Origin of the sequence: Micromonospora sp. NPDC005367, assembly GCF_040606825.1 — a bacterium.
GTDB lineage: Bacteria > Actinomycetota > Actinomycetes > Mycobacteriales > Micromonosporaceae > Micromonospora.
In genome coordinates, this window is record NZ_JBEXFP010000039.1 from 1 (window position 1) to 57,671 (window position 57,671).

General features: G+C 71.0%; 47 protein-coding genes and 1 pseudogene. 24 read left to right on the forward strand and 24 right to left on the reverse strand.

Annotation, left to right across the window (positions count from 1 at the left end):
* Nucleotides 1-63: 63 nt before the first annotated feature.
* Genes ABZS42_RS23555 through ABZS42_RS23565 form a run of 3 tightly spaced genes read right to left on the reverse strand, consistent with a single transcriptional unit; the run spans nucleotide 64 to nucleotide 1,752 of the window.
* Nucleotides 64-789 carry a glucose 1-dehydrogenase gene (locus ABZS42_RS23555; RefSeq protein ID WP_355148717.1) on the reverse strand — a complete coding sequence of 242 codons (726 nt, stop codon included), beginning with the start codon at nucleotides 787-789 and terminating at the stop codon, nucleotides 64-66.
* A 19-nt stretch (nucleotides 790-808) separates the two neighbouring features.
* Complete coding sequence (locus ABZS42_RS23560) at nucleotides 809-1,048, reverse strand: acyl carrier protein (RefSeq protein ID WP_355148615.1); 240 nt, start codon at nucleotides 1,046-1,048, stop codon at nucleotides 809-811.
* Between the two features lie 2 nt (nucleotides 1,049-1,050).
* Nucleotides 1,051-1,752, reverse strand: a complete 702-nt coding sequence (locus tag ABZS42_RS23565; protein ID WP_355148617.1) for a UDP-N-acetylglucosamine acyltransferase — start codon at nucleotides 1,750-1,752, stop codon at nucleotides 1,051-1,053.
* Between the two features lie 334 nt (nucleotides 1,753-2,086).
* On the opposite strand from ABZS42_RS23565, the gene ABZS42_RS23570 reads away from it, so the two are divergent.
* Genes ABZS42_RS23570 through ABZS42_RS23585 form a run of 4 tightly spaced genes read left to right on the forward strand, consistent with a single transcriptional unit; the run spans nucleotide 2,087 to nucleotide 7,002 of the window.
* On the forward strand, nucleotides 2,087-3,274 hold the full coding sequence (locus ABZS42_RS23570) for a glycosyltransferase family 4 protein (RefSeq protein ID WP_355148619.1): 1,188 nt from the start codon (nucleotides 2,087-2,089) through the stop codon (nucleotides 3,272-3,274).
* A gap of 31 nt (nucleotides 3,275-3,305) precedes the next feature.
* The gene (locus ABZS42_RS23575) at nucleotides 3,306-4,727 is read left to right on the forward strand and encodes an AMP-binding protein (protein ID WP_355148621.1); all 1,422 of its coding nucleotides are present in this window, start codon (nucleotides 3,306-3,308) and stop codon (nucleotides 4,725-4,727) included.
* Nucleotides 4,724-5,770 (forward strand): acyl-protein synthetase, encoded by a 1,047-nt coding sequence (locus tag ABZS42_RS23580; protein ID WP_355148623.1) that lies wholly within the window; start codon nucleotides 4,724-4,726, stop codon nucleotides 5,768-5,770. Before ABZS42_RS23575 ends, ABZS42_RS23580 begins: the two co-directional genes overlap by 4 nt.
* A complete protein-coding gene (locus ABZS42_RS23585) occupies nucleotides 5,767-7,002 on the forward strand; it encodes an acyl-CoA reductase (RefSeq protein WP_355148625.1) in 1,236 nt (411 codons plus the stop codon). Before ABZS42_RS23580 ends, ABZS42_RS23585 begins: the two co-directional genes overlap by 4 nt.
* A 62-nt stretch (nucleotides 7,003-7,064) precedes the next feature.
* Here ABZS42_RS23585 and ABZS42_RS23590 read toward each other — a convergent pair whose 3' ends face one another.
* Nucleotides 7,065-8,114 (reverse strand): lysylphosphatidylglycerol synthase domain-containing protein, encoded by a 1,050-nt coding sequence (locus ABZS42_RS23590; RefSeq protein WP_355148627.1) that lies wholly within the window; start codon nucleotides 8,112-8,114, stop codon nucleotides 7,065-7,067.
* 195 nt (nucleotides 8,115-8,309) lie between these two features.
* Here ABZS42_RS23590 and ABZS42_RS23595 point away from each other — a divergent pair, with 195 nt between their 5' ends.
* Nucleotides 8,310-9,410, forward strand: a complete 1,101-nt coding sequence (locus tag ABZS42_RS23595) for a DegT/DnrJ/EryC1/StrS family aminotransferase (RefSeq protein ID WP_355148629.1) — start codon at nucleotides 8,310-8,312, stop codon at nucleotides 9,408-9,410.
* Nucleotides 9,407-10,432, forward strand: a complete 1,026-nt coding sequence (locus ABZS42_RS23600) for a Gfo/Idh/MocA family oxidoreductase (protein WP_355148631.1) — start codon at nucleotides 9,407-9,409, stop codon at nucleotides 10,430-10,432. The genes ABZS42_RS23595 and ABZS42_RS23600 overlap by 4 nt, the downstream gene beginning before the upstream one ends.
* Before the next feature lie 83 nt (nucleotides 10,433-10,515).
* On the opposite strand, the gene ABZS42_RS23605 is transcribed toward ABZS42_RS23600, so the two are convergent.
* Nucleotides 10,516-12,597 (reverse strand): DUF6541 family protein, encoded by a 2,082-nt coding sequence (locus ABZS42_RS23605; protein ID WP_355148633.1) that lies wholly within the window; start codon nucleotides 12,595-12,597, stop codon nucleotides 10,516-10,518.
* A gap of 269 nt (nucleotides 12,598-12,866) precedes the next feature.
* Between ABZS42_RS23605 and ABZS42_RS23610 the strand changes: the two genes are divergently transcribed.
* The gene (locus ABZS42_RS23610) at nucleotides 12,867-14,624 is read left to right on the forward strand and encodes a CDP-glycerol glycerophosphotransferase family protein (RefSeq protein WP_355148635.1); all 1,758 of its coding nucleotides are present in this window, start codon (nucleotides 12,867-12,869) and stop codon (nucleotides 14,622-14,624) included.
* A 71-nt stretch (nucleotides 14,625-14,695) separates the two neighbouring features.
* Here ABZS42_RS23610 and ABZS42_RS23615 read toward each other — a convergent pair whose 3' ends face one another.
* Nucleotides 14,696-15,034, reverse strand: coding sequence for a DUF952 domain-containing protein (locus ABZS42_RS23615; RefSeq protein ID WP_355148637.1), 339 nt, complete (start codon nucleotides 15,032-15,034; stop codon nucleotides 14,696-14,698).
* A gap of 135 nt (nucleotides 15,035-15,169) precedes the next feature.
* Between ABZS42_RS23615 and ABZS42_RS23620 the strand changes: the two genes are divergently transcribed.
* From ABZS42_RS23620 to ABZS42_RS23630, 3 genes are all read left to right on the forward strand, one after another.
* Nucleotides 15,170-15,481, forward strand: a complete 312-nt coding sequence (locus ABZS42_RS23620; RefSeq protein WP_355148639.1) for a hypothetical protein — start codon at nucleotides 15,170-15,172, stop codon at nucleotides 15,479-15,481.
* Between the two features lie 168 nt (nucleotides 15,482-15,649).
* Nucleotides 15,650-16,309 carry a response regulator transcription factor gene (locus ABZS42_RS23625; RefSeq protein WP_355148641.1) on the forward strand — a complete coding sequence of 220 codons (660 nt, stop codon included), beginning with the start codon at nucleotides 15,650-15,652 and terminating at the stop codon, nucleotides 16,307-16,309.
* Between the two features lie 9 nt (nucleotides 16,310-16,318).
* Entirely contained in the window at nucleotides 16,319-17,767 is a 1,449-nt protein-coding gene (locus ABZS42_RS23630; RefSeq protein WP_355148643.1) for a HAMP domain-containing sensor histidine kinase, read from the forward strand.
* Between the two features lie 150 nt (nucleotides 17,768-17,917).
* Here the strand turns inward: ABZS42_RS23630 and ABZS42_RS23635 are convergent, their stop codons facing one another.
* Both ABZS42_RS23635 and ABZS42_RS23640 read right to left on the reverse strand, forming a co-directional pair.
* Entirely contained in the window at nucleotides 17,918-18,868 is a 951-nt protein-coding gene (locus ABZS42_RS23635; RefSeq protein ID WP_355148645.1) for a TAXI family TRAP transporter solute-binding subunit, read from the reverse strand.
* Nucleotides 18,869-18,997: 129 nt separating this feature from the next.
* Nucleotides 18,998-19,909: an AraC family transcriptional regulator gene (locus tag ABZS42_RS23640; RefSeq protein ID WP_355148647.1), complete on the reverse strand. Its 912-nt coding sequence runs from the start codon at nucleotides 19,907-19,909 to the stop codon at nucleotides 18,998-19,000.
* Between the two features lie 82 nt (nucleotides 19,910-19,991).
* Between ABZS42_RS23640 and ABZS42_RS23645 the strand changes: the two genes are divergently transcribed.
* The gene (locus ABZS42_RS23645; protein ID WP_355148649.1) at nucleotides 19,992-20,957 is read left to right on the forward strand and encodes an SDR family NAD(P)-dependent oxidoreductase; all 966 of its coding nucleotides are present in this window, start codon (nucleotides 19,992-19,994) and stop codon (nucleotides 20,955-20,957) included.
* 271 nt (nucleotides 20,958-21,228) lie between these two features.
* On the opposite strand, the gene ABZS42_RS23650 is transcribed toward ABZS42_RS23645, so the two are convergent.
* From ABZS42_RS23650 to ABZS42_RS23660, 3 genes are all read right to left on the reverse strand, one after another.
* Entirely contained in the window at nucleotides 21,229-21,912 is a 684-nt protein-coding gene (locus ABZS42_RS23650) for a hypothetical protein (protein ID WP_355148651.1), read from the reverse strand.
* Between the two features lie 157 nt (nucleotides 21,913-22,069).
* On the reverse strand, nucleotides 22,070-22,867 hold the full coding sequence (yaaA, locus tag ABZS42_RS23655; protein ID WP_355148653.1) for a peroxide stress protein YaaA: 798 nt from the start codon (nucleotides 22,865-22,867) through the stop codon (nucleotides 22,070-22,072).
* A 10-nt stretch (nucleotides 22,868-22,877) separates the two neighbouring features.
* Complete coding sequence (locus tag ABZS42_RS23660; RefSeq protein ID WP_355148719.1) at nucleotides 22,878-24,497, reverse strand: hypothetical protein; 1,620 nt, start codon at nucleotides 24,495-24,497, stop codon at nucleotides 22,878-22,880.
* 126 nt (nucleotides 24,498-24,623) lie between these two features.
* On the opposite strand from ABZS42_RS23660, the gene ABZS42_RS23665 reads away from it, so the two are divergent.
* Nucleotides 24,624-25,667, forward strand: coding sequence for a phosphatase domain-containing protein (locus ABZS42_RS23665; protein ID WP_355148655.1), 1,044 nt, complete (start codon nucleotides 24,624-24,626; stop codon nucleotides 25,665-25,667).
* 609 nt (nucleotides 25,668-26,276) lie between these two features.
* Here ABZS42_RS23665 and ABZS42_RS23670 read toward each other — a convergent pair.
* The gene (locus tag ABZS42_RS23670) at nucleotides 26,277-27,056 is read right to left on the reverse strand and encodes an SDR family oxidoreductase (protein ID WP_355148721.1); all 780 of its coding nucleotides are present in this window, start codon (nucleotides 27,054-27,056) and stop codon (nucleotides 26,277-26,279) included.
* A 323-nt stretch (nucleotides 27,057-27,379) separates the two neighbouring features.
* Here ABZS42_RS23670 and ABZS42_RS23675 point away from each other — a divergent pair.
* The 3 genes and pseudogenes from ABZS42_RS23675 to ABZS42_RS23685 form a co-directional block, all read left to right on the forward strand.
* Nucleotides 27,380-27,631, forward strand: a pseudogene (locus ABZS42_RS23675) (IS5/IS1182 family transposase); the annotation flags it as partial.
* A 364-nt stretch (nucleotides 27,632-27,995) separates the two neighbouring features.
* Nucleotides 27,996-28,352 carry a DNA-binding protein gene (locus ABZS42_RS23680; RefSeq protein ID WP_355148657.1) on the forward strand — a complete coding sequence of 119 codons (357 nt, stop codon included), beginning with the start codon at nucleotides 27,996-27,998 and terminating at the stop codon, nucleotides 28,350-28,352.
* On the forward strand, nucleotides 28,349-28,594 hold the full coding sequence (locus tag ABZS42_RS23685) for a transcriptional regulator (protein WP_355148659.1): 246 nt from the start codon (nucleotides 28,349-28,351) through the stop codon (nucleotides 28,592-28,594). The genes ABZS42_RS23680 and ABZS42_RS23685 overlap by 4 nt, the downstream gene beginning before the upstream one ends.
* On the opposite strand, the gene glgB is transcribed toward ABZS42_RS23685, so the two are convergent.
* Both glgB and ABZS42_RS23695 read right to left on the reverse strand, forming a co-directional pair.
* Nucleotides 28,581-30,683 carry a 1,4-alpha-glucan branching protein GlgB gene (gene glgB / locus ABZS42_RS23690; RefSeq protein ID WP_355148661.1) on the reverse strand — a complete coding sequence of 701 codons (2,103 nt, stop codon included), beginning with the start codon at nucleotides 30,681-30,683 and terminating at the stop codon, nucleotides 28,581-28,583. The genes ABZS42_RS23685 and glgB overlap by 14 nt on opposite strands.
* Complete coding sequence (locus ABZS42_RS23695; RefSeq protein WP_355148664.1) at nucleotides 30,671-32,749, reverse strand: maltotransferase domain-containing protein; 2,079 nt, start codon at nucleotides 32,747-32,749, stop codon at nucleotides 30,671-30,673. Before ABZS42_RS23695 ends, glgB begins: the two co-directional genes overlap by 13 nt.
* A gap of 184 nt (nucleotides 32,750-32,933) precedes the next feature.
* Between ABZS42_RS23695 and ABZS42_RS23700 the strand changes: the two genes are divergently transcribed.
* Nucleotides 32,934-33,878 (forward strand): inositol-3-phosphate synthase, encoded by a 945-nt coding sequence (locus tag ABZS42_RS23700; RefSeq protein ID WP_355148666.1) that lies wholly within the window; start codon nucleotides 32,934-32,936, stop codon nucleotides 33,876-33,878.
* Nucleotides 33,879-33,911: 33 nt separating this feature from the next.
* Here the strand turns inward: ABZS42_RS23700 and glgA are convergent, their stop codons facing one another.
* Nucleotides 33,912-35,132: a glycogen synthase gene (gene glgA, locus ABZS42_RS23705; RefSeq protein WP_355148668.1), complete on the reverse strand. Its 1,221-nt coding sequence runs from the start codon at nucleotides 35,130-35,132 to the stop codon at nucleotides 33,912-33,914.
* Nucleotides 35,133-35,202: 70 nt separating this feature from the next.
* Here glgA and glgC point away from each other — a divergent pair, with 70 nt between their 5' ends.
* Together glgC and pgm are read left to right on the forward strand one after the other, a co-directional pair.
* Entirely contained in the window at nucleotides 35,203-36,435 is a 1,233-nt protein-coding gene (gene glgC, locus ABZS42_RS23710) for a glucose-1-phosphate adenylyltransferase (RefSeq protein ID WP_355148670.1), read from the forward strand.
* A 77-nt stretch (nucleotides 36,436-36,512) separates the two neighbouring features.
* On the forward strand, nucleotides 36,513-38,156 hold the full coding sequence (gene pgm / locus ABZS42_RS23715; protein WP_355148672.1) for a phosphoglucomutase (alpha-D-glucose-1,6-bisphosphate-dependent): 1,644 nt from the start codon (nucleotides 36,513-36,515) through the stop codon (nucleotides 38,154-38,156).
* Between the two features lie 82 nt (nucleotides 38,157-38,238).
* Here pgm and ABZS42_RS23720 read toward each other — a convergent pair whose 3' ends face one another.
* On the reverse strand, nucleotides 38,239-39,162 hold the full coding sequence (locus tag ABZS42_RS23720; protein WP_355148674.1) for an NAD(+)/NADH kinase: 924 nt from the start codon (nucleotides 39,160-39,162) through the stop codon (nucleotides 38,239-38,241).
* Nucleotides 39,163-39,312: 150 nt separating this feature from the next.
* On the opposite strand from ABZS42_RS23720, the gene ABZS42_RS23725 reads away from it, so the two are divergent.
* Nucleotides 39,313-40,725 (forward strand): hypothetical protein, encoded by a 1,413-nt coding sequence (locus tag ABZS42_RS23725; RefSeq protein ID WP_355148676.1) that lies wholly within the window; start codon nucleotides 39,313-39,315, stop codon nucleotides 40,723-40,725.
* 122 nt (nucleotides 40,726-40,847) lie between these two features.
* Nucleotides 40,848-42,152 (forward strand): lipopolysaccharide biosynthesis protein, encoded by a 1,305-nt coding sequence (locus ABZS42_RS23730; protein ID WP_355148678.1) that lies wholly within the window; start codon nucleotides 40,848-40,850, stop codon nucleotides 42,150-42,152.
* 24 nt (nucleotides 42,153-42,176) lie between these two features.
* On the opposite strand, the gene wecB (ABZS42_RS23735) is transcribed toward ABZS42_RS23730, so the two are convergent.
* Both wecB (ABZS42_RS23735) and ABZS42_RS23740 read right to left on the reverse strand, forming a co-directional pair.
* Entirely contained in the window at nucleotides 42,177-43,253 is a 1,077-nt protein-coding gene (gene wecB / locus ABZS42_RS23735; protein ID WP_355148680.1) for a UDP-N-acetylglucosamine 2-epimerase (non-hydrolyzing), read from the reverse strand.
* A gap of 7 nt (nucleotides 43,254-43,260) precedes the next feature.
* On the reverse strand, nucleotides 43,261-44,466 hold the full coding sequence (locus ABZS42_RS23740) for a glycosyltransferase (protein ID WP_355148682.1): 1,206 nt from the start codon (nucleotides 44,464-44,466) through the stop codon (nucleotides 43,261-43,263).
* Between the two features lie 238 nt (nucleotides 44,467-44,704).
* Between ABZS42_RS23740 and ABZS42_RS23745 the strand changes: the two genes are divergently transcribed.
* Genes ABZS42_RS23745 through wecB (ABZS42_RS23760) form a run of 4 tightly spaced genes read left to right on the forward strand, consistent with a single transcriptional unit; the run spans nucleotide 44,705 to nucleotide 49,222 of the window.
* Nucleotides 44,705-45,745, forward strand: coding sequence for a polysaccharide biosynthesis protein (locus ABZS42_RS23745; RefSeq protein ID WP_355148684.1), 1,041 nt, complete (start codon nucleotides 44,705-44,707; stop codon nucleotides 45,743-45,745).
* Nucleotides 45,739-46,866 carry an NAD-dependent epimerase/dehydratase family protein gene (locus ABZS42_RS23750; protein ID WP_355148686.1) on the forward strand — a complete coding sequence of 376 codons (1,128 nt, stop codon included), beginning with the start codon at nucleotides 45,739-45,741 and terminating at the stop codon, nucleotides 46,864-46,866. Before ABZS42_RS23745 ends, ABZS42_RS23750 begins: the two co-directional genes overlap by 7 nt.
* Nucleotides 46,863-48,101, forward strand: coding sequence for a glycosyltransferase family 4 protein (locus ABZS42_RS23755; protein WP_355148688.1), 1,239 nt, complete (start codon nucleotides 46,863-46,865; stop codon nucleotides 48,099-48,101). The genes ABZS42_RS23750 and ABZS42_RS23755 overlap by 4 nt, the downstream gene beginning before the upstream one ends.
* Nucleotides 48,098-49,222 (forward strand): UDP-N-acetylglucosamine 2-epimerase (non-hydrolyzing), encoded by a 1,125-nt coding sequence (gene wecB / locus ABZS42_RS23760; RefSeq protein WP_355148689.1) that lies wholly within the window; start codon nucleotides 48,098-48,100, stop codon nucleotides 49,220-49,222. The genes ABZS42_RS23755 and wecB (ABZS42_RS23760) overlap by 4 nt, the downstream gene beginning before the upstream one ends.
* Nucleotides 49,223-49,436: 214 nt before the next feature.
* On the opposite strand, the gene ABZS42_RS23765 is transcribed toward wecB (ABZS42_RS23760), so the two are convergent.
* From ABZS42_RS23765 to ABZS42_RS23790, 6 genes are all read right to left on the reverse strand, one after another.
* Nucleotides 49,437-51,311, reverse strand: a complete 1,875-nt coding sequence (locus tag ABZS42_RS23765; RefSeq protein ID WP_355148691.1) for a nucleoside-diphosphate sugar epimerase/dehydratase — start codon at nucleotides 51,309-51,311, stop codon at nucleotides 49,437-49,439.
* A 144-nt stretch (nucleotides 51,312-51,455) separates the two neighbouring features.
* Nucleotides 51,456-52,100 (reverse strand): acetyltransferase, encoded by a 645-nt coding sequence (locus tag ABZS42_RS23770; RefSeq protein ID WP_355148693.1) that lies wholly within the window; start codon nucleotides 52,098-52,100, stop codon nucleotides 51,456-51,458.
* Nucleotides 52,097-53,248, reverse strand: a complete 1,152-nt coding sequence (locus ABZS42_RS23775; RefSeq protein ID WP_355148695.1) for an aminotransferase class I/II-fold pyridoxal phosphate-dependent enzyme — start codon at nucleotides 53,246-53,248, stop codon at nucleotides 52,097-52,099. Before ABZS42_RS23775 ends, ABZS42_RS23770 begins: the two co-directional genes overlap by 4 nt.
* A complete protein-coding gene (locus ABZS42_RS23780; RefSeq protein WP_355148697.1) occupies nucleotides 53,245-53,928 on the reverse strand; it encodes a sugar transferase in 684 nt (227 codons plus the stop codon). The genes ABZS42_RS23775 and ABZS42_RS23780 overlap by 4 nt, the downstream gene beginning before the upstream one ends.
* 244 nt (nucleotides 53,929-54,172) lie before the next feature.
* A complete protein-coding gene (locus tag ABZS42_RS23785) occupies nucleotides 54,173-54,610 on the reverse strand; it encodes a hypothetical protein (RefSeq protein ID WP_355148699.1) in 438 nt (145 codons plus the stop codon).
* Between the two features lie 585 nt (nucleotides 54,611-55,195).
* A complete protein-coding gene (locus tag ABZS42_RS23790) occupies nucleotides 55,196-57,634 on the reverse strand; it encodes a Tex family protein (RefSeq protein ID WP_355148701.1) in 2,439 nt (812 codons plus the stop codon).
* Nucleotides 57,635-57,671 lie beyond the last annotated feature (37 nt).

Genomic DNA, 57,671 nt, shown 5'->3' on the forward strand with positions numbered 1-57,671 from the left:
GGCCCGGCGAGCAGCTGCTCGCCGGGCCTCCGTCCGTTGCGCCCCTCCGGGCAGGCGCGAACTTTAGAGCACCAGGCCTCCGTCGACGCCGAGTACCTGCCCGGTGACGAAGGCGGCGTCGTCGCTGAGCAGGAACCGGATCGTCCGTGCGACGTCCTCCGCCCGGCCCAACCTGCGCAGGGCAGTGTCCGCGACTCGCCGTTCGAGCAGGTCCGCCGGCAGATGCTTGATCATGTCGGTCTCGATCAGCCCCGGGGCGACGGCGTTGACCCGAATACCACGCGGGCCCAGTTCCTTCGCGGCCGACCGGGCGACCGCCGCAACGGCCGCCTTGCTGGCGGCGTACGCGGTCTGCCCGGCGCTGCCCCGCTCGCCGACGATCGAGGCGAGCAGCACCACCGCGCCCGACTTCTTGCGCATCATCACCCGCGCGGCCGCCTGAACGGTGGCGATCGTGCCGGCGACGTTGGTGTCGAGCATCCGGCTGATCAGCTCGGGGCGGATCATGCCGATGAGCGCGTCCTCGAGCACACCGGCGTTCGCCACCAGGGCGTCGATCCGGCCGTGGTCCGCCGCGATCGTCTTGAACACCATGCTGACCGAGGTCGGGTCGGTGACGTCGAGTTCATAGCCTCGGGCGTCGCCGCCGAGCTCCTTCGCCACCTCCTCGGCCCGACCACCGTCGCGTCCGGTCACGACGACCGTGGCGCCGGCCTCGGCGAGGAGTTCGGCGGTGGTGCGTCCGATGCCCCGGGTGGCACCGGTGATCACCGCGACCCGGCCGCGCATCGTCGCGGTGGGGGCCGTGTCAGTCACGGACACCCATACCGGAGAGCATGTCCAGCGCGACCTTGAAGCTGCTCATGTCGATGACCTGTTCGGTGTCGAGCTGGACGTCGAACTCGTCCTCGATCGCACCGACCAGGGTCATGTGACCGAGCGAGTCCCACTGCTCGATCTCGCGGTACTTGAGGTTTTCGACGTCGACGTCGTCGCCGAGCTCCAATGTGTCGACGAAGACGGCCCGGAGCCGGTCCGACAGCGCCATGATTACTCCTTCTCGGCAGAGATGATTTTCGTCCAGGCCGCGAGCTGTTCCGCCACCTGGGTCGGCAGGCCGTCCGGGAGGTCGGCGCGGCCCTTGAGATAGGTCTCGAAGGCGTCGATCACGTCGTCCGTGCAGCCGCGCCGGGACAGGCCGACCCGGTTGACGCCACTGGCCCGGGCCGGGTTGCCCACGGTGATGGTGAACGGTTCGACGGTGCGCCGCACGGCGGAGCCCATCCCGACCATCGCACCCGGACCGACCTGGCCACGCTGGTGGACCACCGTACCCATGCCGATGTTCGCCCACGACCAGACGTGGGTGTGGCCGCCGAGCTGTACCCCGTCCGACAGCGTCACCGCGTCGTCCACCACACAGTCGTGCCCGACGTGGCTGCGCGCCAGCAGATAGCAGTCGTCGCCGACGCGGGTGATCTCCTGGGTGCCCTGGTTGATGGTGACGAACTCGCGGATCGTGTTGTTGTCGCCGATCACCACGCCGGTGCCGGCGGACTCACCGTCCCAGCCCACCGGGTGAGGACCGCCACGGTATTCGGCTGGGGTGCCGATCACCGCGTGCGGGCCGATCCAGTTGCCGTCCCCGATGCGGCAGGGGCCCACGATCACGCTGTAGGGGCCGACGACGTTGCCGTCGCCGAGTTCCACGTCCGGGCCGATGACGGCGGTGGGGTGGATTCTGTTAGCCATACTCGTCCGCTCTACGCCTTCGGTCAGGCGGGTCCGGTGCCGCCGAGACCGGCCTGGGCTGTCGGTCGGCCAGCCTACCCGACCGTAGATCGGCGTCCGGCTGTCGGGAGCGTGCGCGGCTTCGCCCTCCGGAGGCCGCCGATCGAGTCCCGCCGGTCCAGGCCACGTCGATGTTCGCCGACGGAAAGCGGCCGGGCGTCCGGGGTGAGCGCCGCCATCTTACGGTACCGTGGCGCGGTGCGTCCGGGAGTCACTCCGACGGCTCCCTACAATTGTCCAGGCCGGACCACCCCCGTCCCCGGAGTCCCCGCCACCGCCGACAGGAGCCACCACTGTGCGGATCGCTGTTGTCAACAACTTCTTTCCACCCAGGCCCGGTGGTAGCTCTCATCTGGCAGCGGCGCTGGCCGCGCGATACGTCGCCGCGGGTCACGAGGTGCTCGTGCTCACCGCCGCGTACCGCGACAGCCCGGCCGAGGAGGAGCGGGACGGTTACCGGGTGGTTCGGATGCCTGCGATGCCCATGCCTCAGCTCGGTCTGGCGATCGACTTCGACATGGCCTTCACCATGGCCCGTCCCGGCAACCGCCGGCGGGTGAATCGGCTGCTCGACGAGTTCAAGCCGGATGTGATCCACCAGCACGGGCAGTTCTTCGACCTGACCTGGCTCTCCGGTTGGTACGCCCGCCGCCGCGGTGTCCCGGTGCTGCTCTCGGTGCACACCCGGCTCGAGAGCCCGGACCCGAAGTACATGGCAATGTTCAAGGCGCTCGACCGGTGGCTGGTCAAGCCGATCCTGCGCCGGTATCGGCCCCGGTACGTGATCATGGACGAGCTCTGCGGCGCGTACTGCGAGCAGCGCTACGGCGCCACGAAGGACGAGTTCGAGTACCTCCCGGTGGCGGTTGAGCCGAGCCGGTTCGAGGCGCCGCCGACCCGCGACGTCCGCGCCGAGTACGAGGTCAACGACGCCCCGCTGATCGTGTCTCTCGGGCACGTGATCCAGCTCCGTGACCGCCTGGCCCTCGTCGAGGGGCTGCCGGCGATCCTGGCGAAGCACCCGCGGACCAAGGTCATGGTGGTCGGGCGGGTCTACTACGACGCGTTCCTCAAGCGCGCCGAGGAGCTCGGGGTCTCCGACGCGATCATCTCGACCGGCGCGGTGCCCCCCGCCGACGTGCCGTCCTTCTTCGCCGCCGCGGACATCGTCGCCCACGATCTGCAGGGCGGCGGCTTCGGCACGGCCAGCCTGGAGGCCATGGCGGCGGGCCGGGCGACGATCGGCACCATCACCGAGACCAACTTCCCGGCCGTCGAGCTGCGCAACTGGGAGAACTTCGTGTTGGCCCGCCCGAACGACCCCAAGGACCTGGCGGCCGCGGTGATCCGGCTGCTGGACGAGCCGCAGGAGCGGGAGTGGATCGCCAAGGCGCAGCGCGAGTTGGTGCACGCCAACTTCACGCTCGACGTCGTCGCGCGGCGACACCTGGACGTCTTCGCGCGGATGACTGCCGGTCGCTGATCGGACGCCTGCTGCCGGGAGGATGAATCGCATGAACCTGGTCGCCCCGACCGCCCGACTGATCGACGCCGCCAGCGGAGTGATCCTGGCGGGCGCCGAGCTGTCCGTTGAGATCGACCGGTACGCCGCGTCATACCGCGCCTTCCCGGCCGGGGTGGTCTTCGCCCGCAGCGACGCCTCCGTGGCGGCGGTGCTGCGTTACCTCGGCGCGATGCGTGCCGACCGGCCGGTGGCGCTGCTCGATCCGGCACTGGACCCGGCGGTGCTGGCCGACTTCATCCGGCGCTTCGAGCCGGCGGTGGTGGTCGGCCTCTCCGGGGGCGGCGCGGGCGCCGATCCCGGCGAGCGCCCCAAGCAGTACCGGCAGGTCGACGACCCGACGCTCGGCCCGGTGTGGGTCCGCGAGCACGCCACGGACGACGAGCCGCACCCCGACCTGGCCGTGCTGCTGGCCACCTCCGGTTCGACCGGTGACCCGAAGTTCGTCCGGCTGTCCCGTTCCGCGGTGTCGTCGAACGCCGCGGCCATCGCCCAAGCGTTGGCGATCGGCCCGGACGAGATCGCGCCGACCAGTCTGCCGCTGTATTACAGCTTCGGCATGTCCGTCCTCAACAGCCATCTCGCGGCCGGCGCTACCGTGCTGGTGGTCGACGGCGGTGTGCTGGCCCGGGAGTTCTGGCAGGCGGTGCAGACGTACGGCGCGACGTCGTTGGCCGGTGTCCCCTACAACTACGAGATGCTGCACCGCATCCGCTGGTCACCGGCGAAGTACCCGTCGATCCGTACCCTCACGCAGGCCGGCGGCAAGCTGCGCGACGAGATGATCCTCGCCTTCCACGAGAAGATCAGTGCGGCCGGTGGCCGGTTCCACGTCATGTGGGGCTGCACGGAGGCGGGCCCGCGAATGAGCACGCTGCCCGCGGACGCGCTGCCGGCCCGGGTCGGCTCGGTCGGACCCGCGCTGGCCGGCGGTTCCTTCACGGTGCTGGACTCCGACGGCGCGGAGACCGACGAGCCGGGCGTCGTCGGCGAGTTGGTGTACCGAGGCCCGAACGTGATGATGGGGTACGCGGAGAACTCTGCCGACCTGGGGCGCGGTGACGATCAGGCCGGGGTGCTGCGCACCGGCGATCTCGGCCATCTCGACGAGGACGGGTTCGTCTGGCTGCGCGGGCGGCTCAAGCGATTCGGCAAGATCTTCGGCATTCGCGTCAACCTGCACGACATCGAGGAGATGGTCCGGGATCAGGGCCCGGTGGTGGCGGTGTCCGGTCCGGACAAGGTCGTCGTCTTCGTCGAGGGCATCGAGGAGGACGCCGCCCGCGCCCTCGTCGGCCGGCTGGCCGAGCGGCTGAAGCTGCACCGGTCCGGGTTCGACGTCCGGACCGTCGAGCGGTTGCCGCAACTGCCCAACGGCAAGATTGATTACCGCTCCCTGGAGGCGCAGGTATGACCCTGTTCACCCTCGACCAGGCCACTCGCGAAGCGCGGCTGCTGCCGGAGCTGGTCGAGCTCACCGAGCATCACCGGGCCAACAGTCCGGAGTACGCGCGGCTGCTGGCCTCGCTCGGCCATCATCCCGGACGGCGTTACGAGCGGATCGCGGATCTGCCCTGGCTGCCGGTACGGCTGTTCAAGCACCACGTTCTCAAGAGCATCACCGACGACGAGGTGTTCAAGGTGCTCACCTCGTCCGGTACGACCGGCGACGTGAGCCGCATCTACCTCGACAAGGAGTCGGCCGGGCTGCAGCAGAAGATGCTGTCCGCGACGCTCAGCCCGGTGATCGGGCCGCGCCGGCTGCCGATGCTGCTGGTCGACACCCGGGCACTGTTCAAGGACCGTCGGTCGTTCTCGGCCCGCGGCGCCGGAGTGCTCGGGCTGATGAACTTCGGCCGCGATCACACGTTCGTGCTCGACGAGAACGACCGGCCCGACCTGGAGGCCGTGCGCGCGTTCCTCGACAAGCACGGTGACCAGCCGTTCCTCATCTTCGGCTTCACCTTCATGACCTGGCTCTACCTCTACGAGCTGGCGCGGGAGAACAAGCTCGACCTGAGCAACGGCATCCTGATCCACAGTGGTGGGTGGAAGAAGCTGGCGGACCGGGCGGTCGACAACGACGAGTTCCGGCGCCGCTTCGCCGCGGACACCGGGCTGCGGCGGATTCACAATTTCTACGGCATGGTCGAGCAGATCGGGCTGACGTTCCTGGAGGGGACGGACGGCGGGGGGCTGTACTGCCCGGACTTCTCCGACATCATCATCCGCGACCCCCGCACCTGGGAGGAGGTGCCGGTCGGCACGCCGGGCGTCGTCCAGGTGGTCAGCACCCTGCCACGGTCGTACCCCGGGCACCTGCTGCTCACCGAGGACCAGGGCGTGGTGCACGGCGTCGACGACGGCGTCTGGCCGGGTAAGCGCTTCTCGATCCTTGGACGCCTGCCGCGGGCGGAGGCCCGTGGCTGCAGCGACACGTTTGCGGAGGCGGCATGAGCAAGGTCATCGAGAGGTTCCCCGCCGGCGGTGCGATCGACGTCGACGACCTGCTGGCGTCCCTGCGGAACACCCCAGCGGCCGGGCCGCTCACCGTCGGTGATGAGCGGGTGGTGGAGTTCCTCGTCGCGTTCGCGCGGCGGCTGCTCCGTCCGGCCGTCGCCCGACGTTACCCCGAACTCGGCTCGCTCGGCTTCTTCCTGCGTCGCGCGGAGATCAACAAACTGTTGGCCCGAGTCTCCGACGAGCCGGGACAGCTGCGCTTTCCGCGAGGCACGGTCTTCCACGTGCCGCCCGCGAACGTGGACACCATCTTCGTCTACTCGTGGGCGCTCTCCGCGCTGGCCGGCAACGCCAACGTTGTTCGCATCTCGTCCCGCTCGGCAGGCGCGGCGGACGCCGTTCTCGACGCCCTGAACGACACCCTGGCCGAGGCGGACGAAGCGGTTCGGCAGACTCAGCGGATGGTGACGTACGGGCGTGACGACGTCGTCACGGGAACGCTCTCCGCTGCGGCCGACCTCCGGGTCATCTGGGGCGGGGACCGCTCGGTGAACGAGATCCGACGGCACCCGCTCGCTCCGCACGCCCGCGACGTGACCTTCCCGGACCGTTCGTCTTTCACCGTTCTCAGCAGCGCCGGTTGGTTGGGCGCAGACGAGCGGGACCGTGACGCGGCGGCTCTCGGCCTATACAACGACTCGTACTGGTTCGACCAGGCGGCGTGCTCTTCACCGCGCACCCTGTACTGGATCGGCGACCCGGCGGCCACCGAGGCGGCGCGGGCCGACCTGTTGGCCCGCTTGCGGGTGGTGCTGGACGGCAAGCGGCCGGAAGTCGACGCGGCGATGGCAGTGGAGAAGCGGGTCGCCACGTACGGGCTGGCCGTCGACGGCACGGCGACTGCCATCCGCTTCGACGGCAACGAGTTGGCGACGGTGGAGCTCGCCGATCCGGCTGACATCCCGCGACGCTGGCTCGGAGTCGGCACCTTCCCGCAGGCCCGGGTCGACACGCTGACCGAGCTCGCCCCGCTCGTGGTCCGCCGTGACCAGACCGTCACCCACTTCGGGTTCAACGCCGATGAACTGGTCGATTTCGCGCGGACTGTGGCCGGTCGCGGTGTGGACCGGATCGTCCCGATCGGCGATGCGCTCAGCTTCGCCGCCACCTGGGACGGATACGACCTGATGCGGGAGTTCACCCGCATCACCAGCGTCATCGCCCGCTGACCCGCCCGTACGACAAGGGCCGGTACGGCACGTGGCGTACCGGCCCTTGTCGGTTGGAAAGGTCAGGACGTGCCGGTCGGCACCGTTTCGGGCCTGCGGCGCAGCTGCCGCATGCCGGACAGGGCCGCGATGCCCGCGGCGAGCACGTCGGCGATGGTGAAGATCAGCCGGGACGCCAGGGCGATGCCCACCGCGGCGCCGACCCCACCACCGCCCACCAGGAACGGTGCCAGCGCGGCCACCAGCACGGCTTCCCGCACGCCGAGCCCGGACGGCGAGAGGAAGGCGAACATGCCGACGGTCATCGCGATCGCGAACGAACCGATGCTGCGCAGCAGGCCACCGAGACCGGGAGCGGCTTGGGCGTTCGCCAGCAACCACAGGTGCACGCCGAACATCGCGTAGCCGAGCGCGCTCCATCCGACGACCCGCAACACGCCCGGCCAGGTGAGTCGGTGCTCCAGGGGCGGCCGGCGCAGCACCTTGAGGGCGAGCTGCACGAGCATGGTGAGCACCCGGGGAATCGCGCAGACCAGGGCGATCGGGAACAGGACCGCTACGATCCAGAGCGCCACCCGGACCGGCTCGGCGTAGCTGGAATCGGCGCCGGCCGCCGCCTCTCGCAGCGAGGGCAGGCTCAGCAGGCCGAGGCCGAGCGCGGCGGTGACACCGAGACCGACGGTGACCAGGGTGGCCAGGAAGGCCCGCGCGCGGGGCAGCCCCGCCCGCTTGCTCAGCTCGATCTGGAGCACGTACGCCCAGACGCTGCCGGGGATGTACTTGCCCAGTTGGCCGACCAGACAGATGCGCAGCGCGGCGGCGACCGAGACGCGGTGCTCCAGGTCGTGCACGGCGGCCCGCCAGGCCATCGTGTTGGCCACCATTCCCAGCAGCGCCGCCAGGACCGACAGCGCGACCGAGGGCCAGGCCAGGCCCAGCCAGGTCGAGCGAACCTGGGGCCACTGGTCGACAACGCTCCAGGCCATCCCGGCCACGATGGCGGCGATGACCACGACCCGTACGGCGAGCGACAGCCACTTTCGGGAACTGCGAGGAGCGGCGGCCGGGGCGGCGTCGGCGTCGGCGTCAGGCCGCGTAGCGGTATCTACCACTGGTTATCTGCCTTCGCGTCGTTGTCCACCCGATCGGGGGAGGGGTTGACAAAGCAAGGCACTACACTAGCCCAGGCTTGGTGCCGCCACGCACCCCGACGTGGCCTCCGTATCCAGCGGCGGGCAGCGTAATTTGTGAGCGTGCGCCGCCGTTGACGTCTGCTCGCTGCCACCAACCCCCCGAGGAGAGACGCTGTGATCCCCATTTCCGTCGTCAAGCTCGACGAGGCGGCTGAACAGCTGGCGGTCGAAGTGATCCGATCAGGCAGAATCGCCCAGGGGCCGATGGTGGCTCGACTGGAGAGCGAGTTTGCCGACGTGGTCGGAGTGGGGCACGCGGTGGCGGTCAACAACGGCACCACCGCGTTGGTCGCAGCGCTGGAGGTGCTCGACCTCCAGCCCGGCGACGAGGTCGTGACCAGCCCCTTCACCTTCGTCGCCACGCTGAACGCGATCCTCGAGGCGGGTGCGACCGCGCGGTTCGCCGACATCCGTGAGGACGACTTCTGCGTCGACCCGGAGGCGCTCGCCGCCGCGATCGGCCCGCGTACCAAAGTGCTGATGCCGGTCCACCTCTACGGGCAACCCGCCGACATGGACGCGATCGCCCCGCTTGCCGAGCGGCACGGCCTGGGCCTGGTCGAGGACACCGCCCAGTCGCTGGGCGCGACGATCTCCGGACGCGGTGCGGGCAGCTTCGGGCTCGGCACCTTCTCGCTCTACGCCACGAAGAACCTCACCACCGGTGAGGGCGGCATGATCACGACGAACGACGAGGCGCTCGCCGATCGGCTGCGGGTGCTGCGCAACCAGGGCATGCGCCAGCGTTACCAGTACGAGGTGGCCGGTCACAACTACCGCCTCACCGACCTGCAGGCCGCGCTCGGCATTCCGCAGATCGCCGCGTACAGCGACAACGTCAAGCGCCGCAAGGACAACGCCGCCCGGCTCTCCGCCGGCCTGGCCGACGTCCCCGGGCTGCGCCTGCCGACCGAGCTGCCCGGCCGCTCGCACGTCTGGCACCAGTACACCGTGCTGGTCACCGACGAGGCCCCGGTGAGCCGGGACGAGCTGATCGCTCGGTTGACGGAGCAGGAGATCGGCTGCGGCATCTACTACCCAAAGACGGTCTACGACTACGACTGCTACCGCGACCACCCCCGGGTCGTCGCCGACCCCGCGCCGGTCACCGAGCGGCTGGTCCGGCAGTGCATCTCCCTTCCGGTGCACCATCACCTGACCGACAGTGACGTCGACCGGGTGGTCGAGGCGGTTCGCAAGGCGGTGGCCGCATGACCGCCCCGGTGCGTTTTGCGCTGGTCGGTGCGGGTGTGATGGGCTCCCTGCATGCCCGGGTCATCGCCCAGTCCGGGCGGGCGCAGCTGGCCACCGTGGTGGAGCCGCGTGAGACGGCTGGCCGTGAGATCGCCGACCGTTACGGTGCCGCCTGGTCGCCGGACCTGAGCGACCTCGCAGACGTGGATGCCGTCGTGATCGCAGCCCCGACCGAGTACCACCACGGTCTCGCCGAGCAGGTGCTCGCCGCCGACAAGCCGTTGCTCGTCGAAAAGCCGGTTTGCGGGAGCCTCAGCGCGACCGAGGAGATCGTAGCCACGGCCGAAAAGCGGAACCTACCGCTGCTCTGTGGCCTGCTCGAGCGGTTCAATCCCGCGGTGCTGACCGCGCTGGCGCTGGTGGACAGGCCGGTGCACCTCAGCGTGACGCGGCACTCGCCCTACGCGCCGCGGATCCGCACCGGGGTCGCCTGGGATCTGCTGGTGCACGACGTCGACCTGGCGATCGAGGCGTTCGGCGGCCAGGAGCCGGCCAGGGTACGGGGCTCGCTCGGCTACTTCCACCCGGCCTCCGAGGGTGGGGCCGAGGATGTCGCCGAGGCGGTGCTCACCTTCGGCAACGGGGCCATCGCCAATGTCTCGGCGAGCAGGATCGGCCAGCGCAAGGTGCGAAGACTGGTGATCAGCGAGGTGGACCGGCTCATCGAGGCGGACCTGATCCGCAAGGACGTGACCATCTACCGGCACGTGTCACTGGACGCGGCGACGCCGGACGGGCGAGGCTACCGGCAACAGAGCATCATGGAGGTGCCGGAGCTGGTCTCCAACCGGGAGCCGCTCGCCGCGCAGCTCGACCACTTCCTCGACATCCTGAACGGCCGGATCGACCAGGACGTGGAGCGTCAGCGGATCCTGCCGGCCCACCGGGCTGTCGCTGCCGTGATCGAGGACAACACGACTCCACCGCGGACTCCGCGGCCACGCCAGGCCGAATCGGCCGAGCCGGCGGACGCCGCGCACTGAGACCGGCCTCGGGCCAGCTGCCCGAATGCGAAGGGGCGCCGCTGTGCGAACAGCGGCGCCCCTTCGCATTCGGATGTTTCCGGTCAGCTGCCCGGCGGCGTGCAGGCCCGGCCCTGGTCGGTGACCTGGTAGATGTCGATCTTCCCGAATTGCCGCACCAGGGTGAGTCGGCTACTGACCTTGATCAGGTCCGGGGTGTAGTGCCGTTCCCAACCGCCGGGCATGTAGCGCCCGCCGCCGACCACCACGTACTCGATGCCGAACCGGTTGACGTCGCAGCCGGCCGGCGTCGCCGCCTCGTCATTGACAAGCCAGTTCCAGGCATTCCAGCGGCGGTCGTAGTTCTGTACGTCGAAGACCGGCAACGGCGGCAGTCCGAACAGCACCGGCACCCCGTAGTCGACGTACGACCACGTCATGAACTGCCGGTGCCGGTCGTACGCGACCACCTTGCCCGGCGGGGTGTTCTTGGCCAGCCACTCGTACGTCCGCACATAGTCCTCGCCAACCGGGGCTCGTCGCTTGAACTCCCCGCGGAGCGGGTGCCACGTGGCGGGCAGCGCTGACAGCCCGGCGACCACCAGCACCAGGAGGCCTGCGGCGACTGCGGCCGGTACCGTCGACTCGCGCCACGAGCGGGCGCGCGTCACCAGCCTGGTAACGAGCCACTGTACGGCGAGCCCGATGGCCACCGCGCCGGCCACCGCGACCACTCCGTAGACCGGGAAGATCATCGACCGCAGTCGCTCCCGGACGCCGTACCAGAGGCCGGAGAGCAGCATCGCGGGCGCGGAGTCGGAGTAGGTGGTCCACACGCCGATGGCGGTGAACACGACCCCGGTGAGCAGCCATGGCCGGGCCCAGCGGAGCTGCCGGAAGACCAGGCTCAGCGGCGAGGCGAGCAGGCAGGCGATGGTGATCACCAGCCCGACCCGGATGCTGGGCACGCTGAGTTGGTAATCCGCCCCGCCCGGCTGGGGGAACCCGAGCAGCACGTAACGCTGCTGGTCGGTGACCCAGTATTCGAACGCTTCGCCGAGCTGGCCGAGCAGCGCCGGCTGGTTCGAGTCACGTTCGCCGTTCGCGCTGGTGAGCGGGCCGAGGAAAGGCGCCAGCGCGGCGATTCCGCCGATCACCCCCGCGGCTGCTCCGGCCGCCGCCGACCGCACCGTCATCCGCTGCCGGATCAGCACGAGCAGGCCCACGGCGAGCACGGCGACAACCAGCACGTCGTAGGTGTGGGACATGACCAGGCCGGCTCCGGCGAGCCCGGTGAGGAGACCGAGCCGGACCGGGTGACGTCCGCGCAGCGCCAGCGCGGCGAGTAGCGCGATGCCCACCGCCATCGCCGGGCCGGTCTGCTGAGTGATCCGTCCCGTGACCACCGAGTACCAGAGCGGGCCGATGAAGGTCGGTGCGAGCGCGGCGGCCGACGCGACGACCGGGCGGCCACCGAGCAGGCGTACGCAGGCGTACACCCCAGCGATCAGCGTGAGCGGGCCGACCAGGATCGACCAGGCGGTCATCGCCGTGCTGATTCGCCCGCCGCTCAGCTCCACCGCCTGGGCCCAGGACACGTTCGTGGCGAGCGGATAGAAGGAGCAGGTGAGCGTACTCTCGGTGGAGCCGGTACTGCACGCCGAGGCGATGGTGGCGCTGCCGAGGTCCAGGATCCGCCGGGTGAAGTAGCCATGGTTCATCGCGTCCCAACCCGGTGGCGCGATCAGCCGGCCGAGCAGGACCCAGCCGTAGGCCACACTGACCACCGCCGGAACCCCGACCCCGATCATGTCCACCCAACGGGGCCGCACCATCGGCAGCCGGAAACGGGTGAGCAGCGCGGCGCGACCCGTCGTCGCCGAGGTCTCTGCGGTCTGCGGACCGTCGCCATCCGACCGGCGTTCGGCGGGAACCAGGCCGGCGGGGAAGAGCCGGGACACCACGATCGCCGCGACGGCCAGTAGCAGCTCGACGACGAGGACCGCGGTGGCGCTCTCCGGCAGGCCCAGCTTCGGCAGCCAGCCCATCGCCACCGTGGTGAGGCCCAGAGTGAGCGCCGGAGCCGAGGCCCACACCGCCCACCGGTACCGCCCGGGTGGGACGACGAATCCGAGCAGCGCCCCTGGCACGACGGCTACGGCGAGCGCGACGAGAGTTGTGATCACCAATCTCCCTTCCGACGGGCAACTGCCGCCGTCACGACGGAGAGAGTAGCGGAGCGCGCTATTAACGCCTTCGGTAAGTGACGCGGTGTCCGGCTGGTCCGCACCGCTCGCCGGTTACCTGGCCGTTTGCCGGAATGGGAAGACGCGAGTCGTCTGACCGGTATGTCACCGGATACCCGCTCGACCGTTCGACGTCGACTCGCGTTAAGGTCGCTGCTACGCGTTGCTGGCCGTAGCGACGGATTGAATCCGGGGTAGGGGAGTACTCGTTGTTCGGCAAGTTGATGGGACCGGCGGGAACTGCCGCCCGCGGCGCGCTGCTGCTGGTGGCCTACTTCGTGCTGCTCGCCGCCGGGGCACTCGGTTGGGCCGTCGTGTTCGCCGTGGCCGGGCTGGTCGCACTCGCCGGTGAGTACGCGCTCGCCCGCTGGTCGCCCGCCACGCACACCCTCTTGGAGAAGGTCGGTCTGCGTGGTGACTACCGGCAGCTCGCCCGGGACCTCGCCACCGTCCTGCTGGTGGTGGCCGCGGTCGGCCCGAGCATGGGTGAGCTGAGCCTGATCCTGCTGCTGCCGGGCGCGGTCTGGCTCATCGCGATCTTCGCCGGAGCGCTCAACACCATGATCGACCGGCGTAACCCGGTCTCCGCGCTGGTCCGCAACATTGACCTCGGGCCGATCACCTTCGCACCCCGGCCGCCGGCCTGGACGTCCCGGCTCGCCGGGGACCGGCTGGCCCTGGTCAACATCGCGATCGCGCCCGCCGCGGTGATCGGGGCGGTGCGGGACACCGCCACCCCGGTCGTCGCCGTGGGCGCGGCGGCGCTGGCCGTCGCGGCGGTGGTCGGTGCGATCGTCGCCGTCACCTGGCTGCGCGGTCGCGGCAGCGGGCCCGGTCCGCTGATGCCCGCCGTGCAGCGCTGGCTCGACTCGTACCGGCCGGAGGCGGCGCTCTACTTCGCAGGCCCGGCCAAGGACGTCTACCAGGCCAACATGTGGCTCGCCCCGATCGAGGCGCTCGACCGGCGGGCGGTGGTGCTGATGCGCAGCCGGGACGCGTTCTCCGAACTCGCCGACACCCGGCTGCCGGTGATCTGCGTACCGGCCAGCGTGGACTTCATGAACCTCGAGCTCGGCAGCATCCGCGCCACGCTCTACGCGGCGAACGTCGGCGCGAACATCCACATGCTCCGGGAGCCGGGCATGAAGCACGTCTTCGTGGGGCACGGCGACAGCGACAAGGCGGCGAGCGTCAACCCGTACAGCAAGGTCTACGACGAGGTGTGGGTCGCCGGCCTCGCCGGCCGGGAACGGTACGCCCGCGCCGGAGTCGGTGTGCTCGACTCCGACATCGTCGAGATCGGACGCCCGCAGCTCGCCGGCGTGCACACCTTCGGCGCGGAGTCGGTCGACCGGCCGTTCACCGTGCTCTACGCCCCGACCTGGGAGGGGTGGCTGGACGACGACCCGTACCACACCTCGCTGGTGCTGATGGGGCCGCGGATCGTCAAGGCGCTGCTGGCCGTCCGGCCCGAGGTGCGCCTCATCTACAAGCCGCATCCGCTGACCGGCTCCCGGTCGAAGGAGGCCAAGGCGGTGCACGAGCGGGTGGTCGAGATGATCCGGGCCGCCGGCGGCGACGTCGAAGCGACCTCGCTCGACGGCACCCGACACCTCGTGGTCACCGGCCGTACGCCGGGGCTGTTCGACTGCTTCAACCAGACCAACCTGCTGATCAGCGACGTGTCCAGCGTGGTCTCCGACTTCGTGCAGAGCGAGCGGCCGTACGTGGTGGCGAATCCGGGCGGGCTGCCGGAGGACGAGTTCCGCCGGCAGTACCCGACCTCGCGGGCGGCGTACCTGCTGTCGCGGGACTGCGGCGAGCTGGAGAAGATCGTTTCGGTGACCCGGGCCGGCGACGACCCGATGACCGAGGCCCGGCGTGAGCTGAAGACCTACCTGCTCGGCCCGGCCGAGGTGAACCCGATGGACCGGTTCCGGGAGGAGATCGGCCGGCTCTGCCGCTGAGCGTCGAACGCCACGATCGCGCCCGGGACGGCTCCTTCGTACCGGGCGCGATCGTTTCAAGGTGCCGGAGGTCAACCGATCAACGCGGCCACCGTGTCCACGGCCGGCACGTCAGCCGGCAACGCCTGCGCCTCGACCACGGCCGCCACCGGCAGCGGGCCGTACAGGTGCGGGAACCGCTCCCCGCCGCGCGACGGCTCCCACCGCAGCCGGTCACCGAGCCGGGCCGGATCCACGGTGAGCAGGGTGAGCCCGGTGACCCCGGCGAAGTGCCGGCGGGCCGTCTCCACCAGCTGATCGGGTCCGGACAGATGGATGAAACCGTCCTGGCGGTCCACTGCCGTGCCGTTCAGGCGCCCGGCGGCACGGGCGTCGTCCCACTCGGTCGTCGGCAGCAGCTTGTAGATCACCTGTGCAGCGTACGCGGGACCCCCGGGGGCAGGTCCGGCCGGCGACCTCCCGCGACCCGTTTCCCCGGTACCGGCCCGGCGCGCCCGCCCGGCCCGGCATGCTCGGAGGCGGAGCGGGTCGCGGAGGGGTGAGCGATGCGGAACTACGACGACGACTGGACCGACAGCCAGCGTGCGCTGTACGACGAGTGCTACCAGGCCGGCGGTGACTGGGCCGAGGACCCGGACACTCCCTCCGACGACGTGCAGTACGTGATCAACCTGGCGGAGGGGGACGACGACTCCCTCGGGGACGCGGAACTCGACTACCCGCCCCTGGTCGACGCGGTCACCCAGGCCACCGGGGAGAACATCACGAGCGTGCCCGCGAGCCACCACGACCCGGCCTTCCGGGGCTTCCTGGACGGCGTGCGCGACGCCGTCGGAGACGACACCTTCGGTCTCTGACCACCGGCGCGCGCACCCGCCGCCCGCGCCCGCACCCGGCGACCGTCGCCGGGCGAGTCGCCCCCACGCCTCGGCCGTCCGGCGCGGCCTGCCACCGGGGCGGCCCTCCCGCCCGGACCGGCCCATCTGCCACCATTCCCCAGGACCAACGGTTCGACGGATGGGGGCATGGTGCGGATCCTGCTGGTCGAGGACGATCGTCGGGTGGCCGCCGCTCTGTCGTCCGCGCTGGGCCGCCGTGGCTACGAGGTGGAACACGCGGCCACTGTCGCCGCGGCGCTCTCCGCCGCCCCGTGCGACCTGGTGCTGCTCGACCTGACCCTGCCCGACGGGGACGGCACCGACCTGTGCCGGGAACTGCGCCGGCGCAGCAGCCAGCTCGGCATCATCGCGGTCACCGCCCGGGGCGAGGAACGGGACCGGGTGCTCGGCCTGCGGCTCGGCGCCGACGACTACGTGGTCAAGCCGTTCTCGATGGTGGAGTTGCAGGCCCGGATCGAGGCGGTGCTGCGGCGTACGGCGCAGGCCGCCCCGGAACGCAACCTGATCGAGGCCGGCTCGGTCCGCATCGACGTCTCGGCCCGTACGGTCAGCGTTGACGGCCGGGACGTCACGCTCACCCGCAAGGAGTTCGACGTCCTGCTGTCCCTCGCCCGGCAGCCCGGGGTGGCGGTGCCGCGCGACCGCATCCTGCTCGACGCCTGGGGCACCACGTGGACCGACCGGCACACCGTCGAGGTGCACGTCGGTTCGCTGCGCGGCAAGCTCGGCGATTCTCGGCTGGTCGAGACCGTACGGGGCATCGGCTACCGGCTTCGGAACGAGTGAGGTGGACCGGTGCGTCGTCGGCTGGTGATCAGCTACCTGCTGCTGATGGTGCTGGTTCTCATCGCGCTGGAGACCCCGCTCGCGCTCATCCTGGCCACCCGGGAGACCGACCGGGTACGCGCCGACCGCCTCGCCGACGCCACCCGGTTCGCGTCGCTCGCCGGGCCGGCGCTGCGCGGCGGGAGCGCCGGCTCGCTCCAGAGCGAGCTGCGCAGCTACGACGAGTTGTACGGCATCGGCGCGGTGGTGGTCGACCGGGACCGGGGCACCGTGGTCGCCTCGACGAGCTGGCGCGCCGCGGCGGGCACGACCGTGGCGCGCGACGCGGCCCTCGCCGGGCAGCAGGTCAGCGGCCCGGAGTCGGTGTGGCCGTGGCTGCGCGGGCCGGTGATCGTCGCCGTGCCGATCAACGACGGCGGCGAGGTGCTCGGGGCGGTCGTCACGGCCAGCCCGTCCGCCGCGCTACGCCGTACGGTCACCACCTGGTGGCTGCTGCTCGCCGGGACCGGCATGCTCGCCGTGCTGGCCTGCGTACTGACGGCCTTCGGGCTGGCCGGCTGGGTGTTGCGCCCGGTCACCGAGCTGGACGCGGTCACCCACGAGATCACCAAGGGGGATCGCAGCGCCCGGGTGCAGCATCATCTCGGCCCACCGGAACTGCGCCGACTGGTGGCCAGTTTCAACACCATGGCGGACGCGGTCTCGGACGTCATGGACCGCCAGCGTGCCTTCGTCGCCCACGCGAGCCATCAGCTCCGCAACCCGTTGACCGCGCTGCGGCTGCGGGTGGAGGAGCTGGGCCCGAGCCTGACCGACCCGCAGGGCCGGACCGAGCACGGGCTGGCCCTGGAGGAGACCGACCGCCTCGCGCTGGTGCTGGACGGGCTGCTCACCCTGGCCCGCGCCGAGCGTCAGGAGAACGAGCGGGTCACCGTCGACGCGGCCGAGGTGGCGGCCTCCCGCGTCGCCGCGTGGCGACCGTTGGCCCGGCACCGGTCGGTCTCGCTCGGCCTCGTCACCCGCGACGCGCCGGCGTACGCGCGGACCGTCCCGACGGCCGTGGACCAGGTGCTCGACGCGCTCATCGACAACGCCGTCAAGTTCAGCGGCGCCGGCGGTGAGGTGACCGTGACCGTGGCGACCTGCGACGGGGGAGTGTCGCTCGAGGTGCGGGACAACGGGCCGGGGATGACGGCGAGTCAGCTCGGCCAGGCGACCGAGCGGTTCTGGCGTGCGCCGGATGTGCAGAACGTGGACGGCGCTGGCCTCGGCCTGGCCATCGCGGCCGTGCTGATCGACGCGTCGGACGGGCGGCTCACCATGCGGGCGGCAGAGCCCCGTGGCCTGGTCGCCGGGCTCTGGTTTCCCGGTCCGGACGGCGGGCCGACGCCACCCGGGTCCGATACCGACCCGGTGTCGCAGCGGCTGCCGACGGCGGTCGCGGGCGTGCGGCAGTAAGCCGCCCGCCTGCCCGCGCTGCCCGCGCTGCCCGCGGGTACCCGCCAAGATCGTGCTCGATCCTGGATGTAGTGGCCTCCGACCCGTGGTGAGACCACTGGAAACAAGAAATTGCACGATGTCGACCGCGCGGCCGCTACCGGCGCCGGGTCAGGGCTTCGCCGCGCGGTACCAGGCGGCCGCGCCGGGATGCAGCGGCAGCGGCGAGGTGGCGATCGCCGAGCGGGGACTCATCCGTCCGGCCGCGGGGTGCGCGGCGGCCAGCTCCGAGCGCCGCTCCATGAGCAGGCGGGTCACGTTCCGGACCAGTGGCTCGGGCAGGTCGGTGCGAACGATCAGGAAGTTCGGGTCGGCGACCGTGGTGATCGGATCCACCCCGTACACCGAGCGTGGGATGTCCCGGGAGACGTAGACGTCCCCGTATCGTTCCCGCAGCGGTTCGGTCCAGTCGCCGAGGTCGACGATCCGGGTGGGGCTGCCCAACGCCAGGTCGGCGATGGCCCGCACCGGCAGGCCGCCGGAGAAGAAGAACGCGTCGATCCGGCCGGATCGCAACGCGGCCACCGACTCGTCCAGGTTGAGCCGGGCCCGTTGGATCAGGTCGCCGCTCAGGCCGGCCACGTTGAGCAGCCGGGTCGCGGTGATCTCGGTGCCGGAGCCGGCCGGGCCGAGGGAGACCCGCCGGCCGCGCAGGTCGGCGATCGTGTACACCGGGCCGGCACCGGACGCGACCAGGTGCAACTGGTCGTCGTAGACCCGGGCGATCGCGGCCACCCGGGGATCCGGGCCGGGCACCGCCGGCAGCACGTCGGCCTGGGTGAAACCGAGCTCGGCCTCGCCGGAGCCGACCAGGCGTACGTTCTCCGCCGAGGCGGCGGTCACCACGACACTGGCCCGAACCCCGGGCAGCTCCCGGTTGAGGATGGCGGCCAGCGACTCGCCGAACGCGTGGTAGACCGCGGTCGGGCTGCCCGTGGCGATCCGGATCGTCACCGGCTCGCCGGGCGTGTCCCGGCATCCGGCGAGGCCGACGATAACGGCGAGCAGCACCGCCAGCAGCGCTGCGGGTGGGGCGGCGCGCCCGGGCCAGGTACGACTCACGGGCTGCACTCTGCGCCCGGCGTCCGGGCCGGCGCAACCCCCGCCACTACGGGTCTCGCCTGGCCGTACGGCTCGATGTGCCGCTCGCCCGGGGTATCCGGTGTCGGCTCGGCGGGTCTCGTGGCGAGCTCAGCCGGCCAGGGTGAAACGGCTGCGGTAGGCGCGCGGCGACAGACCGGTGGTGCGCTTGAACGCCACACTGAGCGCGCTCTCGGAGCCGTACCCGACCGCCCGGGCGATGCTGCCCAGGGTCTCGTCGCCGCGGCGGATCCGGTCGGCGGCGAGCTCGATCCGCCAGCCCGTGAGGTACTCCAACGGGCTCCGTCCGACGACCTCCTTGAACCGGGCGGCCAGCGTGGACCGGGAGACCGCGGCGACCCGGGCCAGCTCCGCCACGGTCCACGGCTGGGCGGGGCGGGCGTGCATCGCCCGCAGCGCGGGGCCGAGCACCGGATCGGCCAGGCCGGCCAGCCAGCCCGAGCCGCCGGACCGGGCGAGGTGCAGGCGCAGCACGCGGATCAGCATGACCAGGGCGAGATGCTCGGCGACCAGCCGGCCGCCCGGCGGCGCCTCCCGTAGCTCAACGTCGATCTCCTCGACGGCCCAGCGTACGGTCGCGGCCTCGGGCGTCGCGGCAGGCACGTGGATGACCGGTGGCAGCGCGTCCAGCAGCAGGGCACGGGCGCGTTCGGTGAAGGAGAACGCGCCGCCGATCAGGAACACGTCGTCGCCGGTGCCGGCACGGGCCACCCCGTCGACGGCTGCCTCGAAGATCGGCTCGGCCGGTTCGGGCGGGACGTCCGGGTCGCCGGCCAGGGTGAACGCCCGGGGCCTGGTCAGCAGGAAGCAGTCGCCCGGGGCCAGGATCACCGGCTCGGGCACGCCGTCGACCCGCAGCAGGCAGTCGCCGCGCCGGACGGAGTTGAACTTGACGCCGGCCGGCGGGTCGAAGCGGACCGCCCAGCGGCCGCCGGCCGCCAGCGCGGCGGACAGCCGGCTGGTCGCGCCGACCAGCGCGAGCACATCTTCCAACGGGTCCACGGTTGCTCCTCTGGACGCTGCCTAAAGACTGGCGGACTCTAAACTACAGACAGTCCGAATGGTCGCCCGTAGCGTCGATACCATGACCGCCGAGACACCACTCAGCACCCCGTTGACCGCCCGTACCACCGCCGCCGAGATCCTCGACGGCGTCGACCTCACCAGTCGTCGGATGATCGTCACCGGTGGCGCCTCCGGTATCGGCACCGAGACCGTCCGCGCCCTGGCCGGCGCCGGTGCGGAGGTCACCGTCGCCACCCGCAACCCGGCCGGCGCCGACGAACTGGTGGCCGAGTTCGCCGGGTCCGGCCCCGGCGTCGTACGAGCGGCCGCCCTCGACCTGGCCGACCTGGCCTCGGTCGACACGTTCGTCGCGGGATGGGACGGGCCGCTGCACGCCCTCGTCGCCAACGCCGGAATCATGGCGATCCCGACCCGGCAGCTCACCCCGCAGGGCTGGGAACTCCAGCTCGGCACCAACTACCTCGGCCACTTCGCGCTCGCCCGTGGCCTGCACGGCAACCTGCGCGCCGCCGGCTCGGCCCGGGTGGTGATCGTCAGCTCCGGGGTGCACCGGCGGGAGCCGTTCGACTTCGACGACCCGCAGTTCGCGCGGCAGCCGTACGACCCCTGGTCGGCGTACGCCCGGTCGAAGACCGCGGACGTGCTGCTCGCCGTGGGCATCGCCAGGCGGTGGGCCGCCGACGGCATCGTCGCTAACGCGCTCAACCCCGGCTTCATCAACACCAACCTCCAGCGCCACCTGACCGAGGAGGCACTGCGGTCGTTCGGAGCGTTGGACGAGGCGGGCAACCGGATCGACCTGCCGCACTACAAGAGCCCCGCTCAGGGAGCGGCGACCACCGTGCTGCTGGCGGCGTCACCACTGGTCGAGGGGGTCACCGGCCGGTACTTCACCGACAACCAGGAGACCGAGGTGGTGGCCGGCGGCCCCGAGGCGACCCGAGGGGTGGCCGCGCACGCGTTGGACCCGGTTGCCGCCGACCGCCTCTGGGCGTACGCGGAGCAGGCCTTGAAGTCCCGCTGACCCGCTCGGGACGGGCTGACCTCTCCGGCCGTCGCCATGGGCCACGACCTGACCGGCATCCGGGCAGGCGCGCCGCCGATCGCCCGGCGCGCGCCGTCCGGTCCGGTCCGTGCCGTCCGGTCCGTGCCGTCCGGTCCGGTCCGTGCCGTCCGGTCCGGTCCGTGCCGTCCGGTCCGGTCCGTGCCGTCCGGTCCGGTCCGTGCCGTCCGGTCTGTAGCGTCCGGTGCGTGCCGGCGGCCTCGGGGCGGCTCCGGCCCGGATGCCGCCCCGGTCAGGCCGACGCGGCCGACTCAGCGGCCGGTGCGGGCGCCAGCGCGGTGTGCTGGAGGATCCGGTGCCGGTCCGGGCCGTCGGCCACGCTGACCAGGAAGCAGCCGGTGCCCGGCCGAAGCTCCGCCGGCACGCGGAGCAGGGCGGCGCTGCGGATCAGCACGGCGGCCAACTCCCGGTCGGTGAGCCGTACGCCCAGGATGTGCCGGCGGACGTGCCGCCCTCCGGCGAGCAGGGCCGAGCGCCAGGCCGCGGCGGCCAGCCGGGGCACCCAGACGCGGCGCGGGGTGGACGCGCCGGGCACCGGAGCGGCGAGCAGCTCGCGGCGTCCCTGCCACCAACCGGCCTCCATCAGGCGCGAGTAGCGCACCCGGTGCGTCGGCGGCACCCGGAGCCGGTGCAGTTCGTAGCGTCGACGCAGGCCACCGAAGGCCATCTCGTGCTCGACGGGAACGTCCAGCCGCTCCAGCAGCTGCCGCATCCGTTGGGCGGCGTCCTCCCGGTTGAATTCCACCGTCGAGGCCGGAAACCGGCCTGCCGCACGCTGCGGGCGCGATCCGGCCGGCGGTGGCATGCAGCGCAGCAGGCAGGCGGCCTCGAACGCGTCGGCCAGGGTCAGCCAGTCCAGCGGGGGTGGCGTCGCTGTGCGGCGCGGCCGTTCGAGTAGGGCGGGTTCGCGGGCCAACGGAGGTGCTCCCTTGCCGGAGTCGGGGTATTCCTACCGTGACCGGTACGCGCCGGACACGGAACCGATCCGGCCCAGCCTTGAGGAAATCTTGCGCACGCCCGGAGAGAGCGTGGGAACCCCCGCAGCGGCTGCGGCCAGGGTTCCCGGCAGGCTCCTACAGCTGCGTGACCACCAGATCAACCTGTCGCGGCCGGCCGGCCGGCGCCGGCTGCTCCACCACGGTGTACTTCAGGTCCCGCAGCGCGCCGATCAACTCGTCGGCGGTACGCGGCCGGACTCCGGCGAGCAGCAGGTCGCGTACCAGCCGCCCCTTGGTCGCCTTGTTGAAGTGGCTGACCACGGAGCGGACCGGCACCCCGTCCACCTCACGTTCGTGCAGCACCCGCACGGTCACCGTCCGGTCGGCGACGTCACCTCGTGCCGCCCAGGTCGCGGCGTACGCGCCGGAGCGCAGGTCGAGCACTGGTCGGTCACCGGCCGCCTCGGTCATCACCGGCCCCAGCACCCGCCGCCAGTACGCCGCCAACGCACCCGGCCCAGGCAGCTTCGCGCCGATGGGGCAGCGGTAGGGCGGAATCCGGTCGGTGAGGCGCACGGCACCCCAGAGCCCTGAGCTGATCAGCACCGAGCGGCGGGCCGCGCGGGTGGCGTCCGGCGGCAGCGCCGGGAGGTCCAGCGCCTCGTAGAGGACTCCGGTGTAGATCCGGGCGGCCGGTGCGGTGGCAACCTGCGGCAGCCGCGCGTTGCGTCGAACCTCGTCCCGCTGACCCTCGCTGAGCCCGAGCACGGCCCGGGCCGCCGCCTCGTCCGGCCCGCCGCAGAGGGCGACGAGCGCCGCGAGCACCTCCTCGCGGGCCGGGTTCAGCTCCGGCAGGGAGAGTTTGTCCAGGTCGAGCCGGCGGCCGGTGCCGGCGTCGGCCTTTCCCTCGGAGGGCGGTAGCAGGATGAGCACCCGGTGAAATCTACCGCCAGGGCCGCAACGGAGTCGCCGGGTGGTAGATGCGGTAGCCGCCGACATCGCGTACCGGTGTGCTGGCGACCCGGTCGCCCAGCAACCCCCGCAGGTGCCGCTCCGCCGGTGAACCGGCCTCCACCACGTAACCGGGCCGGTCGGCTCGTCCCACCTGCCGCCAGTACGGCGGGTACCGGTTCTGCCCGGGCATCAGATTGGCGTCGACCACCCCGCAGATCACGTCCTCGTCGGTGTTGAAGACGAGCCGGTTGCAGACCCAGTAGTCCGCGTACACCTCGCGGGGACCGTCGGCGCGCAGCGCGGCGGCCAACGCCCGGGCCTCCCGCTCCTCGGTGCGCGACGCCCCCAGACCGGTCGCGGCGAACTGCACGGTCACCACCAGCATGGCCGCCGCGAGTCCGGCCAGCACCCCGGTCGCCACCGCGCCGGTGAACCGGCCGAGCGCCCCCACCGTCCCCCGCCAGCACGCCTCCGCCGCCAGCCAGAGCGGCCAGAGCACCGTCGGCAGGGAGATCTGGAGCACCGACAGGTACCGGGCGTTCGCGAGCGGGTCGGTGGCGGAGAGCGGGCTGCGCACGTACGACAGCAGGGTGAGCACCGCGCCGAGGACCAGCGCGAGGTGCGCGACCCACCGGATCCGCACCGCGCGGGGCCCGCCGGCGGTGCGCCGGTACGCGATCAGCGTGAACGCCGCCGCGACGACGAGCAGCAGCGGGTAGATCGCGCCGAACCACCGCTGCGACGTAGCGCAGCCGCCGATCGGGCAGAGGCCGTTGGCCAGCGGCACCCCCTCCAGCACGCCGCCCTGAAACCGCTGCGACCACGGCGGTGACGGGCCCGCCCGGGTGCTGATCTCCCGGAACACCGACAGTGAGTCCTCGCCGGGCGGCGCGACGAGGTTGTCCCAGATCATCGGAGCGGCCCCTACCGCGAAGCCGACGACCAGCAGCACCCCGGCCCAGCCGAGGAGGTGCCGGCGCGCCCCGTAGAGCAGCAGCAGCCCGGCCACCGCCAGGTACGGCACGATCAACCAGTCCGACCAGAGCGCCAGGCCGGCGAGCAGCCCGAAGAGCCCGACGGCCGGCCTGAGCCGCCGGATCGTGCCGGTGCCCAGCCCCACCGCGATCAGCAGCATCAGCAGCACCGCCGCCTTGACCTCGGGCCGGCCGCCCACCACGGTCAACTGGTCGCGGACCACCCGTTCGGGGCCCAGCGCCAGCAGACCGACCACGAACGTGGCGAACCAGGGCGAGCAGATCCGTCTCATGAGCCGGTGGATCAGGTAGAGGAAGACCGCGTAGAGGACGAGCATCGGCAGCCGCAGCACCGGCCAGCTCGGCCCGGACAGCGCGATCAACGGTGCGGCCAGGTACGACTCGAGCATCCCCATGTAGCGCTGGCCGTACAGGAAGACCGGATGCGCCCGGCCCTGCGCGATGTGCAGGGCGGCGAGACCGAACGTGGCCTCGTCGCTGTTCGACACCGGCACCGTGAGCAGCGTCAGGACCAGCCGGTAGCCGACCCCGGCCAGGCCGAGCAGCAGCGCGACCAGCGCCGGCCGGTCGAGCCGCCGACGCCGGCGGTGCTGCACTGGTTGCGACACGACCACGCCCCCGTCGTCGTCCCGACCGGAGTGTTTCACGTTCGCCCGGGTGGGCGTGGGTGATCGGGGCAGACCCGTCGGGCTGCGATCGCCCGCGTGGCCGCCGCCACATCCGTGTGGCAGGGTGTCAGCGTGCCACCGACCCCCACCGGCCAGCTGGCCGTTCCACGCCTGCACCGGGCGGCGCGGATCGAGGATGCCATCCACCAGTTCTTCGAGCGCCGGCTGCGGCGCACAGGCTGGCGGATCAACATCGTCGCGTACACGTGCTACGGCGCTCCCGGCTGGGTGCGGGTGATGTGCCGGGTGCTGATCGGCCGTCCGGACACCCGGCAGCGGGCCCGGCTGGAGAAGGTCCGTGGCTGGCGCAGCTTCACCACCCTCCCGGCGAAGCACGTGACGGTCACCGTCGAGGCGGGCGGCGTGCGGCACGAGACGCAGACCGACCGTAGCGGGTTCATCGACACCGTGGTCGAGGCGGAGCTGCCGCCGGGCTGGGGCACCGTACGGCTGAGCATGCCGGACGCCGAGCCGGTCGAGGCGCCGGTCCGCATCCTCGACCCGGCCGTACGCTTCGGCATCCTCTCCGACATCGACGACACGGTGATGGTGACCGCGCTACCCCGGCCGCTGCTCGCCGCCTGGAACACGTTCGTGCTCGACGAGCACGCCCGGGCCGCCGTGCCCGGGATGGCGGTGCTCTACGAACGGCTGGTCACCGCGCACCCGGGCGCACCCGTCTTCTACCTGTCCACCGGAGCGTGGAACGTCGCGCCGACGCTCACCCGGTTCCTTTCCCGGCACCTCTACCCGGCCGGTCCGCTGCTGCTCACCGACTGGGGGCCGACGGCCGACCGCTGGTTCCGCAGCGGCATGGAACACAAGCGCAAGACGCTGGCCCGGCTGGCCCGTGAGTTCCCCGACGTGCGCTGGCTGCTCGTCGGCGACGACGGCCAGCACGATCAGGAGATCTACCGCGAGTTCGCCGCGGCCCACCCGGAGAACGTGGCCGGGGTGGCGATCCGCCGCCTCTCGCCGGCGCAGTCGGTGCTCGCCGGTAGCCTGCCCGCCCCGGCCGAGCGTCCGCACGCCTCCGGCCCGGTGGGGCAGCGGTGGTTCTCCGCCCCGGACGGTGCCGGCCTGTGGAAGCTGCTGGACGAGGCGGACCTGGTCTGACTGAGCGGCGCGGCGTTCGGGGGTGATCAATGGCGGGACGGCCGTCCAAGGCCGCTACTGCTGTTCCGGAGCTCCTCGCGGTGGGCGGCCAGGTACGCCGTGAACCCGTCGAACAGGTCCTCGGGGGTGCCCGGACCCCTGTGCCGGAGTGACGTGGCGCTCCAGGTACTCGTCCCAGCCGCCGGCGACGACCCGGATTTCGCGCAGCGCGCTGACCATCGCGTCCCGGCCAGCGCCGGCCACGGTTTGATCGCGGCGTCAATCGGGCTCGCTAGTGGCGTACGTTGCGGGTGTGAGTGCGGGCTGCCGCCACCGTTGCCATCAGCCCCGGGTCTCGGAGCGGGTGGAGTAACCAGACAACGAGGCCAACAGGCCCCAACGTCCTGCCGTGACCTGTGTCGTCTACCGCCGGGCCGATCGGCCGTCTCGTTCTGATGTGGTGTAACGCCACATCAGAACGAGACGGCCGTCCTCACGACCACACTCCATCAGGCAGCTGACCAGCGGAGACGAGCAACGGCTGGGCTGTCTCCAGCTGCCGTATCAGATCGCCTGCCGTGCGGTCTCCTTGGCGCGCGGCGGGTCCGATCGACGCCTTTGTGGGTGTGTCTAGTTGCGGCCTGCCATGACCCCGCCGTCGACGTTGAGGATGGCGCCCGTGGTCCAGCTCGAGGCCGACGAGAGGAGGAAGGTGATCGCGGAGGCCACATCCTGCGGGGTGCCGACACGGCCAAGCGGGTGCAGGCCGACCATCTGCTGCAGCGTGGCTTCCCGCTGGTCCGCGGGGATCCAGTCGAAATGGGGCGTATTGGTGACGGCGGGAGCCACGGCGTTCACACGGATGCCCTCGCCGGCGAGCTCGATGGCCAGGTTGTGCGTGAGGGCGTGCAGGCCCGCCTTGGCCATCGAGAATGCCGACGACGGTGTCAAGGCGAGGGCCTGGTGCGCCCACATGGCACCAACGTTCACGATGGCGCCGCCCTGACCGCCGGCGATCATACCCCGGACAACGGTCTGAGTCAGGAAGAACGTCGCCCTGTTGAGGTCGTGATAGGAGTCGTAGTCGGCTACCTCATGGTCGACGAAGGGCTTGAGTCGGACGAGCCCCGCCGAGTTGACGAGGAGGGTGGCGTCGGCGTGCTTCTCCGCCAGTTGCTGCTGGGCCTCGACGACCTGGTCCCAGTCCGTCAGGTCGGCCGCGATTGACCACGCGGTGCCGGAGCGCGACAGGTTTGTCACGGCGTCGTCGAGTTTCCGACCCGGCCGGCCAACGATCACCGCGCTGCCGCCCTCTGTGACCACGTCCTCCGCGGTCTTGAGGCCGATGCCGCTAGCACCGCCGATCACGACGATTTTTTTGCCTTCGAAGTCGGTGGTCACGCGAATCATTTCTCCTTTGGACATCAAAAACTTCTATCTTATTCCGCATTCTACTTCAGACTTGAAGAGCGGCTCTACACGGCCTCTATGGTGGCCGGTATGACGCTGATCGCAGTAAGTCATTCCGAGCAACGAGCCGGGTGCGGTGAGTAATTATCTGTCTTGTCTAGAACGTTCCGGACGCGCCGGTTGCCGAAGCACTGTTTGAAACGACGCAGGACCTCGATATGAAAGTGGTCCGACCACAGATCAACGTTATAGAGGTCGTGCTCGACATGACTGTCACGTACACCGCCGTGCTACCGCTACGCGAGGGGACCATCCGACGTCTGGCCGGGGCCACCGGATGCTCCCATGTCACCATTGACGGGGTCCTGATCGAGGTCGAGCGATGCCGCACTCCGGGACCGGTACCCGGCGTCGACCTCTGGCGGTCGGCCAAGCACGACCAATCACGGCGGCAATATCCAGGTCATCACCGTCGGCGACGGCTGGCCGATCTGGACCTTCGACGTGTGGCCCGGCCGCGAACACCACACGACACCACCGCCACGCGTGCCGCCGCCGAGATGCTGCCCGCCCTACACATCGCCGCCGTGGACCTGCGGCCGCTCGGCGACCTGGACGACGAAGGCGAGTCCGACACCATTACCCTGACGTTCAGGAAACCGTGCAACGGACGACCAGCCGCGACCCAACAGCAGTCCAGCATGTGATCACTACGCGTGATCCAGCCATTGCGTGAAATGGCTCACTGTCCGTGCGCGGTCGCAGAAATCCTACGTAACTGTGACGTGATCTCAACAAGAATCCGGCCGGTAGCAGTATTCGAAACAGATGAGGTGGAGAGCGGCGCGGACGATGTCGCCGACCTGCCGTAGGCTGGCGGCGCTGTGACGCAGGGCTCACCAGCGGCCGACGAGGATCGCGGAGCCGCGGGAGATTTTGATGACGTCCCAGGTCCAGGCTTTCCTCGATCCTTTCTACTCGGCGGACCCGACCAGCCATCGGCTGGTGAACCACGCGATCGTCGTACTCGAGCGAAACGGCCCCCACCCAAGGGCGACCGCTCGTGGACACGGTCACCGCGTCGAGGATCTCGAACATGAAGCAGCTGCGGCCGCCGTCGGGCGGGCGTACCGAGATCAGAACCTGTTCGTGCTCGATCCGTGGCGCTCCGCGACCCTGCTGGTCACCGGTGACAAGGCGGGGCAGTGGAGCCGGTCGTATCGAGACGCGATACCCGAGGCGGAGGACTTGTACGCGACCTACCTGACGGAACGTGAGAGGGAGCCGGGGCGATGAGTGAGGTCCGGCGTTGGCGGGAGTCCGGGCATCTGGAGCGGGCGGTGGAGACGCCGGCGGCCGGGATGCGTTCGACTCCGCCACGGGAAAGGTGCTCGACGAGGCGCGCGGTTGGCGGCCGACGGACCTGCGGAAGCGGCGCGGTCTCCACGCAGGATGTGCTCAACCGGTACATCGAAGCCCTCGGCGGCACCTTGAAGCTCATCGCCGACTTCGGCGACGAGCAACTCAAGGTCGCCTGAGCCAGAGCACGCCCAGCGGGGGCACCTGGAGTGCCGCGGACGCCGGTAGCCCGTGCCACGGCACGTCCTCGGCGTGCACCTCGCCCAGGTTGCCCACCCCGGAGCCGCCGTACGGCTGGGCGTCGGTGTTGAGGATCTCCAGCCAGGTGCCGGTTGCGGGCAGGCCGATCCGGTAGTCGTGCAGCGGCGTCGCGGAGAAGTTGGCCACGCACACGAGCATCCGGCCGTCGGGGGCGATCCGGATGAACGAGACGGTGTTGTTGGCGACGTCGTCCCCGGCGATCCAGCGGAACCCGGCCGGGTCGGTGTCCTGCGCCCAGAGCGCCGGGGTCTCCCGGTAGCGGCGGTTCAGGTCGGCGACGAGTCGCTGCACACCGGCCCGTGCCGGGTCGTGCAGCAGGTACCAGTCGAGGCCGCGCTCCTCGCTCCACTCCCGGTCGTCGCCCAGCTCGCAACCCATGAAGAGCAGCTGCTTGCCCGGGTGCGCCCACATGTACGCCAGCAGGGCGCGGACGTTCGCCAACTTCTGCCAGGTGTCGCCGGGCATCTTCCCGACCAGCGAACCCTTGCCGTGCACCACCTCGTCGTGGCTGATCGGCAGCACGTAGTTCTCGCTCCAGGCGTACGCCAGGGAGAAGGTCAGCTGGTGGTGATGGTGCTGCCGGTAGATCGGGTCCTTCGAGGTGTAGAGCAGGGTGTCGTGCATCCAGCCCATGTTCCACTTGAACCCGAAGCCGAGCCCGCCGTCCGAGGTCGGTCGGGTCACCCCCGGCCAGGCCGTCGACTCCTCGGCGACCATCAGCACCCCCGGGTGGTGCTTGTAGACGGTCGCGTTGACCTCCTGGAGGAAGGCGATGGCTTCCAGATGCTCCCGGCCGCCGTACTGGTTGGGCGCCCACTGCCCCTCCGGGCGGGAGTAGTCCAGGTAGAGCATCGAGGCGACGGCGTCGACCCGCAGCCCGTCGACGTGGAACTCGTCGAGCCAGTAGAGCGCGTTGGCGACCAGGAAGTTGCGCACCTCGCGGCGGCCGAAGTCGAAGACGTACGTGCCCCAGTCGGGATGCTCGCCCCGGCGCGGATCAGGGTGCTCGTACAGCGGGGTGCCGTCGAAGCGAGCGAGGGCCCACTCGTCGCGGGGGAAGTGCGCCGGCACCCAGTCGAGGATCACGCCGATCCCGGCCGCGTGCAGCCGGTCCACCAGGTGACGGAAGTCGTCCGGGTCCCCGAAGCGGGACGTGGGGGCGTAGTAGCCGCTGACCTGGTAGCCCCAGGAGCCGCCGAACGGGTGCTCCATCACCGGCAGGAACTCCACGTGGGTGAAGCCCAGCCCGGTGACGTACTCGGTCAGCTCGTCGGCCAGCTCCCGGTAGCCGAGGCCGGGCCGCCACGAGCCGAGGTGCACCTCGTACACGCTCATCGGCTCCTGGTGCGGCTGCGTCTTCGCCCGCCGCTGAAGCCAGGCGGCGTCGGACCACTCGTACGTCGAGCGGTGCACCACCGACGCGGTGGCCGGCGGCACCTCCGCGTACGCGGCCAGCGGGTCGGCCTTGTCCCGCCAGCGTCCGTCGACACCCAGCACCCGGTACTTGTAGCGGGACCCGGCCGACACCCCCGGCACGAAGATCTCCCACACGCCGGAGGCGCCGAGCGAGCGCATCGGCCAGCCGTCGTCCGGTGCCCAGCCGGCGAACTCGCCGATCACCCGCACGCCGCGCGCGTTCGGCGCCCACACGGCGAACGCCACCCCCTCGTCGAAGACCCGCGCGCCGAGCACCTCCCAGAGCCGCTCGTGCCGCCCCTCGCCGATCAGGTGCAGGTCCAGTTCGCCCAGCGTGGGCGGGTAGCGGTACGGGTCGTCGTGTGTCGTGCCGTCGACCTCGACCCGGTAGTCGAGCACGGTGCCCGGCACGGTGGTCTCGAAGACCCCGGCGTCGTGGACCCGCTTCATCGGGTGCCGCTCACCGTCGACCAGCACGCACACGTCGACCGCACCCCGGCGCAGCGTACGGATGGCGGTCCGGCCGCCGGCCGGGTGCGCACCCAGCACGGAGTGCGGATCGTGGAAGTCCCCGGCTATCAGCTGGTCCATCGGAGGTCGTCCTTCTGGGCGGGGGTGGTCGGGGCGGTGCCGCCGGAAAGGTCGTCGGGAACGGACTCGGTGGTGAGTTCTCCCGGGGCGGTGGTGCACCCGGCCGGCGGCTCGGGCGGGACCGGGCGGCGCACGGTCAGCACGTGTGCGGGCTGCAGGTACGGGTCGAGCCGCACCGCGTTGCGCTGCCCCCAGTCGTAGCTGGCGCCGGTCAGCTCGTCGTGCACGGTGAACCGCTCGTGCCAGTCGAGGCCGAGCGCCGGCATGTCCAGCGTGGTGTTGCCCCACTGCACCTCGCCCGGGTCGAACGAGCACACCACGATGACCGTGTCGCCGGTGTCGGCGTCCCGTTTGGACCAGCAGAGCAGCGCCGGGTTGTCGATGTCGTGGAAGCGCAGGTTACGCAGCCGGTGCAGGGCCGGGTGCTCCCGGCGTACCCGGTTGAGGATGGCGACGAACGGCGCGAGGGAGCGGCCCTGCTCCTGCGCGTCGGCCCAGTCGCGGGGGCGCAGCTCGTACTTCTCGTTGTCCAGGTACTCCTCGGCGCCCGGGCGGGCCACGTGCTCGAACAGCTCGTAGCCCGCGTACATGCCCCAGGAGGGGGAGAGCAGCGCGGCCAGCACCGCCCGGATCTTGAACATCGGCGGGCCGCCGTGCTGCAACGACTCGTGCAGAATGTCCGGGGTGTTCGGCCAGAAGTTCGGGCGCATGTAGTCGGCCGCCGCGACCAGTTCCTCGCAGTACGCCCGCATCTCGGCGGCCGTCGTCCGCCAGGTGAAGTACGTGTACGACTGGGTGAAGCCGATCCTGCCGAGGCCGTGCATGATCGCCGGCCGGGTGAACGCCTCGGCGAGGAAGAGCACGTCCGGCTCGACCTGCTTGACCTCCCAGATCAACCAGTGCCAGAAGTCGAACGGCTTGGTGTGCGGGTTGTCCACCCGGAAGATCCGGATGCCCTCGCCGACCCAGTGCAGCACCACCCGCAGGATCGCCGCCCGGATGCCCTCCGGGTCGTTGTCGAAGTTCAGCGGGTAGATGTCCTGGTACTTCTTCGGCGGGTTCTCCGCGTACGCGATCGTGCCGTCGGCCCGCGTGGTGAACCACTCCGGATGCTCGGTGACCCACGGGTGGTCCGGGGCGCACTGCAACGCCAGGTCCATCGCCACTTCCAGGCCCTGCTCGGCGGCGGCCGCGACGAACTCCCGGAAGTCCTCCGCCGTACCCAGGTCGGGGTGGATGGCGTCGTGGCCGCCCTCGGCCGCGCCGATCGCCCACGGCGAGCCGACGTCGTCCGGCCCGGCGGTGAGCGCGTTGTTTCGGCCCTTGCGGTTGACCCGGCCGATCGGGTGGATCGGCGGCAGGTAGAGCACGTCGAAGCCCATCGCGGCGACGCCCGCCAGCCGCTCCGTCGCGGTGGCGAAGGTGCCGGAGCGGGCCGGCGCCGCGCCCTCGGACCGGGGGAAGAACTCGTACCAGGCGGAGAAGAGCGCCCGCTCCCGGTCCACCCAGAGCCGGTACTCGTCGCCGGCCGTCACCAGTTCCCGCAGCGGGTACGCCCAGAGCAGGTCGGCCAGCTCCAACGCCGGCTCGACCCGCTGCGACAGCTCCCGGCCGGTGTCGCGCAGCGCAACCGCCGCCCGGATCACCCGCTGCCGCTGCGCCGCCGGCACGCCCGGCGTGGCCGCGTCCAGCAGCTGCGCGCCCTCGGCCAGGTCGTTGGCGAGCTCCGCCGGCCCCTGCCCGGCCGCGAGCTTCTTCGTCACCGCGTTCTGCCAGGTGAGGTACGGGTCGTGGAACGCCTCGACGTGGAACGTCCAGTCACCCACCGCGTCCGGCCGGATGACGGCCTGCCAGCGGTCCTGCCCCGGCTCGCCCGGGTGCATCCGGGCGAACGGCCTGGTCGTGCCGTCCGGGCCGGACCACACCACGTTGCAGCCCAGCGCGTCGTGCCCCTCGCGGTAGGCCCGCGCCGCCACCGGCACCAGCTCGCCGACCACGGCCTTGGCCGGATAGCGACCACACGAGACGACGGGGGAGACGTCTTCGATCGGGAACCGTCCACTCACCCCGTCAACCTACTGTGCGAGTTCCGCTCGCGCGCGGCAAGCAGGTCGGTCGGGTCACCACCGCGGCCTCCGCCTGTCCCCGGCGCACCGATCAGCGGTGATGACGAGAACAGGCCATTCCGGCTCTCGTCTCGAGGATCCTCAGCCATGGATCATTCCGGTCGAGATCAGTAGCCTCGCCTTCATGATCGAACGGGTGAGGCTCGCGGTCGTGGGCGTCGGTAACAACACGTCGGCGCTGGTGCAGGGGATCGCCCTGCACCGCCAGACCGGCAGCCTGGTGGGTGTCAACCGGCCGGTGGTCGACGGGCTCGGCGTGGCCGACATCGACTTCGTCGCGGCCTTCGCCGTCTCCGAGGAGAAGATCGGCAGGGACCTGACCGAGGCGATCTTCATGCCGCCCAACAACTTCCCTCCGCTCGACTGCGATCTCCCCAGGGCGGGCGTTCCCGTCACCAGGGGTCTCGTCGACACGAGCGAGGTGGATCGGGTGGCGGCGAAGCTGGCCGGGGCGGAGGTGCTGCTCTACTCGGCACCGAGCGGCCGGCCGGAGACGGCCCGGGCGTACGCCGAAGCCGCGTACCAGGCAGGTGTCGCCTTCATCAACACCACGTCCGACCCGGTCGCCCGTGACACAGGGTTGATGAACCGTTTCGCGGCGGCCGGCCTCCCGCTGCTCGGCGACGACCTGGCCAGCCAGTTCGGCACGTCGGTGCTGCACAACGCGTTGCTGCGCCTGCTTGCGGAGCGGGGCCTCACCCTGGTCAGTTCGTATCAGGTCAACCTCGGTGGCACCGAGGACTTCCGTAATCTGGTCGAGAACCCCAGTTCCAAGAAGCAGTCCAAACTCAACGCGTTGTCGGCGTCCGACAAGGTCGAGTTGGCCCCGCTGGGATACCTGCCGCAGCTGAGATCGCAGAAGGTGGCGCACCTCAACGTCGAGGCGCGGGGCTGGGGCGAAACGGCGGTCAGCCTCGATGTGAAACTCACGGTGCATGATCCGAGCGGCGCCGCCGGGGTCAACATCGACCTCGTTCGGATCGCGGCCAGCGCGCTCCGAAACCGGCACGGCGGATATCCGGCCGAGGCGACGCCGCTGCTCAAGTCCCCGCCCGGAACGGCGATCTGAGCGGACCGGATCCGGATCGGCACTCTGAGCGGATCAGCCTGCCGCGCCCACCGACCGGTAGATCTCCAACGTCCGGGACGTGATCGCGTCCCAGGAGAAATGCTCGACCGCCCGACGCCGACCCGCCTGCCCGAACGCCGCCACGCGTTGCCGGTCATCCAGCAGCTCGTTCATCCGCGCGGCGAAGTCGGCGACGAAACGCTGCGGATCCAGCGGTCGCCCGGAGCCGTCGTCGGCCTGCTCGATCGGGACCAGCAGACCCGTCTCCCCGGCGGCCACCACCTCCGGAATACCGCCGGTCGCGGTGGCCACCACCGCCGTCTCGCACGCCATCGCCTCCAGGTTCACGATGCCCATCGGCTCGTAGATCGACGGGCAGGCGAAGAGCGTGGCGTGGGTGAGCACCTGGATCACCTCGTGCTTCGGCAGCATCTCGGCCACCCAGACCACCCCGGACCGGTTCGCCCGCAGCTCCGCGACCAGCCCCTCCACCTCGGCCGCGATCTCCGCCGTGTCCGGTGCGCCGGCGAGCAGCACCAACTGGGTGTCCGCCGGCAGTTCCCGGGCGGCGCGCAGCAGGTACGGCAGCCCCTTCTGCCGGGTGATCCGCCCGACGTAGACCACGCTGGGCAGGGCCGGGTCGATGCCGAGCCGGTCGAGCACATCCGTGCCCGGATCCGGTGCGTACTGCGCCGTGTCGATGCCGTTGTAGACCACCCGCACCCGGTCCGGGTCGATCTCGGGGTACGCGGTGAGCACGTCCCGCCGCATCCCCTCGCTCACCGCGATGACCGCGTCGGCCGCCAGCATCGCCGTGCGTTCGCACCACGACGAGAGGGCGTAGCCGCCGCCGAGTTGCTCGGCCTTCCACGGCCGCAGCGGCTCCAGGCTGTGCGCGGTGACCACGTGCGGCACCCCGTGCAACAGCTTCGCGGTGTGCCCCGCCAGGTTCGCGTACCAGGTGTGGCTGTGCACCACGTCGGAGCCGGCGCAGCCCGCGGCCATCTCCAGGTCCACGCCCATCGTGCGCAGCGCGGCGTTCGCCCCGGTCAACCCCGGCGGCTCCGCGTACGCGGTGACGCCGGGCTCGGTGCGCGGCAGGCCGAAGCAGTGCACCCGTACGTCGGCGAGGCGGCGCAGCTCCCGGGCCAGGTACTCGACGTGGACGCCGGCTCCGCCGTACACCTCCGGCGGGTACTCGCGGGTGAGCAGATCGACGCGGAGCTGTCCGGCTGCGGGGGCGGAGTCGGTCATGCCCGCACCCTAGTGCAGAAGTCCGACCGTACGAGTGGTGAAGTCCGACGCGGATGGTTAGCGTCTCACCATGGCTGCCAAGGTGCTCGCGATCGTCCTGGCCGGCGGAGAAGGCAAGCGCCTGATGCCGCTGACCGCGGACCGGGCCAAGCCGGCCGTCCCGTTCGGCGGGATGTACCGCATGGTCGACTTCGTCCTCTCCAACCTCGCCAACGCCGGCTATCTCAAGATCGTCGTGCTGACCCAGTACAAATCCCACTCCCTCGACCGGCACATCACCAAGACGTGGCGGATGTCGACGCTGCTCGGCAACTACGTCACCCCGGTGCCCGCGCAGCAGCGCCGCGGCCCGTGGTGGTTCGCCGGCTCGGCCGACGCCATCTACCAGAGCTTCAACCTGATCAACGACGAGCAGCCCGACTACGTGATCGTCTTCGGGGCCGACCACATCTACCGGATGGACCCCCGGCAGATGGTGGAGGACCACATCGCCTCCGGCGCCGCCGTCACCGTCGCGGGGATCCGGCAACCGCTGTCGACAGCCGACCAGTTCGGCGTCATCGAGGTCGGCGAGGACGGCCGGCGCATCCGGGCCTTCCGGGAGAAGCCCACCGACGCGGTCGGCCTGCCCGACGCGCCCGACCAGATCTACGCCTCGATGGGCAACTACGTCTTCACCACCAAGGCGCTCTGCGAAGCGGTGGAGCGCGACGCGGAGGACAAGAGCAGCAAGCACGACATGGGCGGCAGCATCATCCCGATGCTGGTCGAGCGAGGCGAGGCGAACGTCTACGACTTCAAGGACAACGAGGTGCCCGGGAGCACCGACCGCGACCGCGGCTACTGGCGGGACGTGGGGACGCTCGACTCCTTCTACGACGCGCACATGGATCTGATCAACGTGCACCCGGTCTTCAACCTCTACAACTTCGACTGGCCCATCTACACCGAGCAGCCGCCGTACCCGCCGGCCAAGTTCGTCCACCAGTGGGGGGAGCGGGTCGGCCGGGCGGTCGGTTCGCTGGTCTCGCCCGGTGCGGTGATCTCCGGCTCCCTCGTGGAGAATTCGGTCGTCTCCCCGAAGGTCCGGGTGCACTCGTGGGCCCACGTCGACGGCGCGGTGCTGATGGAGGGCGTGGAGATCGGCCGGCACGCCGTGGTCCGCCGCGCGATCCTCGACAAGAACGTCTTCGTGCCCGAGGGCGCCGAGATCGGCGTTGACCTGGAGAAGGACCGGCAACGCTATGTTGTCTCCGACAACGGGGTCGTGGTGATCGGCAAGGGTCAGCGCGTAGAGCCCTGACGTCGGTCGTCGTACGCATGGAATCGGCCGCCGCCGGGAAGAAGGCGGCGTCCACCCCGTCTGAGGAGGTTGCCGCAGTGGCCCACCCCCGTGCCGGCCAGCCGGCCCAGCCCGCCGACCTGGTCGACGTGCCCCGGCTGATCACCGCCTACTACGCCGAGCACCCCGATCCGGGGGACCCGGCGCAGCAGGTCTCGTTCGGTACCTCCGGCCACCGGGGGTCGAGCCTGCGCCGCGCGTTCAACTCAGACCACATCGTCGCGGTCACCCAGGCGCTCTGCGACTACCGGCAGGCGCATGGCGTCGACGGGCCGCTCTTCCTCGGCCGGGACACGCACGCCCTGTCCACCCCGGCCGCGGTGGACGCGCTGGAGGTGCTCGCCGCCAACGACGTCACGGTGCTGCTCGACAGCCGGGACGGCTACACGCCCACCCCCGCTGTGTCGCACGCCATCCTCACCCACAACCGGGGACGTACCGGCGGGCTCGCCGACGGGATCGTGATCACCCCGTCGCACAACCCGCCCGACGACGGTGGGTTCAAGTACAACCCGACCCACGGCGGGCCGGCCGACACCGATGCCACGAAGTGGATCCAGGACCGGGCCAACGCCATCCTCGCGGGCGGGCTCGCCGAGGTCCGGCGGATCCCGTACGCCCGGGCCCGCGCCGCCGACACCACCGGGACGTACGACTTCCTCGGCCGGTACGTCGACGACCTGCCGGCGGCGATCGACCTGGACGCGATCCGCGCGGCCGGGGTGCGCATCGGCGCGGACCCGTTGGGCGGGGCGAGCGTCGACTACTGGGGTGAGATCGCGCAGCGGCACCGCCTCGACCTCACCGTCATCAACCCGACGGTCGATCCGACCTGGCGGTTCATGACCCTCGACGGCGACGGGAAGATCCGGATGGACTGCTCCTCGCCGAACGCGATGGCGTCGCTGATCGCCGCCCGCGCCGACTACCAGGTCTCCACCGGCAACGACGCGGACGCCGACCGGCACGGCATCGTCACCCCCGACGGCGGCCTGATGAACCCCAACCACTACCTGGCGGTGGCGATCGGCCACCTGTTCCGGACCCGGGAGCAGTGGGGCCCGGCCGCCGCGGTCGGCAAGACGCTGGTCTCCTCGTCGATGATCGACCGGGTCGCGGCCGACCTCGGCCGCCCGCTGCTGGAGGTGCCGGTCGGGTTCAAGTGGTTCGTGCCCGGCCTGCTCGACGGTTCGGTCGGCTTCGGTGGCGAGGAGAGCGCGGGAGCGTCGTTCCTGCGCCGCGACGGTGGCACCTGGACCACCGACAAGGACGGCATCCTGCTCTGCCTGCTCGCCTCGGAGATCATCGCGACGACCGGCCGGACACCCAGCGAACACTGGACCGAGCTGGCCGAGCGCTTCGGCGCGCCCGCGTACGCCCGCATCGACGCCCCCGCCACCCGCGAGGAGAAGGCCGTGCTCGGCAAGCTCTCCCCGGAGCAGGTGACCGCCACCGAGCTGGCCGGCGAGCCGATCACCGCCACCCTCACCACGGCGCCCGGCAACGGCGCCCCGATCGGCGGGCTGAAGGTCACCACCGAGTCCGGCTGGTTCGCGGCCCGTCCGTCCGGCACCGAGGACGTCTACAAGATATACGCGGAGTCGTTCCAGGGGCCGGAGCACCTGAGCCGGATCCAGCAGGAGGCGAAGGACCTGGTGACCGAGGTGCTCAAGCAGGCCTGAGTGCGTGGTTGCCGGTGCGAGGCCCTCCGGTAGGGCTCTCGTGCCGGCACCGGGCCCCGGCGGCCGCGGTCGTCCGGACTGGTCAGTGGGGTATCTCCCGGCGGTTGAGGTTCTCGCGGAAGTTCTGCGGAAGCAGTTCGCGCAGCTGTTCGGGCAGCAGTGGCAGGTCCATGAGGCTCAGCTTGAGCTGGTTGCGCTCCTGGTAGCGGCGCGGATCCAGGCGGACCACCAGCCCTGCCTCCCGGCGGTAGGTGATGTCGATCGCACCCTCGGAGGTCGCGTCGCGGAAGACCCGGCCATCCACCTCCACGGCCACCGGCCCGGAGTCGGAGGTGAGCTCCAGCCGCACATGCTCCTCCGGGGAGAGCACCACGGAACGGCTGATGCCGGCCATCGGCGCTGAAGGGGTGATCACCACCGCCTGGGTGGCCGGGGAGACCAGCGGGCCGCCTGCCGCGTAGCTGTACGCGGTCGAGCCGGTGGGCGTACTCACTACGAGCGCGTCGCAGCGGTAGTAGCCGTAGCGCTGGCCGTCCACGGCGAGGGTGGCGATGGCGACCCCGGCGCCGGGCCGGCGGATCAGCGCGATGTCGTTGAACGCCACCACGTCGTCACCGCAGACGTCGCAGGCCAGGCAGCCGTGCGCCTCCACGATGAAGTTCTTGTGCATGAGCCGGTCCAGTGCCTCGGGCAACTCCGGTGGCTCCACCTCCACCAGGAAACCCAGCCGCCCCAGATGCACGCCCAGCACCGGTTTCGGGTTACCGACCGTGGACCGGAGCGCGCCGAGCATGGTGCCGTCCCCGCCGATGCTGATGAGCGCGGTGACCTGGTTGACCAGTTCGTCCTGGGGGAGCGCTTCCACGCTCGCGGGCACGCGGTGCCGGTCCTCCTGGCGTACGGCGAGGCCCTTGCCGTGCCGGGCCGCCCAGTCGACGACGATCGCGATGATGTCGGAGGCGTCCCGCGTCGGGTGCAGCACCAGCCCGAGCAGGGTGCGGTCCATGGGTACACCCCATCACAGATCAGGTCGTCGAGGCAGGCGGATCATCCGGACGGGCGGCACTTTGCCGGCGGACGTCGGCGGGACGCAAACACCGTGACCTTACCGGGGGCCTCTCGTTGAGTCAAGGTCGGTGGAGAACGGGGGCCGAGAATGATTCTGCTTTTTTTGCCGGTCCTTGGATTGGCTGTTGTTCATTACTTCGTCGCAATTCGGCGGTACGGCATACTCTCGCCGGACGGGCTGTTCGTCGTGTGCCAGTTGCTGATGCTCTACGGCACGATTCGACTGATCAACCCGGCGTCCGACACCGAGGTCTTCTACGGCAGGCTCATGGCCGCTGCGATCGCGCTCTACATCGGCGCCAGTCTGGTCACCTACCTCTGGTTGAGGCACAGCGAGGCGCTGTCGGCGAAGCCGAGGGAGAGCTACTCGGCGTACCGGGTTTCGCTGGTGCCGCCGACAGCGGCGATCATGACCGTGGTCGTGATTTCGATCGTCGTGACGGCCGCCTACTTCAGCGCGGTCGGATACAGCGCCTTCATCGAAGGTCTGCGGGGCCAGCTCAACGGCGTACCGGCAGATATCGCCACGCTCCGCCTCGAGTCGTATGCCGGCAACGCCTACTTCTTTCCCGGCTACGTCAATCAGTTCAAGAACGTGATTCTGCCGTCACTGGCTCTCGTTCTGGTCGTCTGGTCGTTCAACCGCGGCGGGCTCCTCGCCCGAGCGGCTTCGATCGTGCTCGCCGCCGCCGCTCTCCTCGGGCTCGTGGCCACCGGTCAGCGCGGCGCGTTGGTGCTCTTCCTGCTGACCGCGATGGTCTACACGTTCCTGCACAACGGTCGGCGGCTGCCTCGAAAAGCCATGTTGGTGCCGCTGGGCCTCGGCCTACCACTCATGCTGCTGTCCACCTACGTGCTGGGGCGAAGCGCCGACAGCGCTGAGAGCCCGATACGGGCAGCTCTGAACGGTCTGCTCGCGCGGTTCGTGAACGACAACCAGGTGTCCGGGATTGCTGCCTTCAACTACACCGCAAGTAGTCCCGTCCGTCACGGGGCGGAGTGGCTCGAAGGGCTCGCCGGCATCCTGCCGGGCGACCGAGGCAGCACCCTGAGCGCGGAAGTTTTCTACACGATGTACGGGTCGACCCGTGGGACGTCGCCACCCTCGCTGTGGGGCTCGATCCACTACAACCTCGACACGATGGGCTTGATCCTCATCGCCGCGCTGCTCGGGGTGCTCCTTCAACTTCTGACTCAGCGGACCATGCGTGCTGCCAGTTACAACTCTCTGGAACTCGTGGGGTTCTCCGGGGTCACGGTCGTCCTCGGCACCTGGATGGCGGGCGGCCTCGAGACGCCGTTGAATGTCGGGTTGGTCGCCTATCTGGGCCTGTGGTATTGGGGTAGCCGGACCCGCTTGGGCCAGCGGCAGCTCAGCCGTCGTGCGAACGCGCCGACGAGGCGACCGCTGCCGAGGCCGGCATTCGCCGGAGCGGCAATGGGGCTCTCCTACGCACCCCGTCACTCGTCGCGGCCGCGGTACGGGACCTGGCACTCTTGACCGGATCGCTCCAGCAGGAGGAGACTTCCGCGCCTGGTCGCGCCCCGTTGCCCACGGGCAGGGCGCGTGTTGCCGCCCTATTCGCGGCGGTTCGCGGTCGGCTCGGCGACAGCCGCCGCGGAGTGCTGAGCATCGTCACCGGCAGCGCCGTTGGCCAACTGCTCCTGTTACTTGCCGCACCGCTGCTCGCGCGCATGTACAGTCCCTCGGACTTCGGCGTCTTCGCGGTGCTGTCCACGCTCGCGGCGATACTCGGGACGGTGGCCGCCGGCCGGTTCGAGCTGGCGGTGCCGCTCCCGGAGCGGGACCGCGACGCGCACGCCCTCGTGGCCCTTGGACTCGTCATGGCGCTCGGCACCGGATTGTTGGGTACGGTCGTCGTGGCGGCGGCGAGGGATGAGATCGCGGAACTCTTCAGCCAGCCCTCGCTCCGCTCCTGGCTCTGGTTGACGCCGTGGACGGCGGCCGCCATGGGCGCGGTCCTCGTGCTGAATCAGCTGGCCATCCGGTACCGACGGTACGGCGCGATCGGCCGACGCAACCTGCTCCAGTACGGCACCATGCTGGTCACACAGGTCAGCTTCGGTGCGGCCGGAGTACGGTCCGGCGGGATGGTGCTGGGACTGGCGGTCGGCCAGTGTGTCGGCGCACTCAGCCTGGCGCGCGGAGCGCGTCGACGAGCGGTGGGTGAGCCGATCACGACGCCCCGGCTCACCCTGTGGGAGACGGCGGTTCGCCACCGTCGCTTCCCACTCCTGCTGGCGCCGTCCGGGCTGCTGAACGTCGTCGGACTGCAACTGCCCGTCCTGCTCATCGCCTACCACTATGGCGCTGAGGTGGCGGGCTGGCTCGGCCTGACTCAGCGGATTCTGGCGATGCCGGCGGCGTTGCTCGGGATGGCGGTGGCTCAGGTCTACCTGGCGGAGCTGTCCCGCGCCGCGCGAGGCGGTGACGGGGAACGTCCGAGGTTGCTGTTCGTCAAGGCGAGCCGACAGCTCGCGGTGGCCGCTGCGGTGGGACTCCTGGCTCTGATCTTCGGCGCGCCGGCGGTGTTCTCGGCGCTGTTCGGCGACGAGTGGGTGAACAGTGGCCGTTACGCGCAGGCACTGGCGGTCTTCGTCGCGACGCAGCTCGTTGCCTCCCCTCTGTCGCAGACGCTCGTCGTCTTCGGGAGGCAGGGTCTGCAACTCGCTTGGGACGCGGGGCGCGTGGTGTTGGTGACGGGTGCGGCCGGCGCGGCAGCCTGGTCGGGTGCCTCGGCCCTGGCGGCGGTGTGGGCCTTCGGTGTGTCGGCGGCGATCTCCTACGTGGCCGGCTGGCTCCTGTCGCTCTGGGTAGTCACCAGGGGACAACCTTCGGCGTTGTCGGAGTCGTCCGGAACCGAGGCGCCGGCCTTCCACCGCTCTCGCGCGGGAACGACCACCTGACGTCGGGACGATGCCGCTCGCGCTTCACAGAAAGTCGACGATCACGTCGGCGATTCGACCGCCGGCCCGTCCGTCCCACAGCGGTGGTGTGACCGGCTCGGAGGGCCGCGGCGATTCCAGCGCGATGCGTACCTCCGCGGGAAGGTCGGCCCGCCCGACCAGCCGGTTCGTACCGTGCGAGATGGTCACCGGTCGTTCGGTGTCCGGCCGCAGGGTGAGACACGGGACACCGAGCACGGTGGTCTCCTCCTGCACCCCGCCGGAGTCGGTGATGACGGCTGCTGCGCCGCGGACCAGGCTGAGGAATTCCAGATAACCCAGAGGGTTCACGACCCGCACCTGCGGGTGGTCGAACATCCCAGCCGCCGCGAGGCTGGCGCGTCCGCGCGGGTGTACCGGCATGACGATCGGCAACTGGTCGGCCGCGGCGTGGAGCGCCTTGGTCAGCTCGGCGGCGTCGCCCGCATCGTCCACGTTGGCGGGGCGGTGCAGGGTCGCGACCAGGTAGCGCTCGGGTAGCCGGGCGGTGGCGCGGACCTGTGCCACGTCGAGCCGCTCCAGGTTGGCCAGCAGGGTGTCGATCATCGGATTGCCGACGAAGTGGATCCGGCTGGCGCTGACGCCCTCGGCGGCGAGATGGGCCACCGCGTCCGGGCTGGTGGCGAAGAGCAGGTCCGCGAGACGATCGGTCACGAGCCGATTGATCTCCTCGGGCATGGCGCGGTTGAAGCTGCGCAGCCCGGCCTCGACATGGGCGAAGGGGATCTCCAGCTTCGCGGCGACGAGCGCACCGGCCAGGGTCGAGTTGACGTCGCCGTAGACCACCAGGAGGCGGGGACGCTCGTGCAGCAGGAGGGCTTCGAGGCCGGTCATGATGGCGGCCGTCTGCACGGCGTGACTACCTGACCCCACGCCCAGATTGACGTCCGGTTCGGGAAGGTCGAGCTGCCGGAAGAAGACGTCCGACATCCGCTCGTCGTAGTGCTGTCCGGTGTGCACCAGCCGCTGCTCGACACCCCGCCGATCGAGCGCACGAATGACGGGCGCGGCCTTCGGGAAGTTCGGTCGAGCGCCGGTGACGTGTAGAACCTGGACCGACATCGCTCTCCTAGTTGTGGGTGGAGGTCTCGGCGCCGATCAGGCGCTTCTGCAGTGGCAAGGTCTCGATCTCCCAGATGAACTCGGTGCGGCCGACGTGGTGGCAGTGCTCGGCGCGCGACCGCACGGCTGCCAGGTCGGCAGCCAGGTCGACCAGCAGGTCCCGCAACGGGCCGACCTCGACCGGGCAGGTCCAGCCCAGCTGGTGGCGCTCGACCAGCGCGGTGTTCTCGGGAAGGTTCCCGGCGATCACCGGGCGGCCGGCCACCACGCATTCGAAGATCTTGTTGGAGAGCGAGTCGTTGGCCGCGTCGACGGCCTCGTAGAGCGCGGTGCCGACGTGCGCCCGTTGGTAGCAGCGGACCACCTCGTCGGGCGCGCAGGCACCTTCCAGGCGGACGTACGTCCCGGCCTCGGCGGCGTCGATCCGGTCGCGCAGCGACTGCCGGTACTGGGTGCCGGCCGGACCCGTGACGGTCAGCCGCACGGGCGCGCCGGCCGCCCGGGCGGCGACCACGGCGTCGATCAGCGCCTCGATCCCCCGCCCGGGGTAGAGGCTGCCGACGCAGGCGACCCGCAGCTCGTGGCCGCCCGGCGGGGGCGCGAAATCCGGTGCGAACGAGGCCATCGGTACGTTCCGCACCACCAGCACGTCCCTGACGCCGAGCTCGCGGAACCCGGCGGCGTGACTCTCACAGACCGCCACGACGGTGAAAGCGTGCCGGCGCGCGGCCCGCCGGACCATCCACGGTTCGACGCGGGAGAACCAGGTGGCCAGTGAACCCTTGGTACGGACGCCCCCGGGTCGTTCGCGGCTGCTGATGATCACCTGACTGGCCCAGCGTCGACGATGGGCGAGCCCGAGCCAGAAGAGTGCGCTATGACCCACGAGGATCGTCCGGGCAGGCGTGGCGAGGACCCGTCGACGAAGCCGCCAGAGCGCCGGTAGGTACCCCACCAGCAGGTTGCGAACCGAGGCGGTGAAGGTACGCCGGTCCTCGATCTCACGCACCGCCAGTTGCTCGACCTCGACACCGTCGATCACCGACAGCCCGGGGTGGTCGCTCATTCCGAGCCGGCCGACCCGGGAAAGGGTGATCGCGCTGACTTCACCCGGCCGGCCGGGCGCGACCGTACTTGCGATCTTGCGGGTCCGGGTCGAGTGGCGGAACGGCGCCAGATCGCAGAGCAACAAGCTACGGCTGATCGTCTCCATCTATGCCCTTCTGGTCAGGTCGAGGGAAGTGGCCGACTCGAAGTTCGTCGCGGGCGCGCAGTCCTTGGGACGGCGGCCGCCCGAGGCTCAACGAGGAAGGGCCGGGAGTGACACGCCTTGCGAATCGTCCCTGATTATCCGTTTCTCCGGGGCCGGGTGGCTCGTTGCCGGGATTGTGATTGCTGCCCGGTCCCAGTGGGCTCGGCCGCTGCCACCGTCTACGACGAACGGAGCTCGAGTGACTTCCACGACGACCAAACGCCGGGTGCTCATCACCGGTGGCACGGGTTCCTTCGGCCAGACCATGGTGCGTCGCCTCCTCGGCCGGGACGTGGGTGAGGTCCGGGTGTTCAGCCGGGACGAGGCCAAGCAGGACGCCATGCGCCGTGTGCTCAGCGACGAGCGGGTCCGCTACTACGTCGGCGACGTGCGTGACTACGACTCGGTGCTGCGCGCGAGCCGGGGCATCGACTACGTCTTCCACGCGGCCGCGCTCAAACAGGTGCCGTCCTGTGAGTTCTTCCCGCTGGAGGCGGTCCGGACCAACGTGCTGGGCAGCGCCAACGTCATCGAGGCGGCCGAGCGCAACGGCGTCGGTTCGGTCGTGGTGCTCAGCACCGACAAGGCCGTCCACCCGGTCAACGCGATGGGCATGAGCAAGGCGATGATGGAGAAGGTCGCCCAGGCGCACGCACGGAACAACCCGAACAGCGCCACCACCGTCTCCTGCGTCCGGTACGGCAACGTCATGTACTCGCGCGGCTCCGTGATCCCGCTCTTCATCGAGCAGATCAAGGCGGGCCGCGCGCCCACGGTCACCGATCCCGGTATGACCCGGTTCCTGATGTCCTTGGCCGACTCGGTGGAGCTGGTCGAGCACGCCTTCGCGCACGCCCGGCCGGGCGACATCTTCATCCGCAAGGCGGTCGCCTGCACCGTCGGCGACCTGGCGGAGGCGCTCTGCCAGCTCTTCGACGTGCCCGCCAAGTTCGACACGATCGGCGTACGCCACGGCGAGAAGCTGGACGAGACGCTGGCCAGCCGGGAGGAGCTGATCCGCGCCGAGGACTTCGGCGAGTACTTCCGGGTGCCGCTGGACGCCCGGGACCTGAACTACGCGCTCTACGTCTCCGAGGGCGATCTTGGTGGCGGGCCGGTCGAGGAGTTCAACTCGTCGAACGCGCCCCGGCTCGGCGTACCGGAGATCATCGAGTTGCTGAAGTCGCTTCCCGAGGTCCGCGCGGAGCTGGCGCTGCGGGATCCGGTGCTGGCGTGCTGAGGCTCGCGATCACCGGGGCCGGCGGCTTCCTGGGCTGGCACGTACGGGTGCTGGCGCACGCGCTGGGCTGGCCGGAACCGACAGTGATCACCCGCGCCGACCTCGTCGACCCGGCGAGCGTCGCGGCCAAGGTGACCGGTGTCGACCGGGTGCTGCACGTGGCCGGGGTGAACCGGGGGGAGCCCGCCGACGTGGCGGCCGGCAACGTGCAGCTCGCCGCCCAGCTCGCCGAGGGGCTGCGGCACGCGGCCGTCCCGCCTGGATCGGTGGTCTTCGCCAACTCGGTGCAGGCCGGCAACGGCACCCCGTACGGCGACTCGAAGGCCACCGCCGCCGGCATCCTCGCCGACACCGGCCTGCCCTTCGACGACGTTCTCCTGCCGAACCTCTACGGCGAGCACGGTCGGCCGTTCTACAACTCGGCCGTGGCGACGTTCTGCCGGCTGCTCGCCGACGGCGGGCAGCCGGAGGTGCACGCCGACCGTGAGCTGAGCCTCGTGCACGTCACCGACGCGGCCGCCCGGCTCGCCGGGGTGCCGGCCGGCGGGTCGTGGGACCCGGACCTGCCGCCGCTGCGGATCGGCGTACGCGACCTGGCCGACCGGCTCGCGGCGATGGCCGGGACCTACCGCACCGGGGAGATCCCGTGCCTGTCGGACCGGCACGACGTGCGGTTGTTCAACACGTACCGGTCGCACTGCTTCCCGGCCCACTACCCGATCCCGCTGCCCCGCCGATCCGACGCTCGCGGCAACCTCGTGGAGACCGTCAAGGTGCACGGCGGCTCGGGACAGACCTTCTGTTCCACCACCCGCCCGGGCGTGACCCGGGGGGAGCACTTCCACCTGGCGAAGGTGGAGCGGTTCGTGGTGCTGCACGGCTCGGCCGAGATCAGCCTGCGGCGCGTGGGCGACACCGAGGTGCTGCGGTTCCCGGTCAGCGGTGACGACCCGGTGCTCGTCGACATGCCGACGATGTGGGCGCACAAGCTGGTGAACACCGGTTCCGGCGAACTGCTCACCCAGTTCTGGACCAACGAGCTCTTCGACCCGGACCGGCCGGACACCTGGGCGGAGCCGGTCGAGCAGTCACGGACTGCGCCCGTGGCGGTGGGTGCGTGAAGGTTGGCCTGATCAGCCAGTGGTACCCGCCGGAGGGGGTGTTCATCCCCGGGAACCTGGCCCAGCGGCTCGCCGAGCGCGGCCACCAGGTGCGGGTGCTCACCACCTTCCCCAGCTACCCGTACGGGCGGGTCTTCCCCGGCTGGCGACAACGCTGGCGGCACCGCGACTCCGACGGCGCGGTGGAGGTTCGCAGGGTTCCCGCCTACCCGAGCCATGACACGTCCGCCGTACGCAGGGCCATGAGTGGCCTCTCCTTCGGCGCAAGCAGCGCGGTCGCCGGGCTGCGGTGGCTCTCCGGCGTCGACGTCACGTACGTCTACCACCCGCCGCCGACCTCGATCGCCGCGGCGGCCCTGCTCCGGGTCACCCGACGGACCCCGGTCGTGCTGCACGTGCAGGACCTGTGGCCCGAGTCGGTGATGCAGTCCGGCATGGCACCCGCCGGCCCGGGTGGACGCGCGCTGGAGCGGGGGGTCGGCGGGTTGATGCGCCGGACGTACCGGCTGGCCGACACCGTCGTGGCGATCTCACCGACGATGGCGGAGCAGGTGGTGGCGCGTGGCGCCGACCCGGCCAAGGTGCGGGTGGTCTGGAATTGGACCGACGACACGCTCTTCCGCCCCGTTCCGGCCACGGACGAGGCCCGCGCGGTGCTCGGCCACCGCGGGCGCTGCACGGTGATGTTCGCCGGCAACCTCGGCCTGCTCCAGGGCCTCGAGACAGCGATCCGCGCAGCCGCCGCGGTGCGGGACCGGGTGGACCTGGTGCTGGTCGGCTCGGGTGCCGACGAGGAGCGCGCCCGCCGGCTCGCGGCCGACCTCGGCGCCGACAACGTACGCTTCGTCGGCCGTCGCCCCGCTGCGGAGATGGCTGACCTGTACGCCGCCGCGGACTGGCAGCTGATCTGCCTGCGCGACGTACCCGCCCTGCGAGCCGCCGTTCCGTCGAAGTTGCAGGCGGCGCTGGCCTGCGGCGTGCCGGTGATCGGCTCGGTGGGCGGTGACACCGCCGCGCTGATCCGGTCGACAGACGTCGGCCTCGTCTGCCCGCCGGAGGACTGGCGGGCGCTCGCCGAACGGTTCAGCCAGGCGGCGGAGATGCCTGCCGCCGTACGCCAGGAGCTGAGCCGCCGGGCCCGGCAGGTCTACCGGGAGCGGATGTCACTGCGGGTGGGCATCGACCAGTTCGAGGACATTCTGACCAAGGCGGCAGCACAGGGAGGACGGGCATGACCCGGATCATGACGGTGGTCGGTACCCGCCCGGAGATCATCAGACTGTCCCGGGTGATCGCCCGGCTCGACGACACGGTCGACCACGTCCTGGTGCACACCGGACAGAACTGGGACAGCAGTCTCTCCGACGTCTTCTTCACCGAACTGCGGCTGCGTGAGCCGGACCGGTTCCTGCGGGTCGACACGTCCTCGCTCGGTCGGGTGCTCGGTGGGGTGCTCATCGGGGTGGAGGCGGCAGTCGCCGAGTACCGGCCGGACGCGCTGCTGGTGCTCGGCGACACCAACAGCTGCATCGCCGCGCTGATGGCGCGCCGGATGCGGGTGCCCGTCTACCACATGGAGGCCGGCAACCGCTGCTTCGACCTGAACGTGCCCGAGGAGACCAACCGCCGGTTGGTCGACCACGTCGCCGACTTCAACCTGGTCTACACGGAGCACGCCCGCCGCAACCTGCTCGCCGAGGGGCTGCACCCGCGGCGGATCCTGCTCACCGGCTCGCCCATGCGCGAGGTGCTGGAGCACTACCGGGCGGACATCGCCGGCTCGACGATCCTGCGCCAGCTCGAACTGGAACCCGGTCGCTACTTCGTGGTCAGCGCACACCGCGAGGAGAACGTCGACTCGCCGGCCCGGCTCCAACGGCTGCTGGACTGCCTCCGCGCCGTTCACCACCGCTGGGGTCATCCGGTGCTGGTCTCCACGCATCCGCGTACGCGCAAGCGGCTGGAGGCGCTGGCGCCCGACGCCGGCGCGCTGGAGGGCATCGCCTTCCACGAGCCCTTCGGCCTGATCGACTACGTGCACCTTCAGACCCGGGCGTTCTGCACCCTGTCGGACAGCGGGACGATCAGCGAGGAGGCCGCGATCCTCGGCTTCCCCGCGGTCACGCTCCGGGAGTCGATCGAACGGCCCGAGGCGCTCGACGCCGGCGGCATCATCATGACCGGGCTGGACCCGGAAGGGGTGGTGGAGGCGGTGCAGGTGACCGTGGACCAGGTCGCCGCGCAGGGGGTGCCCTGCCCGGCCGACTACCGGATCCCCGACACGTCCCGTCGCGTGGTCGACTTCATCCTCTCCACCGTCCGTCGGCACCACGACTGGGCGGGCATCCGCCGCTGATCCAACCGCGCCCGCCGGCCTGACCCACGCGAATCTTGGACAGTTGCCGTTCCACCCGGACGGCAACTGTCCAAGATTTTTTCAAGGAGGCTGTCGCCCTGCGGCCGGGCCCGGAACCGTGGGGTCGGGTGACAGCTTCCGGCGGACCGGCCGAAACGCCGGCCCCGGGGGCGGCGGGTATGCCGGCCCCGGGGCCAAAAGGGAGAAGCCGTTCTCAGCGCGACGACAGCCGGATGTCGAGCGGTCCGTCCACCACCGGGCCGATCGGCTGGGCGGAGAGGAGCGCGAGCTGCTCGATCACCTTCGTCGGCTCGGCGTACGGGTCGAGCCCGCTGACGTCCATCGGGTCCAGCGCCGGCACGGCCACGTGCGACACCAGCGGATGGAACGGCCGGGCGTCGAACTCGCCGGTGCCGAGCAGATCCTCGTGCAGCTTCTCGCCGGGGCGCAACCCGGTGTAGACGATCGGCACCGAGCTGGCCGCCTGTTCGGCCATCTGGCGGGCCAGGTCGGCGATGCGGACCGGCTCACCCATGTCCAGGACCAGGGCCTCCCCGTCCCGCCCGATCTCGGCGGCCTGGAGCACCAGGTGCACGGCCTCCTGCACGGTCATCAGGTAGCGGGTCACCTCGGGGTGGGTGACGGTCAGCGGCTTCCCGGCCTCGATCTGCCGCTGGAACGCGGTCACCACGGAGCCGCGGCTGCTCAGCACGTTGCCGAAGCGGACGCTGAGGAACGTCCCCGGGAACCGGGACGCCGCGTGCGCGGTGAGTCGTTCGGTGATCCGCTTCGAGTAGCCGAGCACGCTGATCGGGTCGGCCGCCTTGTCCGTGGAGATGTTCACGAACTTCGCCACGTCCTGGCATGCGTCCAACACGGACAGGGTGCCCCAGACGTTGGTCATGACCGCCTCGCCGGGGTGGCGCTGGAGCAGCGTGAGGTGCTTGAGCGCAGCCGCGTGGAAGATGATCTCGGGTCGGCGCTCCCGGATGATCCGGCGGATGCCCTCGTCGTCGCGCAGGTCGGCGAGGATCAGCTCCGGCCCGTCCAGCATCGCCTTCCCGGACAGCGACATCTGGAGGCTGTGCAGGGCGGACTCGTCGCGGTCCAGCATCATCAGCTCGCCCGGGTCGGCCTTCATCACCTGGCGGCAGAGCTCCGAGCCGATCGATCCGCCGGCGCCGGTGACCAGGATCCGGCGTCCGGTCAGGCTGTTCGTGGTCAGCGGAAGGTCGCCGACCACCTGGCGGCGGCCGAGCAGGTCGCTGATCTGCACGTCGCGTACGTCGGTGACGGTGATCCGGTGGTCGACGAGGTCCCGTACCGGGGGGAGCACCTTGAACGACGCGCCGGTCTGGAGGGTGGCCTCGCGGATCTCGCGGATCAGCGCGGCGTCGGCGTTGGCCACCGAGAAGATGACGGAGCTGGCCCCGGTACGCCGGACCGCCGTCGCGATCTCCTGCCGGCCGCCCAGCACGCGTACCCCGCCGACCCGCAGGTCACGCTTGTCCGGGTCGTCGTCGAGCGCGCCGACCGGCAGGTAGCGACCGCGCGGGTCGCTCAACATGGCGCGCAGCAGTCCCTGTCCGGCGTCGCCCATGCCGAACAGCAGCACCGGTGTCGAGGAACGGACGTCCGGTCGCATGGCGAGGTCACGGCGGTGCCGGTAGACGAACCGCGCGCCCAGCATGAACAGCAGAGCCAGCGCGCCACCGACCAGCGGGGTGCTCGCCGGCACGGGCCGGTCCGTGGACGGCAGGAGGCCGAGCAGCACGATCCCCGCGGTCGTGATGGTGGTGCCGGCGACGCCCTGCACCTCCTGGAGGCTGCCCAGTGGGTGCCGACCGGAGTAGAGCCGGCGCAGGGCCGCCACCGCCACGTACATGACGGCGGCTCCCACGCCGATGACGGTTGCGCGGCTGAGCTGGCCGGGTGGGAGTTGGAATTCGTACCGCGTCCAGACGGCCGCGATGAAGCCCCCCACCCACGCGGTGGTGTCGGTGGCGAGGAAACCCGCGGTGCGCCGCCGAGCCATGCTTCGGCGCGACCGCTGGTCCGTGCGTTCGATGCTCGCTGCTTGTTGCGGCATGTAGTGGCTCCTGTCCAGTTTCCCGACTGCTCCCACTGCACGGCAGAAGGATTTCCTACCTTGTGTCCTTGTTACATGCCGTCAGTGATTGTTTGGGCGTTTTCACGATTGCCGGGCCCATCGTCGAACCGATTCGGCTGTCGGTCAGCGGGCCGGTACGCCCTTCACGACCACCTGGTCGGGCACGTCCCGCACCACGCAGGCACCCGCCCCGACGGTGCTGTCCCGACCGATGCGCAGCCCCTGCAACACCGCGGCCGTGGTGCCGATCAGTACGCCCTCCGCCAGGTGACAGTCACCCGACACGGCGGCGAGCGGGTTCACCGACACGTAGTCGGCGAAGGTGCAGTCGTGACCGACGGTGACGTTCTGGTTGAGATGCACATGCCTGCCGAAGGTGACGTTGGTGGTCACCCGGGCGCCCGGGAAAGCCACGAAACCGGGTCCCCATCGAGCGTCGGAGCCGATGGTGGCGTCCGGGTGGACGAGGCTCGCGGCAGGTATGCCGTACCTGTCGATCCGTCTGCCGACGGTGCGCCGGACTCGTGGGTCGCCGATACCGATGACGTGGTGCAGCTCGCCAGGTGCGTCACGCAGCCGGTCGATCGGGCCGAGATATGGCACGTCGAGGCGTTGCAGGCGCTTCAGGTTCACCTCACCGGGCTGGTCGTCGACGACGCCCACCAGCTGCCACAGTGGGCGCCCGGCCGCCTCGTTGACCGCCTGGACAATGGTGGTCACCTCCCGGCCGTGCCCACCGCAGCCCACTACCACCAGCCCGAACGTCACGCGGACGACCGTCCCGTACTGGCGGCAAGGAACTCGTCGATCGCGGCGAACACCCGGGCGACCTGCGGCTCGCTCAGGGCGCTGCCGCTGGGCAGGGTGAGCCCGTCGGCGAACAGCCGCTCCGACGCCCCGCTCAGCAGGCTCTCCGCGCCGACATGGACCGGCTGCAGGTGCATCGGCTTCCACACCGGCCGGGTCTCGATGTCCCGCCGGGCCAGGTGGGCGGCCAGGTCCGCCGCGCGCCAGCCGGAGCGCTCCGGATCGACTGTGATGACGGTGAGCCAGCAGTTCGATTCGGCGTCCTCGGCACCGAGCAGTCGTACCCCGGGGACCGGGGCGAACAGCTTGGCGTACCGGTCGCGCAGTTGCCGGCGCCGCCCGATCATCGCTTCCAGCCGGACCAGTTGGGCCCGGCCGAGCGCGGCGAGGAGGTTGCTGAGCCGGTAGTTGTAGCCGGTCTCCCGGTGTTCGTAGTACGGCGTCGGCTCTCGGGCCTGGGTGGAGAGGTGCCGTGCCCGCGCGAGCAGTGTGGTGTCGTCGGAGACGAGCATCCCGCCGCCGGAGGTGGTCATGATCTTGTTGCCGTTGAAGGAGATCGCACCGACCTGTCCGAACGAGCCGGCCGACTTGCCCCGGTGGGCGGCGCCGAGCGCTTCCGCGGCGTCCTCGACCAGCGGGACGCCGGCCTCAGCACAGAGCGGCTCCAGCGCGGTGTAGTCGGCGCAGCTGCCGAACATGTCCACCGGGACGACTGCGCCCACCCGCTCACCTCGCGCGCGCAGTCGGCGCAGCAGGTCGGCGACGAGACCTACGTCCACGTTGCCGGTCTGCGCGTCGCAGTCCACGAATACCGGGCGAGCTCCGACGTACCGCACCGCGTTGGCGGTGGCGATGAAGGTCAGGGTGGGCACGACGACCACGTCGCCGGGACCGACCCCGACGCCGAGCAGGGCCAGATGCAGGGCTGCCGTGCCCGAGCTGACCGCGACGGCGCCGGCCGTGCCGGCCCGCGCGGCGACCTCTGCCTCGAACGCCTCCAACGCCGGTCCCGCGGGCGCCACCCAACCCGAACGCAGCGCCTCGATCAGGTACGACTCTTCGAGTGGCCCGACATCGGGCGGCGAAAGGTGAACCTTCTGGCTCGTCATACCGCTGTCCGATCACGCGGGGCCGGCGTGGCCTGCGTACCGAGGAACTCGTGGGCGGTCGCGCTTCCCTCGGCGTTGATCCCGTCCCGGCGCAGCACGGTGACCACCGTCGCGGCGAGGATCGAGAGATCGAACCGGAGGCTGCGGTTGTCGACGTACCGCACGTCGAGGTCGAGCTTCTCGTCCCAGCCCAGGCCGTTGCGGCCGCGCACCTGCGCGAGCCCGGTGACGCCCGGCCGCACCTCGTGCCGGCGGGCCTGGTGAAGCGAGTAGCGCTCCAGGTACTCGGGGAGCAGCGGCCGGGGGCCGACGAGGCTCATCTCGCCGCGTAGCACGTTCCAGAGGGTGGGTAGCTCGTCCAGGCTGGTCGCGCGCAGCCAGCGACCCAGCGCGGTCAGCCGGTCGCCGTCCGCCACGCGGCCCTGCTCCGGCGCCGGCGGACGCATGGTCCGGAACTTCACCAGTACGAAGGGAGCACCGTCCCGGCCCGCCCGGGCCTGCCGGAACAGCACCGGCCGACCGAGCGAGGTGGCGACGAGCAGCGCCACCACCACCATCAGGGGTGCGGTGAGCACCAGTAGGACTACCGCGCCGACGACATCGATCAGCCGCTTGACGGGGTCGTACGGACTGCTGGGCGCGGGACGAGGGGGAGTGATCACGGTATGAGGCACGGGCACCGCGCGACCTCCAGAGGAGCATGTCGGAAAAAAGGGCCTAAATGATTCCAACAGGACAAGACCTCGTAACGAGGCTGAATCGTGAGAGTAAGGCTGTTACGCCCCATCAACCTTGAAAGTCCCCTGATGGACACGGCCGCCCGGTACCGCGGTCGCGGTCGCCCATGTTCGGTGGCCGGGCGGCCGCCATCGGCCGCCGAACGGGCGGAGCAGGTTCGCCCGTGAAACGAGGACGAGTCGTAGTTCAGGCGAGGGATTCGTCGCCGTCGGCGAGGCGTCGGGTGAGCAGGGTCCGCAGTGGGATCGACTCCCCGTCGCGCCCGCCCTCACCGACGATCAGCGGCGCCGGGCCGGGTTCGGGCTCGGCGCCGAGCAGCCGGGCCCGCAGGCCGCCCGGCACGGTCAGCAGGTGCCACCGCCCGTCGACGTCGACCGCCCGGGTGCGTGCCCGGTCCACGTACCAGCCGGTCAGCCGGGTCCGGTACCTGCTCCGGCCGTCGTAGGAGCGGGCGGTGAGCGGGGTGGGACGCAGACCTCGCCGCTTCGCCTCGGCCACGAACCAGGCCACGATCTCCGCGGCCTGCGCGTGCTCCGCCGCGCGCCGCCGGGTGTCGGCCTCCGCGTGGACCCGGGCCGCGCGCCGCTGCCGCTCCGCCCAGTCCAGGCCGTCGTCGCCACTCACACCGCGACGGTACGCCCCACCGCCGCGCGCCCGGCGTCCGTAGCGGTCCGACCCGACCGACCCGACCGGCCCGACCGGCCCGACCGACTGGTCCGACCGGTCCGACCGGCCTGACCCGACCGGCCGGTCCGGTCCACCGGCGGACTGTCCAGAATCCCGGGGCCGGGTGCCGGGTGCCGGGTGCCGGGTGCCGGGTGCCGGGTGCCGGGTGCCGGGCGTCGGGGTGCCTGGTGCCTGGTGCCGGGTGGTGGAGCTGGTCGGCCTGCGGCGGTGCCACGAACCGGGCGCTTTGGAACTGAGTCGTTTGCGTCATCGCCGCCCGATGCGGAAACGACATCAGCTCCACAGGATGCGAGTAGCACGTCCCCACACAGGGCTGTCGAGCTGGCCTCGTTCCGGGCGGCGGTGGTGCCCGCCGGGGATGTAGGGTCGCCGACCGCCCGCGCGAACGCACGGGACCTCGGCCGCCGAGCGGGGCGATGTCGTGCGAGACCCGCTCGACGGCCGTTCATCCGTCGGGCGCCGAAGGCCGCGCGAGGCGGCTGACTCAGGCGAGCCCGGCGTTGCGTCGCACCAGGCGCTGACTCACGCGAGCCCGGCGCGGCGCAGCGCCTCGGCCATGGCGTCGTTGGCCGGCATCGCACCGCCGCGACCCTGCCGCGCGCCACCCCGATCGCCCTGCCCGCCGCCACGGGCACCGCCGCCCTGCCCGCCGCGACCGCCACCGTCACCCCGACCGCCGTCACCCCGACCGCCGCCACCGCGACCGGCGGCCTCGCCACGGCCCGCACCGCCACGGTCACCGCGCGCCGGGCCCCGCCGGTCCGGGTCGGCGCCGGGCTCGTCGTCGAGACGCAGCGTCAGCGAGATCCGCTTGCGCGGCACGTCGATGTCGAGCACCTTCACCTTGACCACGTCGCCGGACTTGACCACCTCGCGCGGGTCCTTCACGAAGGTGCGGGACATCGCCGACACGTGTACGAGACCGTCCTGGTGCACGCCGACGTCGACGAACGCCCCGAAGGCGGCCACGTTGGTGACCACGCCTTCGAGGATCATGCCGGGCTGCAGGTCACCGATCTTCTCCACGCCCTCGGCGAAGGCGGCCGTGCGGAACTCGGGCCGCGGGTCCCGGCCCGGCTTCTCCAGCTCGGAGAGGATGTCGGTGACCGTGGGGAGGCCGAACGTGTCGTCGACGAAGTCCGTGGCGGTCAGCCCGCGTAGGATCGCCGACTTCCCGATCAACGACCGCACGTCCTGCCCGGTCCGGGCCAGGATCCGGCGCACCACCGGGTATGCCTCCGGGTGCACGCTGGAGGCGTCCAGCGGGTCGTCGCCGTCGGGGATACGCAGGAAGCCCGCGCACTGCTCGAACGCCTTCGGGCCGAGCCGCGGCACCTTCTTCAGGTCGGCCCGGGTGCGGAACGGGCCGTTGGCGTCCCGGTGCAGGACGATGTTCTCGGCCAGCCCCGCACCGATGCCCGACACCCGGGTCAGCAGCGGCGCCGACGCCGTGTTGACGTCCACCCCGACCGCGTTCACGCAGTCCTCCACGACCGCGTCCAACGACCGGGAGAGCTTCACCTCGGAGAGGTCGTGCTGGTACTGGCCGACACCGATCGAGCGTGGGTCGATCTTCACGAGTTCGGCGAGGGGATCCTGGAGACGCCGGGCGATGGAGACCGCGCCGCGCAGCGAGACGTCCAGCCCGGGCAGTTCCTGGGCCGCGTACGCGGACGCGGAGTACACCGACGCGCCGGCCTCGGAGACCACCACCTTGGTGAGCTTGAGCTGCGGGTGCAGCTTGATGAGGTCGCCGGCCAGCTTGTCCGTCTCCCGAGAGGCGGTGCCGTTGCCGATCGCGATCAGCTCCACCCCGTGTGCCCCGGCGAGCCGGGCGAGGGTCTCGATCGAGGCGTCCCACTGTCGGCGCGGCTCGTGCGGGTAGATGGTGTCGGTGGCGACCACCTTGCCGGTGGCGTCCAGGACGGCGACCTTCACACCCGTACGCAGGCCGGGGTCGAGGCCCATGGTCGGGCGCGCCCCGGCGGGGGCGGCGAGGAGCAGGTCACGCAGGTTGGTGGCGAAGACGCGCACGGCCTCCTCCTCGGCGGCCTGCCACAGCCGCATCCGCAGATCCGCGCCGAGGTGGATGAGGATCCGGGTACGCCACGCCCAGCGCACCGTGTCGGCCAGCCACTTGTCGCCCGCGCGGCCGGCGTCGCTGATGCCGAATCGGCCGGCGATCGCGGCCTCGTACCGGGTCGGGCCGCTGAGCACGGTGCCGGAGTCGCCCTCCGGCTCCGGGTCCATGGTCAGGTCGAGCACGCCTTCCTTCTCGCCCCGGAACATCGCGAGGATCCGGTGCGAGGGCAACGTCGGGTACCCCTCGGCGAAGTCGAAGTAGTCGGCGAACTTCGCCCCCGCCGACTCCTGCCCGTCGCGTACCCGGGACACCAGCCGCCCCCGCGACCACATCTGCTCACGCAGCGTGCCGATGAGGTCGGCGTCCTCGGCGAAACGCTCGATGAGGATGGCCCGTGCGCCGTCCAGCGCGGCGGCGGCGTCGGCGACCCCCCGGTCCGCGTCGACGTAGCCGGCCGCCGTGGCCTTCGGGTCCTGCGTCGGGTCGGTCAGCAGCGCGTCGGCGAGCGGCTCCAGGCCGGCCTCGCGGGCGATCTGCGCCCGGGTGCGCCGCTTCGGCTTGTACGGCAGGTAGATGTCCTCCAGCCGGGACTTCGAGTCCGCCGCCATGATCTGCGCTTCGAGGGCCTCGTCCAGCTTGCCCTGGCTGCGGATCGACTCCAGCACCGCCGCCCGCCGCTCGTCCAACTCGCGCAGGTAGCGCAGCCGCTCCTCGAGCGTGCGCAGCTGGGTGTCGTCGAGCAGGCCGGTGGCCTCCTTGCGGTAGCGGGCGATGAACGGCACGGTGGCTCCGCCGTCGAGCAGCTCCACGGCTGCCCGGACCTGGCGCTCGGCCACGCCGAGCTCCTCGGCGATCCGCTGATGAACAGAGAGGGTCACGATCTCGATCCGCCTTCGCGAGTGGTTTCCGCCCAGC

Coding starts and splice junctions, on each gene's coding strand:
- ABZS42_RS23600 (WP_355148631.1), top strand. CDS start 9,407: ATGACCGCCCCGGTGCGTTTTGCGCTGGTCGGTGCGGGTGTGATGGGC.
- ABZS42_RS23740 (WP_355148682.1), bottom strand. CDS start 44,466: ATGGAGACGATCAGCCGTAGCTTGTTGCTCTGCGATCTGGCGCCGTTC.
- ABZS42_RS23765 (WP_355148691.1), bottom strand. CDS start 51,311: ATGCCGCAACAAGCAGCGAGCATCGAACGCACGGACCAGCGGTCGCGC.
- ABZS42_RS23685 (WP_355148659.1), top strand. CDS start 28,349: ATGAGTGAGGTCCGGCGTTGGCGGGAGTCCGGGCATCTGGAGCGGGCG.
- ABZS42_RS23585 (WP_355148625.1), top strand. CDS start 5,767: ATGAGCAAGGTCATCGAGAGGTTCCCCGCCGGCGGTGCGATCGACGTC.
- ABZS42_RS23580 (WP_355148623.1), top strand. CDS start 4,724: ATGACCCTGTTCACCCTCGACCAGGCCACTCGCGAAGCGCGGCTGCTG.
- glgC (WP_355148670.1), top strand. CDS start 35,203: ATGGCTGCCAAGGTGCTCGCGATCGTCCTGGCCGGCGGAGAAGGCAAG.
- ABZS42_RS23575 (WP_355148621.1), top strand. CDS start 3,306: ATGAACCTGGTCGCCCCGACCGCCCGACTGATCGACGCCGCCAGCGGA.
- ABZS42_RS23725 (WP_355148676.1), top strand. CDS start 39,313: ATGATTCTGCTTTTTTTGCCGGTCCTTGGATTGGCTGTTGTTCATTAC.
- wecB (WP_355148689.1), top strand. CDS start 48,098: ATGACCCGGATCATGACGGTGGTCGGTACCCGCCCGGAGATCATCAGA.
- ABZS42_RS23720 (WP_355148674.1), bottom strand. CDS start 39,162: ATGGACCGCACCCTGCTCGGGCTGGTGCTGCACCCGACGCGGGACGCC.
- wecB (WP_355148680.1), bottom strand. CDS start 43,253: ATGTCGGTCCAGGTTCTACACGTCACCGGCGCTCGACCGAACTTCCCG.
- ABZS42_RS23645 (WP_355148649.1), top strand. CDS start 19,992: ATGACCGCCGAGACACCACTCAGCACCCCGTTGACCGCCCGTACCACC.
- ABZS42_RS23625 (WP_355148641.1), top strand. CDS start 15,650: ATGGTGCGGATCCTGCTGGTCGAGGACGATCGTCGGGTGGCCGCCGCT.
- ABZS42_RS23560 (WP_355148615.1), bottom strand. CDS start 1,048: ATGGCGCTGTCGGACCGGCTCCGGGCCGTCTTCGTCGACACATTGGAG.
- ABZS42_RS23555 (WP_355148717.1), bottom strand. CDS start 789: ATGCGCGGCCGGGTCGCGGTGATCACCGGTGCCACCCGGGGCATCGGA.
- ABZS42_RS23680 (WP_355148657.1), top strand. CDS start 27,996: ATGACGTCCCAGGTCCAGGCTTTCCTCGATCCTTTCTACTCGGCGGAC.
- glgB (WP_355148661.1), bottom strand. CDS start 30,683: ATGGACCAGCTGATAGCCGGGGACTTCCACGATCCGCACTCCGTGCTG.
- ABZS42_RS23620 (WP_355148639.1), top strand. CDS start 15,170: ATGCGGAACTACGACGACGACTGGACCGACAGCCAGCGTGCGCTGTAC.
- ABZS42_RS23670 (WP_355148721.1), bottom strand. CDS start 27,056: ATGATTCGCGTGACCACCGACTTCGAAGGCAAAAAAATCGTCGTGATC.
- ABZS42_RS23565 (WP_355148617.1), bottom strand. CDS start 1,752: ATGGCTAACAGAATCCACCCCACCGCCGTCATCGGCCCGGACGTGGAA.
- ABZS42_RS23775 (WP_355148695.1), bottom strand. CDS start 53,248: ATGACGAGCCAGAAGGTTCACCTTTCGCCGCCCGATGTCGGGCCACTC.
- ABZS42_RS23700 (WP_355148666.1), top strand. CDS start 32,934: ATGATCGAACGGGTGAGGCTCGCGGTCGTGGGCGTCGGTAACAACACG.
- glgA (WP_355148668.1), bottom strand. CDS start 35,132: ATGACCGACTCCGCCCCCGCAGCCGGACAGCTCCGCGTCGATCTGCTC.